Source organism: Nonomuraea longicatena (assembly GCF_039525605.1).
In the GTDB taxonomy this organism is placed as follows: domain Bacteria; phylum Actinomycetota; class Actinomycetes; order Streptosporangiales; family Streptosporangiaceae; genus Nonomuraea; species Nonomuraea longicatena.
Window position 1 is genome coordinate 1 of sequence record NZ_BAAAHQ010000038.1, and the last position, 56,615, is coordinate 56,615.

Here is a 56,615-nt window from a genome sequence, read left to right on the forward strand (position 1 = left end):
GGAGTCGCTCGGGTTGCGTGAGCGTGGTCTGGAGATCGTGTCCTGTCCGTCGTGTGGTCGTGCCCAGGTCGATGTGTACACGCTGGCCGAGCAGGTGCAGGCGGGTCTTGAGGGTATGAAGGTGCCGTTGCGGGTGGCGGTGATGGGGTGTGTGGTCAACGGTCCGGGCGAGGCTCGTGAGGCCGATCTCGGGGTCGCCTCGGGCAACGGCAAGGGTCAGATCTTCGTGAAGGGTGAGGTCATCAAGACGGTGCCGGAGTCGCAGATCGTCGAGACCCTCATCGAGGAGGCGATGCGTATCGCCGAGGAGATGGGCGTGGAGATCGACCTCGACGACGACGCCGCAGGACCGCAGGTCACCGTCGGTTAGATGACAGGGCGCAATGCATTGATTACAGAGCGGTAAGCATTTCGCCATCCATAGGGTGACTGTACGGTCACGCACGGCAGCATCACTCTGCGTATGAGCAGAGGGGGAGCAGCCGGGTGAAGCGGGTCGTCGGGATCATCGCCACGATGGCGGTACTTGCAGTTGGGGCCCTCGGGGCCGAGGGTGCGACAGCGGGGGCTTCGGTCCCCCAGGCTCAGCAGGTGCCGAAGGCCGGACAGGCCGGGGCGGCGGGTGTGGCGGGTGTGGCCGAACTCACCGCCCCCCAGGTCGAATGGGGGGCGTGCCCCAAGGACGCCGAATCGGACTCCGGCACGGCCGAAACAAAGGCCCCAGAAACGGGCGCAGCAACAGGCGCAGAAACGGGCGCAGAAACGGGCGCAGAAAAGGCTCCCAAACAGGCCCCCGGCGGGGGTGCGGAAAAGGCCCCAGGAAAGGCCACGGCGGCCGAGCCCGCCTCGCCGGGAGTCGAGTGCGCGAGCGTCCGGGTACCGCTCGACTACCGCGACCCGTGGGGCCAGACGGTCAAGATCGCGCTCAACCGGGTCAAGGGCAGTGCCTCCCGCGACCACAACCACCTGGGCAGCCTGCTCGTCAACCCGGGCGGGCCCGGCGCCTCCGGCCGCGACCTGGCCGAGTACGTCGCCGCCGTCCTGCCCGAGAAGCTGGCGGCCCGCTACGACATCGTGGGCTTCGACCCGCGCGGCGTCGGCGCCAGCGAACCGGCCATCACCTGCGTCGAGGCCGCGCGCTTCTACGCGCCGCCGCGCCCCGACGCCGTCCCGCGCACCCAGGGCGACGAGAGCGTGCTCGTGAGCCGCGCCCGTGAGTACGCAGCCCGTTGCGGCAACCTGTGGGCCTGGTTCCTGCCGCACGTCAACACCGAGAACGCGGCCCGTGACATGGACATGATCAGGGCGGCGCTCGGCGAGCCGCGGATCAGCTTCCTCGGCTACTCCTACGGCACCTACCTGGGCGCCGCCTACGCCACGTTCTTCCCCGACAAGGTCAAGCGGCTCGTGCTCGACAGCGCGGTCGATCCGCGCGGCATCTGGTACCGGGCCAACCTGGCCCAGGACCGGGGCTTCGAGCGGCGCCACCGCGCCTTCCTGGGCTGGACGGCCGAGCACAACCAGGTCTACCGGCTGGGCCGTACGCTCAAGCAGACCGAGTTCGCCTGGTACGCGATGCGCTCGCGCTTGCGCGAGCGGCCCGCCGGAGGCGTGGTCGGGCCGAGCGAACTCGACGACCTGTTCACCGTCGGCGGCTACACGGACGCCGTCTGGCCCCGGCTGGCCCAGGCGTGGTCGCGGTACGTGCGCAAGGGCGAGGCCAAGGCGCTCACCCAGGCGTGGAAGGAGTACGGCGAGCAGGACACCGAGGACGAGAACGGCTACGCCGTCTACCTGAGCGTGCAGTGCCGCGACGCCGTCTGGCCGCGCAGCTGGTCGGTCTGGCGGGCCGACATGATCAGGCTGCACCGCATGGCGCCCTTCATGACCTGGCCGAACGCCTGGTACAACGCGCCCTGCGCGTTCTGGTCGGTGCCGGGGGGCACACCGCCGAGGATCCAGGGTTCGGACGAGCTGCCGCCGATCTTGATGATGCAGGCGAAGGACGACGCGGCGACGCCGTACGCGGGGTCGCTGAACATGCGCGGGCTCTTCCCGACCGCGCGCATGGTCGTCGTCCCCGGCGGCAACCACGGCGTCTCGCTGGCGGGCAACCGCTGCGCCGACCGGCATCTGGCGGCCTACCTCACCGACGGCTCGGTGCCCCGTTCCACGGTGTTCTGCGAGGCCGCGGCCTCGCCCCGGGCGACCACCAGGATGGCCGCCGAGCGCAGGTCCGGAGGGCAGAGTCAGGAAAGGCTCACCGAGCTCATCAGCAGATGAGCCATTCCGTGGGTGTTCGCGTAGTCTGACCGTGTGATGCTGCGTACATCGGCGTCGCGCGTGCTCGACGACGGCGATCGCGACGAGGTGCTCGGCCTGCTCGACGCCGATCCGGTCGCCAACGTCTTCGTCGCCTCACGAGTGCGGACGGTCGGCCTCAACCCGGTGCGGCTGGGCGGGCAGATGTGGGGCTTCGGGCCGCGCGGCGGCCTGGTCTCGCTCTGCTACGCCGGAGCCAATCTGGTGCCGGTCAACGCCGGTCCCGAGGCCGTGCACGCCTTCGCCGACCGGGCCCGCAGGCAGGGCCGCCGCTGTTCGTCGATCGTGGGCCCGCAGGCGGCGGTGTCGCTGCTGTGGGAGCGGCTGGAGCCGCACTGGGGGCGGGCGCGGGCCGTCCGCCGGGCGCAGCCGGTGCTGGCGACGGCGCAGAAGGCCCCGGTGGCGGCCGATCCGATGGTCCGGCGGGTCACGCCGGACCAGTTCGAGCGGCTGCTGCCCGCGTGCGTGTCGATGTTCACCGAAGAGGTCGGCGTCTCGCCCAACACCGGCGACGGTGGGGCGCTCTACCGCACGCGGGTGTCCGAGCTGATCAGGATCGGCCGCTCGTACGCGCGCATCGACGGCGACCAGGTGGTGTTCAAGGCGGAGATCGGCGCGGTGACGCCGTACGCGTGCCAGATCCAGGGCGTGTGGGTCGATCCCCGGCTGCGGGGGCGCGGGCACGCGGTGGCGGGCATGGCGGCGGTGGTCGAGGCGGCGCTGGCGTGTTTCGCGCCGGTCGTCACCCTGTACGTCAACGACTTCAACCACGCGGCGCGGGCGGTGTACCGGAAGGTGGGATTCCACGAGGTGGACACCTTCATGTCAGTACTCTTCTAGGTATGCAGGTCAGTTTCTGGTTCGATCCGACTTGTCCCTACACCTGGGTGACGTCACGGTGGCTGGTCGAGGCCGCCGCCGTACGATCGCTGGAGATCCGCTGGCGCCTGCTCAGTCTCGCGGCCCTCAACGAACACCTGGAGGTGGATCCGGAGGGCGACACCGAGGGCTACCTCTGGTACCCGGCGCGGCTCTGCGCGGCCGTCGAGCTGGCCCACGGCTCGCAGGGGCTCGGCCGCCTCTACACGGCGATGCAGGCCACGGACGGCTGGGAGTTCTCGGACGCGCTCAGGGCCGCGGGCCTGCCCGAGTCGCTGGCCTCCTCGGCCGAGGACGAAAGCTTCGACGACCACCTGCGCGCCTCGACGGCCGAAGGCGTGAACCGCGTCGGCCCGCACGTCGGCACCCCGATCATCGCGGCCGGTGACGTGGCCTTCTTCGGCCCGGTGATCTCCGAGGTGCCGCGCGGCGAGGCCGCCGGGCGGCTGTGGGACGCCACGCTCGTGCTCGCGGCCACCCCCGGTTTCCACGAGCTGAAGGGCCGCCCGCACGCCGAGCTCAGCTGATCCGTACCAGGCGGTCGAGCAGGTGGTCGAGCTCGGAGGCGGGGTCGGCGGTGAGGCCGGGGTGCACGGGGCCGGTCTGGACGACGGTGCTGCGCGGCGCGGTCAGCCAGCGGAACCGGGCGCCCAGCGGTTGCGCGGCCAGCGGCCCCTCTGCGGCCTCGCAGCTCAGCTCGAAGGAGCCCAGCGCCTGCCGCACCGCCGGGACGTCCGCGCGGGGGTCGAGGGCCAGCAGCCTGGCCTCGTCCAGTTCGACGCGGGCGCACAGGTAGGAGCGGGGCTGGCAGTACAGCAGCACGCCCGCGTTGATCTGCTCGCCGCGCTCCACCCGGGGCACGATCCTGATCGCGGCGTACTCGTATGCGTCCATGGTCACGCTCCGCCTCGCCAGAACTCGCCGACCGAACCGGGGCCGGACCTGGCCGCCCGGGGCCGGTCGCAGGTCAGCCACGTGCGCCGGCCGTGCGCGCGGGCCAGGAGGTGCTCGACGTAGGCGGCGCGCACGTCGGCGGCCGAGCCGAACCCGGGCTCGCCGTCCAGCCACTCGTCCGGCACCAGCGCGGTGACCTCGGCCAGAAGTTCGGGGGTGAGCCGCGCCGACAGCGCCGCCGCCGCGCGCTCCAGGTCGGCCGCGTACGGCGCGAGCACGTGGTCGCCCGCGTCGAAGGGCCGCTGGGGGTCGGCGGTGCGCCAGTTGTGGTGGAACCACAGCGCCGCCCCGTGGTCGATCAGCCACACCTCGTCGTGCCACACCAGGAGGTTGGGGTTGCGCCAGCTCCGGTCGATGTTGTGCACGAGGCCGTCGAACCACACCACCTGGGAGGCGAACCAGGGGTCGGGCGGCCAGGTGAGCGGCTCGAAGCCGAGCGCGCCGGGCAGGAAGTCGACGGCGAGGTTGCGCCCCGCGCTCTTGCGGAGCAGATCCTGCACCTCCTCGTCGGGCTCGCGGTCGCCGAACTGGGGGTCCATCTCGATCAGCTTCAGTTCGGGGGTGCGCAGTCCGAGCCGCCGGGCGAGCTCGGCGCAGACGATCTCGGCGACGAGGACGCGGCGGCCCTGCCCGGCCTCGCGGAACTTGACGGCGTAGGTGCCGAGGTCGTCCGCCTCGACCACGCCGGGCAGCGAGCCGCCCTCGCGCAGCGGCGTGACATACCGCGTCGCCGTGATGTTCTCCAACACGCAGGCAAGCCTACTGGCGGCCGGGTTCACATTTTCGCGATCACCTCCTCGGCGAAGCGCTCCATCGTGGCGAGTTTGAGTTCCAGGGTGCCCTCGCCGTGCCTGGCCTTCTCCTCGGGGGTGGCCAGCCACCAGGGGGCGGCCATGGTGGCGGTCACGCCCCTGGCCGCCATCCGCCGGTAGGCGCCGGCCTCGGGAAGCATCGCCAGCGGGGCGACGACCTCGAAGGGGCGGTCCTTCGGCAGCCGCCCGAGCACCGGTTCGAGCTGCTCCTCGGTGTAGATCCGGTTGCCGAGCCAGCCGTCGCCGAGCCGGGCGGCGCGGCGCAGGGCGGCGTCGCTGTCGCCGCCGACGTAGACGGGGACCGGGCCCTCAGGGGTCGGCGAGATGGACAACGCGGGCAGGCCGTCCAGTTCGACGCGGGCGCCGGTCCACAGCGAGCGCAGCGCCGGGATCATCGTGTCCAGCCGCCGCCCGCGCGTGTGGAAGTCCTGGCCGGTGGCCACGAACTCCTCCTTGCACCAGCCGACGCCCACGCCGAACGTCACCCGCTCGCCCGACAGCACCGCCGCCGTGGACACCTGCTTGGCCACCGTGAACAGGTCGCGGGCCGGGGCGATGTAGACGTTCGGCGAGAAGCGCAGCGTCGTGGTGACCGCCGCCATCGCCGCGATCGTCACCCACGGGTCCGGCCAGTGGGTGCTCGCGTCCCAGCGCGGCCGCCCGCTCTTCGAATACGGGTACGGCGAGGCGAAGTCGGCGTAGAAGAGGTGGTCGGAGAGCGTGAGCGTGTCGAACCCGAGGCGTTCGGCGGCCTTGGCCAGCTCCAGGTACTGGTCGGTGGGGACGAACGAGGCCCCCAGCCAGAATCTCACTGGAACTCCGGGATGACCTTGGTGGCGAACAGCTCCAGGTTGCGCTTGACCGTGTCGAGCGGCAGCACGCCCTGCTGGCCCTGCATGTACAGGCCGAACCACTCCAGGTCCGGCATGCGGTCGAGCATGCGCTGGATGCCGCGCTTGACGTCGTCGGGGGTGCCGAACAGCGCCATCTCGACGTCGTTCATGCGCCGCGCGTCGCCCTTCTCCGGCGAGATGGGCCGATGTTTCTCGTCCTCCTTCTTGCGCAGCACCTCCAGGTAGCCGAAGGGGCCGAAGAAGGCGGCGAAGTCCTTCGGGATGCTGCGGCCGAAGGTGTCCATGGCCTCCTGCGCGGTGTCCGCGATGCCGACGATCTTGAGGATGCCGGTGTGCTCGCCGAGCTTGTAGTGCCGCCCCTGGCGGGCCGACTCCTCCTGGTAGAGCTTGGCCTTGGCGGCGTGGTCGTCGGGGTTCGGGGTGAACATCCAGGGCAGGATGTCCTCCTGCGCGGCTCTGATCACCGACCGGTCGGAGATCGTGAACGGCTGCCACAGCTCGGGGTGCGGGTTCTGGTACGGCCTGGGGCAGACCGACACCGCCTGGACCCGGCCGTCGTCGGCGATCTCCCCGGGCGCCCCGAAGGTCCGCGTCCACTCCACGGCGGGCCAGCCCTCGATGCCCTCGTACGGGTAGGGGATCTCGTAGTCGAGCACGTCGGAGCGGTACCGGACGGTGTCCTGGGTCCAGGCCATCTTCATGATCTTGAGGACTTCGCCGAACACGTCGAAGTTGCGGGTGTCCGAGGCCGAGCCGTCGGAGCGGGCGGCGGCGGCCTTCCAGCGCTGGCCCAGTACGTTCATCCAGCGGTTCTGGTAGCCCCTGGCCACGCCGAGGCGCAGCCGTCCCCGGCTGAACTGGTCGAGCAGCGCCACGTCCTCCGCGGCTCTGATCGGGTCCCAGGCGGGCAGGACCATGCCGAGGGGGGCGAGCAGGATGCGCTCGGTCCTGGCGGCCAGGTCGGTGAGGAACATGAGGGGGTTGACCGAGAACTCCATGCCCTCGGAGTGGAAATGGTGCTCGGTCATCATCAGCGCGTCGAAGCCGATCCGGTCGGCGTGGACGGCGATCTCCCGCACCTCGTGCAGCAGTCTCTGGTACGACTCGGTGTCCCGCCCGATCGGCCGTCTGGCCTTGGCGTTCTCCTCGGCCGCGTATCCGGAGCCGGGGATCTGCGGGTTCAGGAAGATGGAAAACTTCACCGGAATCCTCTCCGCGGGGTCTCTGAGCGGCAAGTTACTCCAATAATGTTAGGCGAGCAATCGCTTGGTTGACAGGAGGTCGAGATGCGACTGGGTGTCATGATGATGACCAGTGATCTGGCGATGCCGGTCCCCGAGCTCGCGCGGGCGGCGGAGGAACGCGGATTCGTGTCGCTGTTCGTGCCCGAGCACACGCACATGCCGGTCGAGCGATCCAGGCTGGGGCCTGTTTCCGAGGAGGGCGGCGAACTGCCCGAGCCGTACCGGCGCAGCCTGGACCCGCTGGTGGTGCTCGCGGCTGCGGCGTCGGTCACCACCGTGATCCGGCTCGGCACCGCCGTCCTGCTGCCCGCCCAGCGGGAGCCGATAGTGACCGCCAAGGCCGTCGCCACCCTCGACCGCCTGTCGGGCGGTCGGGTGGTGCTCGGGGTCGGGTACGGCTGGAACCGCGAGGAGGTCGAGAACCACGGCGTGCCCTTCGGGGAGCGGCGGGAGACCGTCCGGCGGGTCGTGTCGCGGATGCGGGAACTGTGGCGGGAGGAGGTGGCCGAGTTCGACGGCATGACGCCGTCGTGGTCGTGGCCCAAGCCGATCTCGGGGCCGCCCGTCTACATCGGCGGCGGCGCGGGGCCCAAGCTGTTCGCGCAGATCGCGGAGTACGCCGACGGGTGGATGCCGATCGGCGGCAGCGGGCTGGCGGCGGCGTTGCCCGCGCTGCGCGAGGCGTGCGAGCGGGCCGGGCGGCCGATGGCGGACGTGCTGCCGGTGGGGACGCTGCCGACGCGGGAGAAACTCGACCATCTCGCCGGGCTGGGGGTCGAGGAGGTCGTGGCCGGGCTGCCCAGCGGACCGGCGGAGGAGGTGCTGCCGGTGCTCGACGCGTACGCCGCCGCCTTCCTGTGAGGTGCGGCCTTCCTGCGCATGGTGGTCGAGCGGCGGGATCGGTTCCGGAAGGCTCGGGGTTCTGTGGCGGCCCGTCTCGGGCTTTCCGGCGGACCGTTCGCGATCGTGCCTGCCATAATCTCGGGTTATGTCGGGATTGACGGAGTTGCTCCCTCAGGACCCTCGGCGGTTGGGAACGTACCAGCTCGACGGGCGGCTCGGGCAGGGTGGCCAGGGCGTGGTCTTCCGCGGACGCACGCCCACGGGCGCCCAGGTCGCGATCAAGCTCCTGCACGGCAGCGTGGCCGCCGACCCCGAGGTGCGCAGGCGCTTCCTCGCCGAGGTCGACGCGGTACGCCGGGTGGCGCCGTTCTGCACCGCCCAGGTGCTCGACGCCTCGCTCGACGGCGATCGGCCGTACCTGGTGAGCGAGTACGTGGACGGCGTCTCCCTGCGCGAGCACGTCGTCGCCGACGGGCCGAGAACGGGCGGCTCGCTCGACCGGATCGCCATCGGCACCGCCACCGCGCTCGGCGCCATCCACCGCGCCGGAGTCGTGCACCGCGACTTCAAGCCGGGCAACGTGCTGCTCGGCCTCGACGGGCCGCGAGTGATCGACTTCGGTGTCTCGCGGCTCATGGACTCGACCGTCACCACCGGCCAGATCCCCGTCGGAACGCCCGCCTATCTGGCGCCGGAACGCATCGAGGGGCAGCAGGCGGGTCCGGCCGCCGACGTGTACGCCTGGGCGCTGACCGTCGCCTACACCGCGAACGGCCGCCAGGCGTTCACCGCGGAGACCTACCAGGAGGTGCTGGCCCGCATCCTGTACGGCAAGCCCGACCTGGGCTCGCTGTCCGGGCGGCTGCTTGAGATCGTGCAGGCGTGCCTGGTCGCCGACCCCGTCGCCCGGCCGGACGCGGAGGCGGTGCTGCGCTTCCTGCTGGCGGGCGACGCCGGCGGCGACGTCCTGACCTCCGGTGCCATGGCCGCGCTCGGCGCCGACCCGAAACCCGCCGCCTCCGAGCGGACGGTCCCCTTCCAGGCGGTGTCCGTCAGGACGGCATCGGGCCGGGCGGCGGCTGTGCAGACGACGTCGTTCCCCGCGCTGTCCGACCGATTCAGCCAGCTGGTGCCCGAAGAGGCAGGGGCTGATCAGGGAGAGGCCGATCAGACGGTGACCGGCGGGCGCCGGGGCGGCCGGGCGTGGGCGTGGGCGTCCGCCGGCGTCGTCCTGGTGGCGGCGCTCGGGGGGCTCGGCTGGTGGTTTCTGCAGCCGCCGGGGCTGGCCGGGGTGTGGACGGGCTCCGCCGACCACGTCACCGCGGGCCGGGTCTTCCCGGTGGAGATCCGGATCCCGCAGGACGGCACGGGCAGCATGCTCTGGGGCGCCGACCTGAAGTGCTCGGCCAGCCTCGCACCCACCGAGGCCGCGTGGGTCTTCCAGCTCGAAAGCGTCAAGGGCAAGGAATGCCACCCGGGGACGCTTCACTTCCTCCCGCAGAACACGAACGACAAGGCCGGCTTCAACGTGGTCCGCAAGGGCCAGGACGCCGTCACCTACTCGGGAGCGGTCTCCCGGCTCTCCTGAGCGCGGCGACGGCGCCCGCTGTCACTTCAGACGCCGCCCGCCTCCGCTCAGGGCACCGAGCCTCACGTCAGAGCGCCCGCCTCCGCTTCAGGCGTCCGTGCGTCACTTCAGGGCGCCGGCCGTGAGCCCGGCCACGATCCGGCGCTGGAACACCAGGACCAGGATCACCAGGGGGATCGTCACCAGGACCCCGGCCGCCATCTGGGTGCCGAAGGGGGTGTCGAACTTGGCGGCGCCGGTGAACTGGGCGATCCGTACGGTCGCCGTCTGCAACGCCTCGTTGTTGATCATGGTGACCGCGATGATGAACTCGTTCCAGGTGGCGATGAAGGCGATGATCGCCGTCGTGAACACGCCGGGCGCGGCCAGCGGCAGCAGCACCTTCCGGAACGCCGTGAACGCCGTACAGCCGTCGATCATGGCCGCCTGCTCCAGTTCGAGCGGGAGCTGACGGAAGAAGACCGTGAGGTTCCAGACGGTGAGCGGCAGCGCGAACGACATGGACGGCACGATCATCGCCTGGTAGGTGTTGATCCACCCGATGTCCGTGAACAGCTTCAGCAGCGGCACGATCAGCAGCGCCCCCGGGAACATGGAGACGGCGATGATGAGCGCCAGCACCACGTTCTTGCCCCGGAAGGTCAGCCGCGCCAGCGCGTAGGCGGTCATGGTGCCGACCAGCAGGGTCACGACGGTGGCGACCCCGGCGACGAGCAGGCTGTTGGCGAGCGCCCGGCCGAAGCCGCTGCCCTCGTCGAAGACGGCGGAGTAACTCTCCAGCGACCACGGCGCCGGCACCGGCGACTTGTCGTAGATGTCGGAGGTGCGGCGGAAACTGGAGACCACCATCCAGTAGAACGGCACCAGGCAGAACAGGGCGATGCCGATCAGCCCGGATCTACGCAGCAGCATCACGCGCCTCCCTTCTTGCGCGCCCGCACGTCCGACAGCAGGTCGGCGCCGAGCAGCTTGACGAAGACGAACGCGATCAGCGCGATGTAGACGAACAGCGCGGTCCCGTACGCCGAGGCCGGTCCGTAGTTCACGCGGGTGGCCTCGTCCCAGATCAGGCCGGACAGCGTCTCGACGGACTCCTTGCGTGGCCCGATGAGCACGTACGGCAGGTCGAAGACGCGCAGCGCGTCCATGAGCCGGAACAGCACCGCGACCAGCATGGCCGGCTTGACCAGCGGCAGCGTGATCCGCCAGAAGCGCTGGGCGGCGGTGGCGCCGTCCACGCGGGCGGCCTCGTGGACCTCGGCGGGGATGATCTGCAGCCCGGCCAGCACCAGCAGGCCGACGAACGGCGAGGTCTTCCAGACGTCGGCGATGACGACGGCGAGCTTGGCCCAGACCCCGTCGGCGGTCCAGAGGATGTCGGTGCCGAGGAGGGTGTTGGCGACGCCGTCCGCCTGGAAGATCCACTTCCACATGAGGCCGGACACCGCGGTCGGCACCGCCCACGGGATCAGGATGGAGGCCCGAAGCAGTGCCCGGCCTCGGAAGGCACGGTGCATGACCAGCGCCATCGCCGTGCCGAGGACGATCTCCAGCGACACGGTGACGACGGTGAACAGCGTGGTGTTGAGGGTCGCGTTGAGGAAGCGGTCGCCGATGACCCCGGCGTAGTTGGCGAACCCGGTGAACACCTCGCCCTCGACGATGAAGCCGTCGGCGTCGAGGCCGCCCGAGGTGTAGAACGACTCGCGGATCGCGGCGACGAGCGGGTAGAACACCACGAGCGCCAGCACGACCAGCGTCGGCGACACCATGCCCAGGGCGAGCAGGTTCTGCTCCTTGACGGCGGAGCGGGCGACCCGCCCGCTCCGCGCTCCCGTCCGGGTCGGCTGGGTCACTTGAGCAGGCCGCTCAGGGTGGTCTGGAGCTCGGTGAGCCCTTGGTCGGCCGGCTTGGCGCCGCTGAGGATCGAGTAGGCGGCCTCCTGGATGGCGGCGGTCACGTCGCCGTACTTGACCGCCGAGGGCCTGGGCTTGGCGGCCAGGATGGCCTCCTTGAGCGCGGGCAGGTAGGGGTAGAGCTTGATCAGCTCGGGGTCGTCGTAGAGCGCGGCCCTGGCCAGCGGGGCCGACTGCACCAGCGCGAACGCCTTGGTCTGCTCGGCCGAGGTGAGGAAGGCGAGGAAGTCCTTGGCCGTCTGCTTCTTCGTGGAGAAGGACGACAGGGCCACGTTGTTGCCGCCGAGGGTGCCGGCGCCGATGCCGCTCAGGCCCGGGATGGGGGCCACGCCCACCTTGCCGGCGACCTTGCTGGAGCCGTCCTTCTTGTTGGCGGCCTCGTACATGTAGGCCCAGTTGCGGTAGAAGAGCAGCTTGTTCTCCTGGAAGGCGACGCGGCCCTCCTCCTCCTTGTAGGTGATCGCCTCCTTGGGGATCATCCCGGACTTGAAGCCGTCGGCGAGGAAGCTCGCGCCCGCCTTGGCGGCGTCGGTGGTGAGCTGCGGCTGGCCGGAGTCGTCGAGGAACTGCCCGCCCGCCGAGTTGATCGCCTCGGAGAAGTTGACGGTCAGGCCCTCGTACTTGTCGTGCTGCCCGCTGTAACAGGCCATGCCCTTCTGCTTGGGCAGCACCCGGTCGCAGATCTCCTTCATCTCCGCCCAGGTCTTGGGCGGCTCCTTGACCAGGTCGTTGCGGTAGTAGAACAGGCCGGTGCCGGTGAACATCGGCATCGCGTACAGCTTGCCCCGGTAGCTGGCGGCCTCGACCGTCGGCGGCAGGAAGGGGCTGACGTCCACGCCGGTGAGCTCGTCCACCCAGCGGTTGGCGGCGAACTCGGCGGTCCAGACGACGTCGGTCAGGATCAGGTCGAAGGCGTCGGACTTGGTCTGCGCGTTCTGCATGAGCTTGCGGCGCTGTTCGTCGGCGCTCTCGGGGAGCAGGACGACGTTGACCTTCTCGTTCGGGTTCTTGGCGTTCCAGGCTTCGATGATCTTCGCGATGCCGTCGGCCTCGAACTTGCCGCTGGCGAAGGTGATCGGCCCGCGTCCCTCCCCGCCCGAGGCGGGACTGCCGGAGGCGGCGGTGCCGGAGGTGCCGGTGTTGCCGCACGCCACGAGGCTGACGCCCAGGATCGCGACGGCCGTGATGGTTCTAGCGTGCATGGGGAGTTCCTTCCAGGGTGACGGTGGTGCCGTCGAGGCGGGATCTTTCTGCCGCCCAGGCGATCAGGTGGCTGTGCAGGCTCTCGCGGGGAGAGGACAGCACCGCCGTACGGTCTCCGCTCTCGACCGCGGTGAGGAAGGCGTCGACCAGGCCCTCGTCGCCGCCGCCGTGCCCGCCCGCCGCGGTGCCGTCGCCGGCGGCCGTGGTGTCGATCTTCGTGGTGACGCCGGTGACGAAGTCGGTCACCCGCAGCACCTCGCCGTCTCCGTCGATGGAGCCGTGGGTGCCGAAGATCCGGGTCTGGCGGTGGGTCTGCGGTGTGAAGGCGGTCATGGTGAACGCGGCGGTGGCGCCGCTCGCGAACTCCATGTTCACGACCTGGTGGTCGACGACGTCGTTGTCGCAGGCGTACACGCATCTGCCGTAGGGGCCGGTGCGCAGCGCCCGCTCGATGCCCTCCTCGGACAGGTCGTCGGTGAGCACGGACACCGGCCAGACGTCGCGGCCGGCGAGCGGCATGTACAGCCGGGGTGCGGAGTAGGGGCAGGTGGACTCGACCGAGCAGTCGAGGCAGCGGTCGGCGGCGCCCTCCGGCCGGTTGTCCGCGGTGAAGTGCTTGAGCCCGCCGAAGGACGAGACCCGGGTGACGGGCTGGTCCATGATGTGGACGAGCCAGTCGAGGTCGTGGGTGGACTTGGCCAGCAGCATGAAGGTGGACTCGTCGGTGCGCCGCCAGTTGCCGCGCACGTAGGAGTGGGCCTGGTGCCACCAGCCGACGGGTTCCAGGTGCTGGACACTGATGATCTCGCCGATGCGGCCGGTGTCGAGCAGGTCCTTCAGCGTCCGTGTGTACGGCGTGTAGCGCAGGACGTGGCAGACGGCGAAGACGGTGCCGGCGCGTTCGGCGGCCTCGACGATGCGGCGGCAGTCCTCCTCGCGGACGGCCATCGGCTTCTCCAGCAGGATGTGGTAGCCGAGTTCGGCGAAGCGCACGGCGGGCTCGACGTGGTCGGCGTCCTGCGTGGCGATGACGACGGCGTCGGCCTGCCGGGGGAGCGCCGCCAGTTCGCGCCAGTCTGCGTAGTGGGCGGCCTGCGGATATCTGGCCCGGCGGCCGGGCACGGGGTCGGCCACCGCGACCACTTCGGCGCGTCCCGTGGCATGCCGGGCGTACCCGGCACCTCGCGAACCCGCGCCGACGACGGCCAGTGTCACCATGCAACCCTCCACATATGTAACCCATTCACGTATGTCGGCTGATGCTAGGATCCGAGGTCACATGGGTCAATAGGGAGAAGAGGTCACATTTATGAAACGAGGTCGCATAAGTGGCGGTTGACGCGTCTCTTCTCCGCCGGGTGAACACCCAGGTCACGCTGAAAGCCCTGCGCGTCGAGGGAGTCGCGACGCTGACGCGGCTCGGCCGCATCACCGGATTGTCGCGGCAGACCGTCGAAGCGGTGCTCGACGAGCTCGCTGGGCGCGGCTGGGTCAGGGAGATCCCCCCGGACGGCGGCGCGATGGGGCGGCCCGCGCGCAGATTCGGCTTCCGGGCCGACGCCGGATTCGTGGCCGGGGTGGACATCGGCGCCAACAAGATCCTCGTCGCGCTCGGCGACCTCAACGGCGAGGTGGTCGCCTGGGAACGGGTCTCGGTATCGGCCGAGGCCCCCGCCTCCGAGCGGCTGGAGATCGCCCGGCGGGCGACGCTCGCCTGCGTCGACGCCGCCGGGGTGCCCAGGACGCGGGTGTGGGCGGTGTGCGCGGGCACCTCGGGTGTCGTCGATCGCTCCGGCCGGGTGTCGCTGTCGATCGTGCTGCCCGGCTGGACCGGTGTCGACCTCGCCGGACTCGCCGGGGGCTGGTTCGGCTGCACGGGGCTGGCGGCCAACGACGCCAACCTGGCCGTGCGGGCCGAGCACTGGCGCGGGAGCGCGCAGCACGCGGCCGATGTCGTGTACGTGCTCGCCGGTCACCGGATAGGAGCGGGCGTCCTCATCGACGGGCAGCTGCACAGGGGGCGGACGGGCGCCGCGGGCGAGATCGGGGCGCTGCGCCAGGTCGCCTGGGAGGGCGCCGCCACCCGGCTGCTCGACCACGGCGAGGCCGGCACGGTCTTCGACGCCGCCCGCGCCGGGGACGCGGACGCGATCGAGGCCGTGGAGGGCTTCGCCGAGCGACTCGCGATCGGCGCGGCGGCGCTGGTGCTGGCCATCGACCCCGACCTGCTGGTGGTCGGCGGCGGCTACTCGCGGGCGGGTGAGGTGCTGCTGGAGCCCTTCCGCCGGCACCTGACCGAGCTGTGCCTGGGCGTGCCGGAGGTGGTCACCTCGACGCTCGGCGACGAGAGCGTGGCGCTGGGCGGGGTGCGCCTGGCCCTGGACCACGTGGAACGCGAGGTCCTCGGACTCTAGAAGGCGGCGGCCGTCTTCAGCAGCTGTTCGAGCACGACGTCCTCCGGCAGCTCCATGGTGTGGACGACGCCCCAGTGGACCGCGCCCAGCAGGGCCCAGCCGCGTACGGTGGCCCGCTCGTCCGGGTCGGGGCCGGTGAGCCTGGCGAGGATCTCGGCGCGGAAGTGGCCGATCAGCTCGCCGGGTGTGCCGGGCGGCGCCTGCTCGGCGCTGCCCAGGTCGTCCATGAGCAGGCGGATCACCGCGCGGTGCCGTACGGCGGCCGTGACCATCGCCTCGACCAGCGCCTCGCGCGTGTCGTACGACGTGGAGAGCATCCGCAGGATGTCGTCGGCGGCCGGGGCGATCAGTTCGGCGGCCAGCTTGCCCTTCGGGTGGAAGTGGTAGGCGACGGCGGTCTTGGTCAGTCCCACCTCGGCGGCGATGTCGGCCAGTGAGGTGGCGGCGTAGCCGCGCTCGGCGAACAGCCGCTGGGCGGCGGTGAGTATTCGGCCTCGGGTGTCGCTCCCGTGGTCGGCTGTGGTCATCGTCTCATTTCCCTGGTTTCGGTCATTTCGCTGTCTGTCGCCTCTACTGTCTGCACTGTAGGCGCTGTACGGGCGTACAGGACGGGCGTAACAATGACAGAGTTTCTCGGCAGGCTCGGCGGCTGGTGCGCGAGGCACGGCCGCGTCGTGCTGGCACTGTGGGTGGTCCTCGCGGCCGGGCTGATGCTCGGCAGCCTGGCGGCGGGCCGCCCGGTCAGCAGCGACGTCTCCATCCCGGGGACCGACTCGCAACGCGCGCACGACCTCGTGCGCGACGGGTTCGGGCCGGGCTACGACCCCGGCGGAACCGTGCAGCTCGTGCTGTACACCGCGCAGGGCACACTGGCGGAACCCGCGCGCAAGCAGGCCGTCGAACGCGTGGTCGCGGACCTCGGGCGGGCGCCGCACGTGGCCCGGGTGGATCCGCCGTACCGGCCGGGCGGCCTCGCCTCCAACCTGCGGATCGGTGTGATCACGGTCCGCATGAGCGGGCACGACCCCACCACGCTCGCCCAGAACACCGAGGTGCTGTCGAAGGCGGCGGAGCCGGCGCGCGCGGCCGGGATCGAGGTCGTGCCCGCCGACAACTCCACCCCGGCCGACAAGGAGATCAAGACCGGGCCCAGCGAGGTCGTCGGCGTGCTCTGCGCCCTGGTCGTGCTCGTGCTCGCCTTCGGCACGCTGGTCGCCGCGCTGGTGCCGATCTTCACCGCGCTGGTCAGCGTGGCCGCCGGCCTCGGCCTGATCGGACTGCTCGGCCACGTCGTGGACGTGCCCAAGCAGGCGGGCATCATGGCCACGATGATCGGCCTCGGCGTCGGCATCGACTACGCGCTCTTCCTGCTCTCCCGCCACCGCAGACTGCTCGCGAGCGGCGTGGGCGTGCAGGAGTCGGTGCGCAGGACGGTCGCGAGCTCGGGCGGCGCCGTGGTGTTCGCGGGCGGCACGGTCATGGTCGCGTTGAGCGCGCTCATGCTCGGCGGCTTCCCGCTGCTGCGCACGCTCGGCTGGATCACCGCCATCTCCGTGGTCTTCGCGGTGCTCACCTCGGTCACGCTGGTGCCCGCCCTGCTCGGCGTGCTCGGCACCCGGGTCAACGCGCTCAAGGTGCCCTTCCTCGGTCGCAGGGGCGGCGGCGAGTCCACCGGATGGGCCGGGCTCGGCCACTGGGTGGCGCGGCGGCCGTGGCGGGTCCTGCTCGGCAGCGTGCTGGTGCTGGGCGCGCTCGCCGCCCCCGCCCTGTCGCTCAAGCTGGGGCCGCTCGACGACGGGTACGGCCTGGCCGACTCACCCGCCCGCCGCTCCTACGAGCTCATGGCCACCGGCTTCGGCCCCGGCAGCAACGGCCCGCTGCTCGTCGTCGCCGACCTGGGCGCGAAGGCCGCCTCCGCCGCCGACCCCGTCGTGACAGACCTGGTGAAGCGGATCGGCGAGGTGGACGGCGTCGCGCACGCCGTCCCCGCCGCGCTGCACGAGTCCGGCCGCTCGGTGCTCGTCCAGGCGATCCCCGACCACGCACCGAGCGACCCGGAGGCGGCCGAGGTCGTGAAGCGGGTGCGCGCGCTCAGCCAGCCGGACCGGCCGCTGCACGTGGGCGGCGAGGTGGCGGCCCTGTCCGACGCCGGCGCCCGCGTCTCCGAGCGCACCCCGCTGGTCATCGGCGTGGTGGTGCTGCTCAGCGCGTTGCTCCTGCTGCTCGCCTTCCGCGCCCCCGTCGTCGCGATCAAGGCGGCGCTGATGAACCTGGTCTCGCTCGGCGCCGCCTTCGGCGCGCTCGCGCTGGTCTTCTCCCATGGCCTCGGCAGCGGCCTGGTCGGCATGGACGCGCCCGCCGGCGCCTCCTTCGTCGACACGGTCTTCTTCAGCGTGCCGATCGAGTCGTACGTGCCGCTGATGCTGTTCGCGGTGCTGTTCGGGCTGTCCATGGACTACGAGGTGTTCCTGCTGACCGCCGTGCGCCAGGCCTACCTTCGGCACGGCGACGACCGCCGCTCGGTCGCCGACGGGCTCGGCTCGACCGGCCGGGTGATCACCTCGGCCGCGCTGATCATGGTGGCGGTCTTCGTGGCCTTCATCGCCTACCCGGACCCGCTGGTCAAGACGTTCGGCGTGGGGCTCGCGGTGGCCATCGCCGTTGACGCCACGATCATCAGGGGCTTCCTGGTGCCCGCGACCATGGTCCTGCTGGGCCGGATCAACTGGTGGTGCCCGCGCTGGCTCGACCGCCTGCTGCCCGACCTGTCCGTCGAGGGGCACGAGGAGGACGAACCGGCCGAGCGCAGGGAGCCGGTCGGATCCGTCAGGGGATGATCACCGTACGGGCGACCCGCCCGGCGCGGACGTGGGCGACGGCGTCGCCGATCCGTTCCAGCGGCAGGCACTCGCTGATGAGCCCGGCCGGGTCGAGGCGGCCGCGCCGGACGAGCGCGGCGAGCATCGGCAGGTCGCGGTGCGGCGCCGCGTCGCCGCCCTGCGTGCCCATGAGGCGCCGGGAGGAGAACAGCAGCGCGGCGTCCAGCCGTACGTGCTCGCCGTGTGGCGGGCTGCCGACCATGACGGTGGTCCCGCCGGGGCGGGTGGCGGCGAAGGCGGCCTCCAGCACGCCGGGCACACCGGTGCAGTCGAAGGCGTACTCGGTGCCGCCGCGCACGACCTCGCGGACCTGACGCGGCAGGTCGGCGGCCACCAGCGTGTCCGTCGCGCCGAAACGCTCCGCGAGGGCGAGCTTGGCCTCCGACACGTCGGCGGCGACGATCGTGGCGGCCCCCGCGAGGACGGCGCCCTGGACGACGTTGAGGCCGACGCCGCCGCAGCCGACGACGAGCACGCTCGCGCCGGGGCGCACCCCGGCGACGTTGAGCACGGCGCCGACGCCGGTGACGACGCCGCACGCGAGCAGGCTCATCGCGGGGAAGGGGTCCTCGGGTGCCAGCCGTACGCACATGGCCGCGTTGACGACGGCGTACTCGGCGAACGCGCCGATGCCGATGAACCTGGGGGTCTCGACCCCGTCCAGCCTGATCCGGGGGGCGCCGCCGGCGATGGCGGTCGTGCGGGCGGTGCCGGAGCACAGGTGGAAGCGTCCTGCGCCGCAGGCGGCGCAGGCGCCGCACGGGCCGTTCATGGCGATGAGCACGGGGTCGCCGGGGGTCAGGCGGGTCACGCCCGCGCCGACGCTCTCGACGACTCCGGCGCTCTCGTGGCCCAGGATGTACGGTGGCCGGCGCACGAGCGCGCTCTTGCCGTCCAGGGCCTTGAGGTCGGAGCCGCACACGCCGGAGGCCCGGATCCGGACCCGCATCTCGCCCGGCCCCGGGTCGTCGATCTCGACCTCGCGGATCTCCAGGGGCCGCCCGAACCCGGTGAGGACCGCCGCTCGCATCAGCATGCCCGCACGATAGCAAGCAAATGCTTGGTTGAGAATCGCTGTCCGATGTAGTGGAACGCGAGCTGTACCTGCGTGACCTGGCAGCCTGGGTTCGCTACCTGAGGTAGTGGAGCTCAGGGTCGGGGTTGGCCTTGACCGCGTAGTAGAACTCGATGTCCCCGAGGTGACCCCTGATCTGCGCGACGTGCTCGCGCAGTGCGGGCAGGTCGTAGACGTAGGCCGGGTACCGGCCGATGGTCGCTGCGGTCGTCATCCTCACTCCTTGTGTAGCCGACACTCGATGATCTGACGGGTCTCATATCGCGGCTCCGTGGATGATGAGATCCCACAGTTCGTCCGCCCCTCGTTGTGTGGTTTGGGGGCTCAGGTAGTGGAGGAGGCCGGTGTTGGCGGCGATGATGCGGCGGATGCGATACACGCCACCGCAGGTGAGTTCCTCGTAGCTGACCGGCTGGCAGAGGCACGTGTGGCGGAGCACTCGGGCCGCCTTCCCGAAGCGGCGGCGCCACCAGTCGGCTTCGAGCTCCCACGTCACGGTGACGGGCTTCGGGCGGGCGGGAGCAGGGCAGTGGGGCTCGCCGCACCTGGGCCAGCGCTGGGCGGGCACCGGCAGCAGACGATCCGATGCCGCGTCCAGGCCGCTCACCGACCCTCCTTGAGCGGGAGGGTGGCGACGCCGCCGATAAACGTGGTGGGCTCGTCGAAGAACAGGTAGTGGATCGATTCGGGCGGCAGCTCGGCCCAGCTCCACCGGCCGCCGACCAGGTCCCGGACCTTCCGCGCGGGCCGGAGCCGTATCAGGATGCCCGCGTTGGCGCATGCGGCGGTGGCCGTCTCGATCGCCTGTTTCGGGAGGGTGCCGGGGTCCACGTGGCTGAGGATGAGCCTGCTGCCCGGCGGCAGTGTGTCGGCCAGGGTGCCCAGCACGGCGGTCAGTTCGCCGTCGGTGAGAAACTCGGCGAGCCCGGTCATCACGACGGCGACGGGCTCGGCGAGGTCGATCCGTGCGCGGACGTAGGGGTGTCCGAGAACGCTGCCGAGGTCGTCGCGTACGTCGGCCCGCATCACTTCGACGGCGGGGCCGTCCGCGAGCAGGGCGCGGGCGTGGGCGGTCACCACCGGGTCGTGGTCCACGTAGAGGACGTGGGCGTCCGGGTTGGCCTTGAGAGCCGTCTCGTGGACGGTTTCCCTGAGGGGGTATCCGCACTTGAGGTCCACGATCAGGCCGCAGCCGGACTCGGCCGCCGCCTCCACGGCCTCCAGGGCGAAGGAGCGGCAGGATTGCACGGCATAGGCCAGGCCGGGCAGCCAGAACTTCAGGCTTTCGGCGAGGTCCCGGTCGGGCGCGCGGTGATCCTTGCCGAGCAGCAGGTAGTCGTACAGGCGGGAGACATTGGGCCTTGTCGGGTCCAGCGCCGCGTTGAGGGCGATGGCCGTGTCACTCGTGGACACGCTCTGGTGAGGAAGCGGGACTGTGGATAGTTTGGTCATGGGTCAGGACCTCTTTCCTGATCAAGGGCTCGCCGCATGCCGCGACCAAACCGCGTGCGGTGAGCCCGTCTTGTTTCCGATGGGGCCATGACGGCTGTATTCGACACGCGCAGGACGTTCAGCGCGTGCTGTGTTTCGGCGGGTTCCGCTTTTCTAGCGACGGACCTGCGTTGATGACATAGTGAAGTCAGCTCGGGTGCACCGGAACAGTGATGGCGTAGACAATCTGTAGCCATAAATGGCTACAACTCATGGAGACCCGATGGATGAGAATCGCGAGCACAGTGACGTGGGTGCGGTCATCCTCGGCCTGGTCATGCGGCATTGGAGAGAATGCGTCCGAAATACGCCTATTCGTCCCATTGCTGACCAGTTGCGTACCCACTTCACCAACCTGGCTCGATGGGAGCGTGGTGAGCGACTCCCGCCCAAGAACAGGCTGCGCGAGCTGGACGCGGCCTACGGCACAGGTGATCTCTTGGCGTCTATCTACGCCTTGGTGACACGGATGAACACGCCCGCCGAGTTGGAAATCCGTGATGTGGGTATTCTCGATAGAGGTGCCCCAATTCGTAGCAATCATGGAGATGACGACATGGAGCGTCGCGCTGCTATGCGGCTACTTGCCGCTCTCGGAGCCGGAGCTGCGATCCCCGCGGGAAGCCTCGAAAGCCTCTTTTCCGGCGTCGATTTCGCCATAGGCGGTCGCGAGGGGCTTGGAGTAGATGACTGGGAACAGGTCGTGTGGGAGCACGGCTTGACATACCCGATACGTCCATCCGCCGAGCTGGTGGGCCGGACGACGGCAGATCTCGCCGAGATTTCACGTCTACTGGGTCGTGCCACGTCACCCGAGGTCCGCACAGGGCTCCTGCGCAGCAGCGCCGAGCTGGCCACTCTGCTCGGCATGGAGCTCGACGATGTCGGCCAGCACGATGCCGCGTCGCGTTCATGGATAGCGGCGCGGCGGGCCGCCGACGCTGCCGACGATCGGGATCTCCGGGTGTGGGTCCGGGCTCGGGAAGCGATGTACGCCTACTGGTCGGACCGTCCACATCAAGTCGCCTCACGTCTCGCCGACGACGCCGTGCAGATCGCGGACGGAGTGCCGAGCAGCGGCCTCGCCAGAGCCTTGGGCGTCCAAGCGTTCCTGGCCGCATCGCAGGGAGACGCGGCTAGAGCGTGGGCCGCTCTGGACGAGCTCCGGCGGACCTACGACCGGCTGCCGGCGTCAGTGACGAGTGACAACAGCACCACTCCGCTGTGGAGCTTCTCCGAACGGCGGATGCTGTGGGCCATCGCCTACCCGTCCGCGCTGATCGGCGAACCGGCCAAGGTCGACAAGGCCGTGAACGAGGCACTGCCGCTGTATCCGGACACCTTCGCCGGGGACCGAGTGGACCTCCACCTCATGCAGGTCCTCGGCGGCGTACGTGATGCGAACATCCAGGACGGCCTGGCCCAAGCGGTCACGGTCAGCGGTCAGTGGCCGATAGGCGCGTCCAGACGACGAATCATCGGACAGATCATCGGCTCTCTCCCGGACACGGCCCGAACTCTCCCGGCCGCCACCCACTTGAGGGAAATGACGGCCTGATCCTGGCCCTCCCGGCTGGCGACGCTGCCCTCCGCCTTCTCAGACCCGCCATTCCCGTCCGGTGCGGCTTTCTCGATCCGCGGGGCCGAACGGTCTGCGGCGACGGTGACCAGGGAGACACATCCGTGAGCAGCAACACCACGATCGGCGATGAGATCCGCGAGCAGGCGCTGCTCATCTGGGACTATCACCGGATGCGGCATCAGGCGCGGCCGTGCGACGCGGCGATCGGGCTGGGCAGCCATGACCTCGGAGTGGCCGATACCGCCGCCCGCCTCTACCACGACGGTCTGTTCTCCACCCTGGTCTTCTCCGGCGGCAACAGCCCCACCACCCGCGAGCGGTTCCCACGCGGCGAAGCCGTCCACTTCCGGGAGCGCGCCATCGACCTCGGCGTGCCCGAGCACGCGATCCTCCTCGAACCCGACGCGGGCAACACGGGCGCCAACATCGCCCTCTCGCGGAAGGTGCTGGCCGAAGCGGGGGTCATCCCGCGCAGCCTGCTCCTGATCTCCAAGCCGTACATGGAGCGACGCGCGTACGCCACGGCACGCCGGGTCTGGCCCGAGGTCCAGGTGGTGTGCGCCTCCGAGCCGCTGACGTTCGACGACTACCTCACCTCGATCGGCGACGGTCGGCTGGTCGTGGACATGCTCGTCGGCGACCTCCAATGGGTGATCGAGTACCCCAAGCTCGGCTTCGCCGTCACGCAGGAGGTTCCTGGCGAGGTGCATGCCGCCTATAAGGCACTTGTCCGGGCCGGATTCGATAGCCGACTTCTTACGCCCTGAGCCGGAGTTCACCAGCCGAAGAAGAGCAGCGATCCATCCGCCGGACCTGATTCCTTGGGCTGGCCGGTGACCGGAGGTACGTGCTCTGCTGGAGTTCCTAGCTGATCGTCCTGTTGCGTAGGCGACCATCTCGCAGCCATCCCGAGACTGTCTGGATCACTGCCGCTTGCCATGCCTGGCTCTGTGGGTTGTGGTACTGCGGGTCGTCGTGGACGGCGAAGGTGTGTTGCGCGCCCTCTACTTCGACCAGGTCGCAAGGGGCGGTGTACTGGGACACGGCCACGCGGGAAGACTCGATCGGTATGAGGGTGTCCTTGGTGCCGTGCACGATGAGGGTCGGAGCCTTGATCAAACCGATGGCGGTGTGTGGCTGCAGCCAGAAGACCTCGTTGAGAAGGGGCCGACCGTGCCTCAGAGTGGGCCTGAAGGTGATGGACCCCTGCACAGTGAGCTGGTGGGCGACTTCTTCGTCCAGATAGTCGTCGTGCCAGTAGGGGCGGCTGTCTATGGTGCGCTTCTTGTAGTCGAGCTGCGGGTTGAGCTGGACCAGTCGGGACACTTCGTCAGGTCGGTGGGCGGCGTAGTAGCCGCAGATGCCGCCTCCGAAACTTGTGCCGAGCAGACTCGTCTTCGCGACTCCGGTCGTTTCGCGGATCTGATGGAGTGCGGCACGGATGTCGTTGAGGATGGTCGCGAGGGTCAGTTCTTCTTGCCGGCCCTGACTCTCACCGTGCCCGCGCAGGTCGAAGCGCAGGGACGCCATTCCGGCATCGCTCAGCCCGCGCGCCAACCGGGTGAAGAATCCGCTCTCGTGCCGCGTTACCCCGCCCCCGTGAACCAGAACGACAGCATGATCAGGGGGTTCCGCAGGTGTGACGAGTGTTCCGGCCAGGTGGAGGCCGTCGAGGGTGCGGAAGGTGATTTCTTGCTCGGTTGCCGTCACAACCAGCAGCATACGAAACGAAGAAGGTCACTGACAGGGCCGCCACGACAGCGGGTGGCGTGGCGTTCAACGTCATGCTTGCGCCCTCGGGGAAGGCGATCGACCTGCGACACCCCGTTCGTGATTGCGTGCACCGGATTCTGGGCGCTGGGGGGAAGGTGTCAGGGGATCGGGCGATACGCAGGGCGTGTCGCCCGATCCTCAGTACAGCGCTTGCCTCGGTCGAGGCGTCGGTCAGGAGGTCAGGCGCAGGGACCTGACGTTGTCGTTGTGGCTGGCGGGCAGGCCGGACTGGTCGCCGGTCCGGTGGATCTCGGAGCCGCCGTAGTTGGCGGCCGTGTAGAGGCGGGCGTTGTGGCAGCGGTTGAACAGCCGGTAGGAGGAGACCCTGCCGCCCCACGAGCCGGTGTCCCGGAAGCCGTAGCCCTCGCCGTCGCAGGGGCCGAACCGGCCTTCGAAGGTGGTCGAGCCGCCCTGGTATCCGGCGTGCTCGTACCAGGTCGTGAGGAGGCTTGCCCGGTTGACGTGCAGGTCCTCCGCGTTGTCCGAGCAGGTCCTGGAGACGACGCGGGAGACCGACTCGCCAGGCTTGAGCGTGTCGAGGACGACCCGGCAGTGCCGTCCGGTCTCGGTGGGCGGGGCGGCCTGGGCGGGCAAAACGCCCACGGCGGCGATCGAGAGCAGGGCCGCGCCGAGGGCGGAGGCGCCGAGTGTGATTCGCATTCTCTTCTCCAAATCGCAGGTCCGAACGCTCAGACAGCGGAATTGCCGTGCGGTGTCGGGGGCTGGCCCGTCGCGGTGTTCCGCCGTCCTCGCCCATGACGCTGTCATTCGCGCTGCTACCAGGTGGAATGCGGCAGGTCGCCCTGGTGATCCCGCCATCCTCTTTTTGCGGTCAGGTGAACAAGCGGCCCGCGTCGATTCATGGCCGGGCGTGTGGCGGCTTTACCAAGCGTGCGCTAGTTTGGTGGCGTGGATCTCGACTTCACGCCCGCAGAACTGGAGTTCCGCGCCACCGTCCGCGCCTGGTTGGCCGCGCACACGCCCGCCGCGCTGCCGTCCATGGACACCGCCGACGGCTTCGCCGCCCACCGCGCGTGGGAGGCCGTGCTCGCCGCCGACCGGCTGTCGGCCGTCTCCTGGCCCCGCGAGTACGGCGGACGCGACGCCACCCTCGTCGAATGGCTCATCTTCGAGGAGGAGTACTGGGCGGCCGGAGCCCCCGGCCGTGTCACCCAGAACGGGATCTTCCTGCTCGCCCCCACCCTCATGCGCTTCGGCACACCCGAGCAACGCGCCCGCTGGCTGCCCCGCATGGCCCGCGCCGACGACGTGTGGGCGCAGGCGTGGTCGGAACCCGAGGCGGGCAGCGACCTGGCCGCCCTCACCTCCCGCGCCGAACGGGTCCCCGGCGGCTGGCGCCTGTCCGGACACAAGACGTGGAGTTCGCGGGCGGCGTTCGCGACCCACGGCTTCGGCCTGTTCAGGACCTCGGGCACCCGCCACAAGGGCCTGACGTACTTCCTGTTCCCGCTGGCCGGGGCCGACGTCCGTCCCATCGCGCAACTCGACGGCGAGACCGGGTTCGCCGAGATCTTCCTCGACGGGCTGCGCGTGCCGGACGACATGGTCCTCGGCGCGCCGGGCGACGGCTGGCGGATCGCCATGGCCACCACCTCCTCCGAACGCGGCCTCGCCCTCCGCAGCCCCGGCCGCTTCCTCGCCACCGCCGACCGGCTGCTCGGGCTGGCCACCGACGACCCCGTGCTCGCCGACCGGGCCGCCCGCTGCTGGATCGACGCCGAGGCCTACCGGCTGCACACCTTCGCCACCGCCCGCAGGCTCGCGGACGGCCACGAGATCGGCGCCGCCGCCAGCATGGGCAAGATCTACTGGTCCGAGCTCGACCTGCGCATGCACACCCTGGCCATGGACATCCTCGGCCCCCGGGCGGCCGCCACCGCCTGGCACGACGGGTACCTGTTCGCGCTCGCCGGGCCCATCTACGCGGGCACCAACGAGATCCAGCGCAACATCGTCGCCGAACGCGTCCTGGGGATGCCCCGATGAACTTCGCCTTCACCGACGACCAACTCGCCTTCGCCGGGGCGGTGCGGGAGGTGCTCCGTACGCACTGCCCGCCCGCCGCGCTGCGCACCGAGCGCACCCCTGCCTGGGAGCAGCTTGCCTCGCTCGGGCTGTTCACCGCGCTCGTCCCCGAGACGGCCGGCGGGCTCGGACTGCGGCTCGCCGACCTCGTCCCCGCGCTGGAGGAGACCGGCCGGGCGTGCCTGCCGGGACCGGTCGCCGAGACCGCCGTCGCCGGGCCGTACCTGGTGGCGGAGCCCTCGCTTTCGGCCGGCCTCAAGGTCGCCTTCGGCCCGGCGGAGCTCGTGGCCGACGCCGACCTCGCCGACCTGATCGTGTCCTGTGGCCGGATCTCCGGTACGGCGAGGCTCCAGCCCGTGCCCGGCACCGACCCCTGCCGGAGGATGTTCGAGGTCGAGCTCGCCGGGTCCGCGCCCGTGGACACCTCCGTCGCGCTGCCGCTCGTCACCGTGGCCACGGCCGCGCAACTGCTCGGCGTCGGCCACCACCTGGTGGACGGCGCCGTCGCCTACGCGCGAGCCCGCACGCAGTTCGGGGTGCCGGTGGGGTCGTTCCAGGCGGTCAAGCACCAGCTCGCGGACGCGGCCGTCGCGCTCGAGTTCGCCGCGCCGCTCGTGTACCGGGCGGCGCTCACGGCCGGGCCGCCCGCGTCGGCCTCGGCGGTGCGGGACGTCAGCGCCGCCAAGGCGGCGGCGGGGGAGGCCGCCATGCTGGCCGCCCGGGTGGCGCTCCAGGTGCACGGGGCCGTGGGGTACACCGAGGAGCTGGACCTGCGGTTCTGGATGGCGCGGGCCCGGTCCCTGTCCTCCTTGTACGGCACCAGCGCCCGGCACCGGGCCACCGTACGGGCCACGCTGACCTCCGCGCCCCGGTACCCGTGAGAGCCGGACCCCGGGTTCCACTTCCAGGCAGGTCAGCGGAAGTCCGCGACATGGTCGCGGGCCCATTCGGCGTAGCCGCGCGGGGGGCGCCCGGTGACCTGCTCCACGTCCGGCCAGACCCGCATCAGCGCCGACCAGTCCTGCTCGGCGTAGCCGCCGTCGTCCGGGGCGGCGCCGCCGTACTCGACGAAGCCCAGCACGAGGTCGGCCGACTCGGCGGCGAACCCGCCCTGCGCCCTCATGAGCTCACGGGCGCGCTCGCGGCTGACCTCCTCGTAGCGGACCTCCTCGCCCAGCGCCGCGCCGATGGCCGCGACCTGCTCGCGAACGGTGACCAGGCCCGGCCCGGTCAGGGTGTACGCCTTGCCGTGATGGCCGTCCCGCAGCAGCGCGGCGACGGCCACCGCGGCGATGTCGGCCTCGTGGATCAGGTTCATCGGCTCGTCCGCGAACGGGTGGCGCACCACCCGCTCGGCCCGGATGGACGGCGCCCAGATCTGCAGCAGGTTCGTCATGAAGCCGCACGGCCGCACATGCGTCCATTCCAGCCCGGACTCCTCCACCGCCTGCTCCACCGGGCTGACGTGCAGACCGGCGGTCACCGACGCCGCCGACAACACCACGATGCGCCGTACGCCCGCCCGCCGGGCCAGCGCGACGACCTCACGGGCGCTCTCCTCCACCGGGAACAGGTACAGGCGGTCCACGCCGTCCAGCGCGGCGGCCACGCTCGCGGGTGCGGTGAGGTCGCCCGGGACGACCTCCACCTGAGGCGGCAGCCCGGCCGCCGCGGGGTTGCGGGTCAGCGCCCGCACCTCGGGGCCCGCCTGTACGAGCTGGTCCACCACATGGCGGCCGACGATCCCCGTCGCTCCGGTCACCAGGATCTTCATCTGCGTCGCCTCCGCTGTGTCGTTCACGAGAGCAACGTTAGAGTGGCTTCCGGTCACTTTCTGACCGGAAGGCGGGGGAGTCTGGGAATCATGGCGAACACGAGCGCGCGCATGCTGCGACTGCTGTCCCTCCTGCAGACCCACCGCCACTGGCCCGGCCTGGAGCTGGCCGACCGGCTCGCCGTCAGCGAGCGCACCCTGCGCCGCGACATCGATCGGCTGCGTGAACTCGGCTACCCGGTGCACTCCGGCCGAGGCTCCGCCGGTGGCTACCAACTGCGGTCCGGCATCGCGATGCCGCCCCTGCTGCTCGACGACGAGGAGGCCGTCGCCATCGCCGTCGGCCTGCGCACCGCCGCCGGCGGAACCGTCGAAGGACTGGAGGAGACGTCGCTCCGCGCGCTGACCAAGGTCGTCCAGGTGATGCCACCCCGGCTGCGCCGCCGGGTGGACGCCCTGCGCGCCTTCACCGTCACCGCGCCGGCGGGCGGTCCCCAGATCGAGGCCGCCACGCTCACCGTGATCGCCCAGGCGTGCCGCGACGACGAACGCCTCACCTTCACCTACACCGCCCCGTCCGGCGAACCGGACACCCGGCTGGTCGAACCGCACCGGCTCGTCTCGCTCAAGCGCCGCTGGTACCTGGTCGCCTGGGACCTCGACCGCGCCGACTGGCGCATCTTCCGCCTCGACCGCCTCACCGGCCCGGCCGCCACCGGGGCCCGCTTCCGGCCGCGCGAGCTGCCCGCCGCCGACGCCGCCGCCTACGTCGCCGACCGGCTCGGCGCCCGCCCCACCCGCTACGACATCACCGTCCGCTTCCACGCCCCGGCGGGTACGGTCGAGCCGGTCGTCGCAGTCACCGGCGGCCACGTCGAACCCGTCGACGACCGCTCCTGCCGCCTTCGCATGCAGGTGGACGCCTTCGACTGGCCGGTGTTCATCCTCGCCGCGGTGGGCGCGCGCTTCGACGTCGTCGATCCCCCCGAGTTCCGCGACCACCTACGCGACATCGGCCGGCTCTTCCTGCGCGCCGGCACCTCCGAGCAGGGGCGCGGTCACGCAGGGGGGCGAAGGACACCTCGTCGCTCGGGGTGACGGGGGCTGCGTCCGCCGACGCGTGCGCCGGCGCCGGAGGGACCGGCGGCTCCTTGCCGATCAGGGGTGGAAGGTGTCGAAGTAGCCGGGCGGGAGTTTGTTCAGCCAGGCGTGTGCGACGCCCGTCCAGCCGATGCGCAGGAAGTCGGCCTTCCCGTCGGCGTCGAGGTCGGCGAACTGGATGTCCTTCGGCGGCACCTCGGCGTCGCCGGCGATCCGTCCGATGTCACGGAAGGTGCCGCCCGAGCCCCTGGGCCCTTCGTTGATCCACGCGCGCGCGCCGCCTCTGGCGGTGATGAGGATGCGGTCGGCGCGTTTGTCGCCGTTGAGGTCGGCGTAGCGGATCTCGCGGGGGTTCTCCAGAGGGCCGCTGATGCGCTGGAAAGGGGTCCAGTCCAGCCACTTGCGGCCGTCCATGACCTGGAAGCCCCTGTTGTACCAGGCGGCGGTCGCGCCGTCCTGGCCGATCACCAGGTAGTCGTCGCGGCCGCCTCCGGTGACGTCGGCGAATCGGATCTTCGCGGTCGGGTCGATGGCCAGTGGGCCGCCGGTGGAGCCGTTGTCGAAGACGCTCGCCACGCCGTCGTACTTCTTCATGCACATGCGCGCTCCGGCCGGAGCGTCGGCGTTCCAGGTGTGGGCGTCCACCTGCCCGGTCAGATGCACCACCAGGCAGTCGGGGAAGCCGTCACCGTCGACGTCGGCGAAGCGCAGCATGTTGCCGACCGCGCCGGCGGGGGGCCGGTAGGAGTTCTGGCCCTCCACGAAGGGCACCCAGTCCTTGCCTGAGGGGCCGCCGTTCCACCAGAAGCGGAAGTTCTGGTCCTTGTCGACGGTGACGAACTCGGCCTTGCCGTCCTTGTTGACGTCGACCATCCAGAACCGGTTGGTGGAGGGGAACTGCGTGCTCTGGATGACGCCTCGGTCGTCCCAGTGCGGGCCCAGCAGGTTCGGGTCATGCGGCGGCGGGTTGCTCACGCCGTCGCCACGGTCGAGCATCCCGCAAGGGTCGGTGCTCGCGTCCGGCGCCTGCGGATGCGGCTTGCGGATCAACCCCCTGTCCTTGGCCTGGCGAGCCGCCTTCACGAAAGCCTCGCCGATCTTGCGGTAGCCTTCGCCGTTCGGGTGGACGCCGTCGGAGACGAGGTCGGACGGACCCAGCCCGGAGATGTCTGTGTACACCACCCGCAGGCCGTCCTGGGCCAGCCGCTCCGCCAACTGGGCGATCTGGGCGGTGAACGCCTCGCCGCGCTGGTCGGTGCCGACGTCGCGGAACGGCTGCATGCCGGCCACCAGCACGGTCACGCGCGAGTCGTCCGCGATGACCTGCTTGATCAGGGATTCGAGCCGCCCGATCGCACCGCCCATCTGGTGGTCGAAGAAGACGTCGTTCCCGCCCGCGATGAGCGTGATGAGGTTGGGCTGGTACGTCTTGACGGCGCACTGCGCCTTGCCGGCGATCTCCGAGATCTTGAACCCCCGCCAGCCCTCGACCTCCCGGTCCGGCATGGTCCCGACCCGCTTGGAGCCGACCCAGTTCACCAGGGGAGTGGTGTCCTGGGCGGCGGCCGCCATGCCCGGGCCCGCGAACAGGTCGTTTAACCCCCGGTCGGCCACGTTCCGGTAGCCGTTGCCGTCCGGGCTGTACTCCCCGAACGTGGTGGACGACCCCAAGCCCATCACCCGCAGCGAATCCGCGGGGCCGTCGTCGGCCCGGTGCGGGGTGTTCGGGTCCGGCATCCCCGGCGGCAGGATGTTGGTGGAGGTGTTGAACTCGAAGGTCAGGCCCTTGCGAGCCTTGTCAAGGTCCGTCCGGAACACATCGTTCTCGTCCTTGAGCGCGAGGGTGGCCGCGACCCAGTCGTGGCCGGTCAATCTGTCCCGCACCCCTGGGGGGAAGCCGTTCCAGCTCACCAGGTCCGGGAAGTGCCAGCTCCGGTTGCCGTCCTCCGGCTCCTGGGCGGGAACGGAGAACCGGAACGCGTGCGAGGAGCCGCCGTCCTTATGGTAGACGATCTTCGGATGGGTGCCGGAGAAGTCGACGTCCGCCGCCGGCTTGATGTGGTAGTTGCCGTGGGCGGAGGCGGCGACGTATCTGAGCTGATCGTCCTGGGTCCAGACCACGACGTGTTCCCAGTCGTGCCGGTGCCCGCAACGCGAACAGCCGAGCGGCGTGGTCTGGTCCTTCTGGAAGTACAGCGCGTACTTGTGGGCGCACCATCCGTTGGCGTTGCAGCGGGTGCGCGCGTACATGTTGCTGTTTTCCAGATCGGAGGCGTCGCGGCACGAGCCGTCGAGGGCGCCGGTGGGGCTCAGGCCGGGGTTCAGGGCGCCGTCGACGCCGACGGCCACGGAGGGGTAGCAGCCGTCCCTGTCGTAGGCCATGTAGGGCTGGTACTTGAGCTGGACGGCGCTGGCGTTCTGGGGGATCTCGGGAGGCGGCGGCTCGGCCCATGCGGGCGAGCTGAGACCCACGACCCCCAAGCCGGCGACCAGGACCACTGTCAGCGCATGAGCCGCCATACGCGACTTCACACGGCGAGGGACACCATGGCGACCGCGTCGGCGGTCGAAGGTCTTGCGGAGGGGTGACTTCACAACTCCACCAAGGCTAGGGATCTTCTGGCGGGTGTAGTCTCGGCCGTCTCGCTGATCGCTCGACAGCCCATTTGATGACCAATCAATGACCAAACCGACAGAACAGGTCGTACACGGCGCACTGCCGACCGCGTCTGCGAGGAGACACCAGCCGAGGTACGCCGCCCGTGGTCAGACGCTGGGGACCCGGTGGCGGCGGCCGCGCAGCGGCGCGTCCTGGGCGAAGCCTTCGATGGGCGGCAGGAACAGGCCGGTGGCGGGTTCGTCGCCGCCCGGCCGTACCCCGGTGCCCCCGGCCGCCCCGGTGCCGGTCGCTCTGGTCACGGAGCGGTCGGTCATCACGCCGCCGGTCATCACGCCGCCGGTCACGACGGCGCTGGTCACGACGGCGCCGTCCCGGCGCGTGGCACGGTGGCGGCGGCCGCGCAACGGGGCGTCGTCGGTGAAGGCGGCGCTCATGGTGTCGTACGTCCCGCCGTACGCGTCTGAGGGCAGGACGTCCCGGAACCGGGTGTCGTCCGCGAGCGGGTTCGGCAGGGACAACTGACTCCGCCGCCTGCGCCCCTGGTAGGCCGGGTCCGTGTCGTCCTGGAAGGCGCGCAGCCCCTCGGAGGTCGCGTACGCCCGCTGGGGTCGCGGCCCCTTGCCGGTCTGCGTGTGGCGGACGGGCGCGGACTCTGCGGACCGCCGTGTGTGAGGTGCCTCCGGCCTGGTACGGCGGGGCCCGGCGGCGAAGGCGTCGAACGGGGCGCCGGCCCGCGCGGTGGCGGCGTCGAGGTGCGCCAGCGCGCGTGCGGTGAGCGCGTCCAGATCGACCGTCGGCCGCCCGCCCGCGTCGGCGGCGATGTCACCGGTGACCGGCTCGCCAGCCATACCCCGACCGGCGGACCGGCCCGTGGTGGGGGTGTGGACGCCGCCCGCGTTCTGGGCTGCGGTGTCGTCAGGGGCGCCGGTCGTGGGCCGGCTCGTGGTGAGCGGGGTGCCGTCCGTGATGCGGGGGATCGCGGCGGTGTCTTCGGTGAAGAGGATCGCCGCCGTGTCGAGCGGCGTCTCGTCCGCCGCGGGGAACGCCGGAGCGCTGCCCGTGGACGCCGCCTCCGGGCCGCTGAGAGGTCGGTGGGCGGGCTCGGGAGCGCCGCCCCTGCCGATCTGCGGCTCTGAGGCGCCGAGTGCTCTGCGCGACCGCTCCCAGGCGCCTCGGCCCATGAACCGGCGCTCGGAGCCGCTGTTCCCGATGGACGGCGACTCGGGTCCGCTCGATCCGGGCGTCCCGGATCCAGGAGCGCCGAACTCCATGCGCTGCCGGGTGAGGCGTGTGTCGTGGGAGACCGTCGTCCGTGCGCCGCCGTTACCCCGGTGGTCGGGCGCGCGGAAGGCGTCGAAGGCGCTGAGGTCTCGTGTGGCGGACTCCGAGCCCATGGCCGCGCCCACGATGGCGGACTCCGCGCCGACGGGGGCTCCCACGGTGGCGAGTTCGGGCGTGTCGAAGGTGACGAGGTCGTGCGTGCCGAGGGCGCTGAGGTCGGGGGTGGTGACGGTCACGAGGTCGCCTGGCACGGCGGTCGTCGCGAGGCTGCCGAGCGTGGTGGCGGTCGCGAGGTCGCCGGGTACGGCGGTGGTCGCGAGGTCCCCGAGTGCGGCGGCCGTCGTGAGGGAGGGCGCGAGGGTGGGCGTCGCCGCGGCCGATCTGGCGAACACCGGCTGGAATCTCGGTGTGCGGCGCGGGCGCCGACGGCGTCCACGTCCGGGCTTGGTACGGGGGACCGCGCCGACCGTCGCCGGGGGCGCCGGCCGTACCCGCGACTGCCTGGACTTGGCCACGGCCAGTACGGCGAGTGCGGCGATCAGCGCCGAGCCGATGAGGGCCGGGGAGTCGAGCGCCTGCGAGGTGGACGACGGCGAGGCATCCACGATCACCGGAAGGGGCGCGGTGGTCGTGGCACTGGTGTCGGCCGTCGAGTGTTTGGCGTGTTTGCCCTTCCTCGGGGCTTCTGTGGTGGCCCGTCCATGCGCCGCCGCGTCACCCTGCGGACTGCCCAGGGTGGCCGCGTCGGTCCGGCCCTGCGGCGTCGTCTGGCCCTGCGGCGTGGGCTGCCCCTGCGGTGCGGGCCGGTCGGCGGGCTGCTGGGGCCGGGCCGCCTGGTCCTGAGGGGACTGGACCTGATTCTGGGGCGACGCCTTCTGCCCCGACTGCTTCTGCCCGGCCTGCTTCTGCCCCGCCTGGGGCTGCCCGGCCTGAGGTTGGGCGGCCTGAGGTTGGGCGGGCTTGTTCTGGGCGGCCTGTGGCGCCTGGGGCTGCTGCACGGGCTTCGCGGGCTGGGCCAGCGTCTGGCGGCCGTCGGCGGAGGTCGCCGGGTTCCCGCCCGGCGTGCCGGGAACGAGGGCCAGCGGGCCACGGGCGTGGTGCTGGGCGGCGGAGTCCGAGAGGCGGGGGATGTGCGCGGCGAGGCTCTGGGAGGCGCCCGTCTCCATACCGGTTCCGGCGTTGGCCTCCTTGAGCTGTTCCTCGGCGGCGCGTTCCGCCGCCTCCTTGTCCAGCCTGGCCTTGATCTTCTCCGGGTAGCCGTACCCGACGACCTTGTCGGTGTCGCGCTTCTTGCGCTTGGCGACGCCGCCGTCGATGTTGCCCTCGATGGTGTAGATCTTGCCGCCCTCGACCCGGGTCACGATGCCGACGTGGTCGATGGCGTCGATGTTGTTCGTGCCGCGCCAGTCGTAGAAGACGATCGCGCCGGGCTTGGGGGTCTTGCCCCAGGCGTCCTGCTCGCGGAACCACTTCGCGTGCGCCACCGTCCAGGCGAACTGCCCGATCCAGTCCTGGTAGCCGAGCTTGTACGCGGCCCAGGACAGGTACATGTCACACCAGGGAGCCCCGCTGTAGTCGGCGTCGAACTCGACGGTCTTGCCGTACCAGTCGCCGAACTTCGTGTACAGGCTGCCGGACTTCTCCCGGTAGCCGAGCTGGCTCTCCAGCAGGTCGATGAACTTCTTCATCTCGGGGGTCATGGACGTCCGGTGGCACCTTCCGCGCAGCCTGGGTACTGCACCCAACCCAGGACACGAGTGACGACAGAGGAGGAATCTACTCTTCCGTGATAGGTGAGGCTACAGGTTGGTAACAACAGGTCAAGCATCCGCAAAGTACCGGTAATCCCAGGACTCCATATAAAACCGCTGGTCAACCGCGTGTCCAGAAATTTCGTGGTTTGGTGGCAAAGTTGCTCTGGAACATCATTCGGTAGGCTGCGTTCCATGACGATCGAGGCGGCCACCGGGGAATCCCGCATCACGGCACTCTGCGCGCTCTCCCAGCAGGTCCGCGAGCTGATGGATGCGACCGCCCTCACCGACGTGCCCGAGGACGAGCTGGAGGCGATCACCGCCGACGTCGCCGCGCTCACCGCCCGCCTGCGCGCGGTCGCCCGTGAGACGCCGCAGCCCTTCGAATTCGCCCCTGACGGCACCCTGCGCCACCTCGGCAACGCCGTCACCGGCGCCGCCAACCCGCACGCCCTGCCGCTCGTCGTCACGAGCGACGGCGAGAGCGTCCGGGCCGAGCTGTCCTTCCGGCCGCTGCACGAGGGCCCGCCGGGATCGGTGCACGGCGGGATCTCGGCGATGATCCTCGACCACGTCCTGGGGCAGGCCGTCGTGGTGGCCGGGTTCGCGGGCATGACGGCCTCGCTCTCGGTGAACTACCGCAAACCGGTCCCGTACGGTGTCCCGCTCGTCGCCACCGGCGCCTTCACCCGCAAGGAAGGGCGCAAGACCTGGGTCGAGGGGCGCATCGCCCTCACCGACGGCACCGTCCTGGTGGAGGCCACCGGCCTGTTCGTCACCCCCGCCGCCTGGCTGGGAGAGTAAGCCTCCGGCGTGAGGGCGTGGGGGCGCTGACGGAGGGCGTGAGGGCGCTGGGCACGTAGGCTTGGGGCCATGGCAACGGCCAGGGAGACGGTTTACACGACGCTCCGCGAACGTATCGTCGACGGCGACCTGCATCCCGGCCAGCGTCTCGTCGAGCGGGATCTCGCCGCCGAACTCCAGGTCTCACGGGTGCCGGTGCGTGAGGCGCTCGGACGGCTGGAGGCCGAACGGCTCGTGGTGCTCGTGCCGCGGCAGGGTGTGCTGGTCAGCCCGTTCGCGCCGCAGGACGTCAGCGACTTCTTCGACGTACGGGAGAGCCTGGAGGTCCTCGCCGCCCGGCTGGCCGCCGCGCGCGTCGACGACGCCGGGCGGGCCCGGCTGCAGGCGGCGCTCACCCGGGCCGACGAGGTGACACGCGAGGGCGACGCGCGGGCCATCGCGCTCGCCAACGCCGCCTTCCACACGGCGGTGGTCGAACTGTCGGGCAACGCGCTGCTCATCGACATGATGCGGCCGCTGGAGGCGCGGATGCGGTGGCTGTTCCGCCTCACGCACTACGACCCCGAGCAGCAGTGCGCCGAGCACCACGACCTGTACGCCGCCGTGGCGGCGGGTGACGCCGACGGGGCCGCCGCCCAGGCGCTGCGCCACATCCGGTCGGGCCGCGAGCGTTCGGTCGAGCGAGCCGCAGGCTGGGCCGCCGTCGACCCGGTGGCCGCCACCCGCACCAGACGCCGCCGCCCGTGACCCGCCGCGCGCAAGGGGACGGGGGTGGTCAGTAGCCTGCGCCGGTCAGGAGTCCGCCGTCCACGGTGAACTCGCTGCCCGTGCAGTAGCTCGACCGGTCGCCGGCCAGGAAGGCCACCACGTGCGACACCTCTACCGGTTCGGCGATCCGTTTGATGACCATGGCCTTGGCGAACAGGTCGCCGTCGAGGTCGGCGGTCAGGTCCGGGTCGAGCACCATCGGCGTGGCGATCGCCCCCGGATGCACGGAGTTGACCCGGATCCCGTACCGCGCCAGCTCGCGGGCGGCCGCCTTGGTCACCCCCCGGATCCCGAACTTCGAGGCGGCGTACGCCGACAGCCCGGCCGCGCCGACGAACCCCTCGATGGAGGAGATGTTCACGATCGACCCGCCTCCCGACTCCCGCATGGGGCCGGTCGCCGCGCGGACTCCGAGCCAGGTGCCCTTCAGATTCACCGCTATCACCTGATCGAACTCTTCAGGCGACATATCAGCGATGTAGCGAAATTTCAGGATCCCGGCGTTGTTGACCAGCACGTCCAGCTGCCCATGGGCCTCCACCGCCGTGCCCAGGGCCCGCTCCCATTCAGCGGGGCTCGTCACGTCGTGTGGGACGAACACCGCTCCGGTCTCCTCCGCCAGCGCCCGTCCCTCCTCCTCCAGGACGTCGCCGAAGACGACCCGCGCCCCCTCCTCCAGGAACAGCCGCACATGCGCGGCCCCCATCCCGCGCGCCCCGCCCGTGACGAACGCGACCTTGCCGTCAAGCATCCCCATGACGCCCTCCTGCCACGACGGCCACCGCCGCCGCCTCCATCGAAACGTAGACGGGTATCCCGGCCGCGCCGACGATCTCCCTGACCGCCTCCTCGACCCCGGGCGGCGCGCACTCGGCGTTCCTGACGACCAGCGTGATCCGGGCCGGGACGGACTCCTGCGCCGCCGCCAGCGCGCTCGCGTAGCCGAGAAGGGGTTCGGGGCGGGTGCCGTACGAGAAGAAGCTCTGCACGTTGACGTGCGCCAGCACGTCCCGGTACGGCGCCGCGACGGCCGCGACGACCGAGCGCACGAGGTCCTGACGCCCGCGCGGACCGACCGGGATCTCCAGCGGGTTGGCGAGCGAGCCGCCGACGTCCAGTGCCGCCAGCGACTCCCGCGCCTCCTCGGGGAGCGGCCGCAGGCGCAGTCCGGCCCGGTCGAGCGCGTCGGCGGCCAGCACCCCGGCGCCGCCGCTCGGACCCACCACGAGCACCCCGGTGCCGGACACCGGACGCCCGCCGTGCGCCTGGAAGTAGCAGAGCGCGCCCACGAGGTCGTCCTGCCCGGTGACGAGGGCGGCGCCGGTCTGGTCGGCCAGCGCCTGCCAGACGCGGCCGTCACCGGCCATCCCGCCGGTGTGCGAGGCCGCCGCCCGCTGCCCCTGGGCGCTGCGCCCGCCGACCAGCAGGACCAGCGGCTTCGGGCAGGCGGCCATCGCCTCGAACAGCTCCCGACCGTCGCGCGGGTCCTCAAGGTACAGGCCGACGGCGGCGGTGTACGGGTCGCCGGTGAGCCAGCGCAGCAGTTCGGCGGGGGTGACGTCGGCGGAGTTGCCCACGGTGGCGACCCGGCTGAAACGCAGTCCGCGCCGCTCGCCCACCTTGATCACCTCACCGGCCAGGCCGCCGCTCTGGGAGATCAGCGCGATGCCGCCGGGCGCGCCGAGGCCACCACCGGTGAAGGTCTGGCGGCCGCGCGGGCTGTACACGCCGAGGCAGTTCGGGCCGAGCAGGCGGGTGCCCGCCGCACGGGCCGCCGCGACCAGTTCCGCCTCCAGGTCCTGCCGTCCGCTCTCGCCGAAACCGCCGCTCACGACCTGCGTGTACGGCACCGCCCCCGCCTGCCGCACCACCTCGGCGCACCGCTCGGCGGGCACGGACACCAGCGCGTAGTCCACGTCCGCAGCCGCGAGGGAGGCCACCGCCGGGACGCCGGACACCTCGGCCGCCGTCGGGTGCACGGCGACGACGGGCGTCCCGGCCTCCCGGTAGAACTCCAGGAACATGTTCCCGAACGTCGGCCGCCGCGCGGACGCCCCGACCACGGCCACGCGCCGGGGCTCGAACAGCGGCCCGAAGTCCGCCGGAGCGGGCGCGGGCGGCGCCGTCGCGGTGCTGGGGCCGGGGATGTACCTGATGTCCACGGCGCTCACGCCCGCCCGGGTGGCGATCAGCGGATTCAGCTCGAACTCGCCCAGCTCCAGCCGTTCCCACAACCCGCCCTCACCGCCCAGCGCCAGCAGGGTCGCGACCACCGCGTCCAGGTTCACCACCGGCCCGCCCCGGTAGCCGTACAGCAGCGGGGCCCCGCGCAGCGACGCCAGCATGCGGCGTGCCTGCGTCTCCGTCACCGGGCAGAGCCGCAGCGCGGTGTCGGCCAGCGCCTCGGTGAAGACGCCGCCCATGCCCGCCAGCAGCACGGGCCCGAACGCGGGGTCGCGCACCAGCCCGGCGATCAGTTCGACGCCGCCGGGCGCCTGCTCCTCGACGCGGAAGCCGTCGAGTGGGGTCCGCCCGGCCATCTCGGCCGCGGCCGAGGGCAGGTCGGCGCGCGTGAGGCCGAGCCGTACGGCGCCGACGTCGCTCTTGTGCAGCGGGCCGAGGCCCTTCAGCACCAGGGGCTCCCTGAGCCCCTCCGCGGCCTCGACGAGATCGGCGGCGCCCGCCACGACGCCGCGCGGGACCGGGATCCCGGTCGCTTCCATGAGCTTCCCGAGGTCAGTCATCGATGCCTTCCAGGAGGCCGCGCAGCTCGCGGCGCAGCAGTTTGCCAGGGCCGCCGGAGGCGTCCTGGGAGTGGGGGAGCGCGTCCGCGACCACGACCCGATCGGGCCGCTCGTGGGAGGGCAGCGCCTCGGCGAGGGCACGCGCGATCTCGCCGGGGGAAAGCACCCGCCCGGCGCGCGGGACCACGGCCAGCAGGATCTCCTGTTCGGCGGCCCCCTCCGGCACGCCCACGGCGCCCGCCTCGGCCACGCCGTCCAGCGCGGCGGCGGCCGCCTCGACCGTGGACGGCTGGGTCCACCGCCCGCCCTTGGCGATGGCGTCCTCGCGGCGGCCGAGCACCCGCAGCACGCCGTCGGGGGACAGGGTGCCGAGGTCGCCGCCGACGTACCATTCGCCCCACTCGCCGCGCAGGACCTCCGCCGTCCTGTCCGGCTCGCCGTCGTAGCCGAGCATGCGGTGCGGCCCGGCCAGGTTGATCTCGCCGGGCCGCCCGACGAGCGGTTCGCCGGAGGGCCCGGTGACGCGTACGGCGTGGCCCGTGCGGGCCCGGCCGGAGGCGCCGAGCGGCGTCGAGCCGTCGTCCACACGGCCCACGCACGAGTACGGCGCCTCCGTCTGGCCGTAGTAGGAGTAGACGCCCGCGCCCGGCAGCCGCTCCTTGATCCGGGCCAGCATGGCGGGGGTCAGCGGCTCACCGCCGAGCATGATCACCTTGAGGGAGGACAGGTCCACGGCCTCGTGCTCGGACCCGCCGAGCAGCGTCGCGTAGAAGGAGGGGATCTGCGAGACGTGCGTGACCCTCTCCCTGGGCACCACCTTCAGGAAGTTGCCCGGCCCCCAGTCCTGCTCCAGCACCAGTCGCATGCCCGCGTGCAGCGCCGGTCCGACGATCGCGGGGAACCCGATCCCCCAGATGATCGCGCCGGTGCCGAAGACGGAGTCGGGCGAGAACGGCACGTCCAGCCAGATCCGCGCGGTGGCCAGCGACGAGGCGTGCGTGTGGACGACCGCCTTGGGCAGACCGGTCGTGCCGGAGGTGTAGTAGAGGGCCAGCGGGTCGTCGCCGTACCCGCCGAGCGGCGGCTCGGCCTCCTCCTCGTGGTCGAGTTCGCCCGCGTCGATCCACGTCGTGACGGACGGCAGCGCCGGGCGGAGGCGCTCGACCACGTCCGCGACGGTCGAGTCGTGGACGAAGGCCGTGCAGCCCGACCGCTCGGTCACGGCCCGGACGGTCTCCTCCGGCCAGTACGGGTTCAGGGCGGCGGTGATCGCGCCGATCTTGGCCTGGGCCAGGTAGACCTCGGCCACCCGCAGCGTCTCGTTGAGCAGCGCGCCCACCCGCCGCCCCGGCCCGATCCCGGCCGCGAGCAGGGCGTGGGCGCGGCGGTTGACGGTCCGGTTGAGCCGGTCGTAGGTGAGGCTGCGTTCGCCGCAGTAGGTCAGCGCCACCCGGTCGGGCGCGCGCAGCGCCCCGGCGGTCAGGATCGCGTGGCCGTAGTTGCCGTAGGGGGAGCGGGCCATGGGTGCCTCCGCTGGTCAGAGGGCCGAGTACAGCACGAGGACGTTGCCGGAGGGGTCGCGCAGCACCGCCCGCCACTCGTGGGGTCCCGCCTCGGGCGGGCGGATCACCTCCGCGCCGCGGTCGAGCAGTTCCCGGACGGCGGCGGCCACGTCGTCCACCTTGTACGACGGGGCGCTGACGGCGCTCACGTGCTCGTCCGGCCCGGCCAGCGCCAGCGTGGCGCCGCCGCCCGCGTCGAGCGCGGCGAAGCGGTCGCCGTCGCGGAACTTCACCGGCAGGCCGTAGAAGGCGATGGCCTCGTCGAGGTCCTTGACCGGGATGAACACGTTGCCGAGCCTCACGCTGGCCTCCACTGCGGTAGGTCGTCGACGATCGTCATCCGCACCGGCATCCCGATGCGGACCTGCTCGGGCGGGCAGTGGACCACCTGGCCGAACGCGCGCGTGCCGTCCGGCAGGTCCACCCAGGCCAGCACGTACGGCTCGCGGCCCCGGAACTCGGGCACGAACGAGCGGTGCACCACGGTGAAGGTGTGCACCGTGCCCAGGGTCGTCACCTCGCACACGCTAGCCAAGCTAGCGCACGCTTGGTCACCCCACAACATCCTCGTGTGCCCCCTTTCAACCACTCCCGCCCTCCGGCGTCCAGAGGTCGTCCGCCGACCGGACCCCGGCAGGGGACGGCGGCCCGGCGCGGTTCGCGCCGGGCCTCCCGTCGTGGTCGGTTCCGCGTGGCTCGGTGTTCAAGGGCAGTGGTCTGGTACCGGTCTCGCTGTGCGTCCCGTCGTGGTCGGTGTCGTCCGGGGTCTCTGGGCAGGGCGGGCCGGTGACGGCGACCTCCCGCACCTGCGGGCCGTTGGCCGCCGCCGGGTCGGTGAGGATCACCACGCCGAAGTGCGCGTACTCGCCACAGGGGACCGCGCCGAGGTCGTGGCCCAGTGCGGCCCGGTAGGCGGTCCGCCCGCTCAGCGTCGTGGTGCGCCGGTGCGAACGGCGATTGCCGGGTCGTGGGGTCTGCCGTGGTGAAAGGTGGTTGCCGGGTCGCGGGGTCCGTTGAGGTGAAAGATGGGTGCCCGGTAGCGAGGTCCGGCGTGATGAACGGCGGACGTCCGGTCGCGCACTCGAACAGCACGCACGCGGCCGCGTACAGGTCGGCGCCGACCCCGGCCGCCCCCGAGGTCCACAGCTCGGGCGCCATGTACGGCGGGCTGCCCGCCGGCGCCCCCGGCTCCTCGGGATGCACCGCGACGCCGACGTCGGTCAGCTTGCCCGTCCCGTCGGCCAGGACGAGTAAGTTGGACGGACTGACGTCCCGGTGCGCCAGACCCTGCCCGTGGACTGCTGCCAGCCCCAGCAGCACCCCCTTGAGCAGCGTCAGCGCCGCCTCCGGCGCGAGTGGGCCGTGCTCGGCCAGCAGGGTCCGCAGCGGCACCCCGTCCACGAGTTCGGTCACCACGGCCGCCTGCCCGCCGGTCTCGACGTACTCGTAGTACGTGACCACGCCGGGGTCGTCGAGCTCCACGAGCCGGGGCGCCTCCGCCCGGTAGCGGGCCATGAACCCGGCGTCCCTGCGCAGGGTGGCGTTCAGGTACTTGATCGCCACGTACGCGCCCGTCGCCCGGTATGTGGCGAGGAACACCCGGCCGGAGCGTCCGGCGCCGAGCTGGCGCGTCTCCCGGTAGCCAGGGACCAAGGTCACCCCCATCGCACGGCGTCTCGCCATCGACGGTCTCACCCACCGTTCCGGTTGTCACGACCGGAGATATTTCGCCCTGTGCTATTGGGGTATGACGCTCCGTAATGAGACCTAGTAAGCCGGACGTCCCGCTCCTCGCGGTCGCCGTGGCGCTGCTGCTCTGCGTGGTCGTGTGGGGCGCGACCTCGCCCGGCTCGCTGCACGCCGCCGCGACCGCCGCCCTGGGCTGGGTGATCGTCAACTGCGGCTGGGTGTTCGTGGTCGCGGCCGACCTCTTCCTGGTGCTCGCCGTGTTGCTCGCCTTCAGCAGGTACGGCAACGTCCGCCTCGGCAAGGACGACGACACCCCCGAGTTCACCAAGCTCGCCTGGATGGCGATGATGTTCGCCGCCGGGATGGGCATCGGCCTGATGTTCTACGGCGTGGCCGAGCCGCTCACCCACTTCTTCGCGCCGCCGCCCGGCCTCGGCATAGCCCCCGACTCCTCGGCCGCCGCCCGCGTCGCCATGGAGTACACGCTCTTCCACTGGACCTTCCACCCGTGGGCGATCTACGCGATCACCGGCCTCGCGCTCGCCTACTCGACCTTCAGGAAGGGGCGCGGCAACCGCTTCAGCGCCGCCTTCGAGCCGCTGTTCGGGCAGCGCAAAGGCGTGGGCAGGGCGCTGGACCTGCTCGCCGTGCTCGCCACCGTCTTCGGTACGGCCACCAGCCTCGGGCTGGGCGCCCTCCAGGTCGAGTACGGGGTCAACCGCTTCCTGGACATCGGCGGCAGACAGGCCGAGGTCGCCATCATCATCGTGCTGACGCTCTGCTTCGTCGTCTCGGCCGCGACCGGTGTGCACCGGGGCGTGCAGTACGTGAGCACGGTCAACGTCTACCTGGCGGCGGTGCTGGCGATCGTCATCTTCGTCTTCGGGCCCACCGTCGCCATCCTCGACCTGGTGCCCGCCTCCGTCGGCGGGTACCTCGACAACCTCATCCCCATGTCCACCAGGACCGGGGCGTTCACCGACAAGGGCTGGCTCGGGACGTGGACCATCTTCTACTGGGCCTGGTGGCTGTCGTGGGCGCCGTTCGTGGGCGCGTTCATCGCGCGGATCTCGCGGGGGCGGACCGTGCGGCAGTTCATCGTCGGCGTGATGCTGGTGCCGAGCGGGGTCAGCACCGTCTGGTTCTGCGTCAGCGGCGGCAGCGCGCTCACGATGCAGCGTCAGCACACGGCCGACTTCGCCCCGGCCGTGGAGAAGGGCTCGGAGGCGGCGCTGTTCGCGTTGCTCGACCAGTTGCCGCTGGCGGGGGTCACCACGGTGATCGCGGTGGTGCTCGTCGCGCTCTACTTCGTCAGCGGGGCCGACTCGGCGGCGCTGGTGCTGGGGGCGCTCACGACGCGGGGGTCGCTGCACCCGCCCAGGGCGCTGGTCGCGGTGTGGGGGGTGCTCATCGGGGCGGTGGCCGTGGTGCTGCTGCTGTCGGGCGGGCTGACCGGGCTGCAGCAGGCGACGATCCTCATCGCGCTGCCGTTCGTGGTGGTGATGCTGCTGCTGTGCTGGGCGCTGATCAAGGAGTTGCGGGCCGACCCGGGGGCGGGGCCGCTGCCCGTGCGCGGGCATCCGTACGGGCTGTGGGTGGCGATCAAGCGGGTGGTCGGGGACGAGGACGCCCCGTCGTCGCGGCTCACGGACCGGGAGTGACGTGTGTTAGCCTGATCGCCAAGCAAGCGCTCGGGCAAATCCGTGCCGGAGGGGCCGGAAGAGTACGGGCAGGGCACTGCCGGGGAACCGACCGCCGCGCGGGCGGCCGAAGGGAAGCGGAGGCGCGATGATGCGGGGGACCCGGCTGGATGGCCGGCTCGCGGTCGTGACTGGCGGCGGCGGGGCGATCGGCGCGGCCGTCTGCGCCGACCTGGTCGCGCTGGGCGCCCACGTGATCGTCGCCGACGTCAGGCAGGACGCGGCCGCCAAGGTCGTCGAGGGACTGGCCCTGGCCCACCCCTGGGTCGTGGACCCCGGCGGCACCGCGTGGAGTGAAGACCAGGGCAAGGCCGAGGCCCGCGAGGTGGACCTCGCCGACCCCGCGCGGATCACCCGGTTCGCCGAGGCGGCCGGGCCGGTCGACATCCTGGTCCACAACGCGGGCGTAACCGTCGTCGAGCCGTTCACCGAGAGCGACCCCGCCTCATGGGACCTGATGTGGCAGGTCAACCTGCGCGCCCCCATGCTGCTCACCAAACTGCTCCTGCCCGGCATGGTGGAGCGAGGGTGGGGCAGGCTGGTGTTCGTCTCGTCGGACGGCGCGCGGGCCGGCTCCGGCGGCGAAGGCGCGTACGCGGCCACGAAGGCGGGCCTGTTCGGGCTGGCCAAGACGCTGGCCCGCGAGGCCGCCAAGGGCGGCGTCACCTCGAACGTGGTCTGCCCCGGCCCCACCGACACCCCGATGCTGCGCCGGATCGAGGCGGACAAACCCGGGCTCGTCGAGCGGATCGTCCGCAACATCCCGCTCCGCCGCCTGGGCACACCCGACGACGTCGCCGGGCTCGTCGCCTACCTGTGCACCGAGCGCGCCGCCTACATCACCGGGCAGACGCTGTCGGTGAGCGGCGGTGTGACCATGCAGTGAGGGCCTCAGAACGCGTCGTAGACCGCCTCGACCAGCCGGTAGGCGCGCAGATGGCTGTCGATGTCGGTACCGGCCATCCGGTTCATGACGTAGGCGAGCGCGAGGCCCCTGCTCGGGTCGGCCAGGCCGATCGAGCCGCCCAGCCCCCCGTGACCGAACGCCTTCGCCGCCGGGACCGGGGTGAGGAAGGCCGCCGAGGGCCGCGCGAAGCCGAGCCCGAACGCGCTGCCGGTCATCAGCACCCGGTCGGGCCCCTCGACGCGCACCCGTACGGCGTCGCGCAGCCGGTCGAGCGGCAACAGGCTCCCGGCGATCAGCTCGCGGTAGAACCCGGCCAGCCCTCTGGCGGTCGTGACCACCCCCGCCCCCGGCCACCCGGCACGCAGCACGATCGGATGGTTGGCGCCGCCCTTCAGCCGGTGCATGCCCGGATTGCCCAGCGCCCGGTTCATCAGGCTCCCCGGATCGCGCGCCGCCAGCGCGGCGGGGGTGTTTCCGGCGAGCAGTCCGCCCGCCGGGGCGTCGTCGCGTGGAGGCGAGGCGGTGAGGCGGGCCGCGCGGGCGATCACGTCGTCGGGGGCGCCCACCCACGTCTCCAGCCCGTACGGCGCCGCCGACTCGGCCACCAGCTCGCCGACCGACTGCCCGGTGACCCGGCGGACCACCTCGCCCACCAGGAACCCGTACGTCAGCGCGTGGTAGCCGTGCGCCGTGCCCGGCCGCCACAGCGGCGTCTGGGCGGCGAGGCGGGCGGCGATGGCGGGCAGGTCGCCGAACTCCTCGACCGGCACCTCCTCCTCGACCGTGGGCAGCCCGGCCTGGTGGGTGAGCAGGTGCTCGACGGTGGTGTCGGCCTTGCCGCCGGCCGCGTACTCGGGCCAGAAGTCCACGACCCTCCGGGCCGGGTCGGGGATCACCCGCAGCGCCACGGCAGCGGTGAGCGCCTTCGTGCACGAGTAGGCGAAGACGGGCGTCTCACGCTCCCACGGCCGCCCGGTGCGGCGGTCGGCGACCCCGCCCCACAGATCGACGACGAGTTCGCCGCCGACGTGGACGGCGAAGGCGGCGCCGAGGTCCAGGCCCTTGTCGAGGTGCTCCTCGAAGACCTCGCGCACGCGGGAGAACCGGGGATCGCAGTGCATCGTGCCCTCCGAGCCGAAAGGAAGCACTCACATGGTTGCCGAGCCTAACAACTGGGGCCGGTTCGGCCCAGACGATCAGCGTGGCACGCTCAACCTCCTCGGCGGTGACCGGGTCCTCGCCGCGCTCGGGCACGCCGTCACGGGACGGGTGCTGAGCCTGTCGGCGCCGATCGGGCGCGGCGCTCCGCGCCTGCGGGGACGCCCGGCGCCGCAGCACTACATGTCGATCGACGGCGCCGACTTCGCGGCGGGCACCCGGCCGGTCGGCGCCGGGCTGCGGATGGCGGACGACGCGCTGATCGTGTCCGCGCACGGCACCACCACACACATGGACGCGCTGTGCCACATGTGGTCGGGGGAGGAGTTGTACAACGGGCACCCGGCCGCGCAGGTGCACTCCTACGGCGCCAGGCGCTGCGGGATCGAGCAGGTGGGCGGGGTGGTGGCCAAGGGGGTGCTGTTCGACGTGCCCCGGCTGCTCGGGGTCGGGCACCTGCCCGCCGCCCACCGGGTCTCCGCCGAGGAACTGGCGGCCTGCGGCGAGGTGGGGCCGGGGGACGTGGCGGTGGTCCGCACCGGGTGGCCGCTGGTGTGGGGGCGCTCGCCGGAGGAGTACCGCTCCGGGCAGCCGGGACTGTCCGCCGAGGCCGGGCGGTGGCTGGCCGGGCGGGACGTCGCGGTCGTCGCGGCCGACAACGCCGCCGTCGGCGGGCTCAACGCGCGCCAACTCGCCGACGAGGCGCTGGAGGACGACCTGCACCTGATCCTGCTGCACCGTCACGGCATCCACCTGGCCGAGATGTTGTGGCTGGAGGAGCTCGCGGCGGCCGGGCGCACGGAGTTCGTGTTCGTCGCGGCTCCGCTGCGGATCGTGGGCGGTACGGGCAGCGCGCTCAACCCGCTGGCGATCCTGTGACCGGGGCGTCCGGTGGTGCGTTCAATCCGCCGGTGATCCTGTGACCGGGGCGCCCGGGTAGCCGCCCCCGCCGTGGGCGGCGTCGAGGGCGTCGTAGTCGGGGGCGGGGCCCTTCCTGGGGATGGCGTCGGCGAACTCGACGTGGCGCGGCCTCTTGTACCCGGCCAGGTGCGCGCCGGCGTGGGCGGTGAGGTCGGCGGATGTGGCGGTGGCGCCGGGGCGCAGGGCGACGATCGCCTTGACCGCCTGGCGCCAGCGGCGGTCCGGTACGCCGATGACGGCGGCGTCCGCCACCGCTGGGTGGGTCTTGAGGACGCGTTCGACCTCGGCGGGGTAGACGTTCTCGTTGCCGGACTTGATCAGGCGCAGGCGGGGGCCGACGAAGGTGATGGTGCCGTCGGGTTCGCGGCGGCCGAGGTCGCCGGTGTGATGCCAGCCGTACAAGGACTTGCTGGCATTTAAGTCTGGCCGGGCGAAATATCCGGAAAAGAGGGACTTGCCGCGTGCGCAGATCTCGCCGACCTCGCCCTGTGGGACCTCGGCGCCGTCCGGGTCCAGGATTCTGACCTGCGTGAACGGCGACGGCCTACCGGCCGGGCCCGCCGCGCCCGGGGCCAGGCCGAGGAAGGTGAGCATCCCGGCGACCTCCGTCTGGCCGTACCCGCCCATGGAGGAGCGGCACCACGGCGAGTCGTCCACCGTGATCATCTCGTCCCAGGCGGGGGAGTGGGAGACGAAGCGCAGCGAGGACAGGTCGTACCTCCGGTCCGCGTTGGCGGCGACCAGTGCGTCGATCATCTGGCCGAACAGGAACGCCTGCGTCACCTTCTCCGCCTCGATCAGGCGGCAGACCTCCTGCGGGTCGAAGGCGGGGGTGAAGACGTTCGTGCCGCCGATCTGGAGGGTGGCCAGGCAGAACATCATCGTCCCCACGTGGAACAGCGGCCCGCTGGACAGGAAGGTGAAGTCCGGTTCCATCCGCCGGACGGCCAGCAGCGCGCCGCTGTGCGCCACGAGCGCCGCATTGCTCAGCAGGGCCGCGCACGGGCGCCCGCCGAAGGCCGCCGTGTACAGCGCCAGCACCGGTTCGGTATCGGCCACCTGCGGAAACTCTCGTACGGCCCCGCCCGCCACCAACTCCTCGTACTCCTCGCCGGCCCTCACCCACAACGGCGTCGCGCCCTCGGCGTCCGGCTCTCGGGCGGCTGCGCCCACGGCGCGCGGGCCGGCGTCCCACCCGCCCGGTACGGTCACCGGCCCGCCGGCCAGGGCGGCGGCGGTCTCGGAGTGCTCCCATACGACGACCCGGGGTGCGAGGTCGGTGAGGACGAAACGGAGTTCGTCGGCCGACTGCCGCCAGTTGGCCGGACAGCAGATCGCGCCCAGCCGGGAGCAGGCCAGCAGCAGTTCGAGGACCGCGTGGGAGTTCTGGCCCAGCCACACCACCCGCTCGCCCGCCGCGACCCCGCGCGCGGCGAGGGCGTCGGAGAGACGGCTGACCCGTTCGTCGAGCCGAGGGTAGGTGAGCCGGGTTCCGCCGTCCACGGCCGCAGTCTTCAGGGGGCGGCTGCGGGCGTGCTCGGCGAGTACGTCGGAGAGGGTCAGGTCGTGGATCATCGTGCCTCCCTGGGCTCGTCCCGGCGGGTCTCCCGGGCCCGCCGCCGTCCGTCTCTGCGGGTCTCCCGGCGGCCCGCGTCAGCGGAAGGCGGGCATGACCTCGGCGGCGAAGAACCCCATCACCCGCTCCATTTCCGCAAGGGGCATCTCGCGGGTGCTGCCGAAGTCGCACAGCAGGTTGGCGAACCCGGCCTGCCGCAGCACCGTGATCTGTTCGATCACCCGCGCCGGGTCGCCGATCACCTCCAACTGCTCCCAGCGGAAGTCGTCGGAGACCGTGCCGCCCTTGAGGTAGCGGTCCTGGTAGTACTCGAACCCCTGGGCCGCCCGGCCGGTCTGCCGGTCGATGGGCGCGCTCTTCTCGTTGAAGATCCGCGAACGGTCGAAGGACGCCTCGAACCTGGCCTGGTCGGCGCGCGCCCGCTCCACCGTCGGCGCGACGTACACGCTGCGGGCCACCACCAGTTCGGCGCCGTCGTCGTGCCCCGCCCGCCGCGCGGTCTCCCGCCACGTCTCGGCCGCCCGCACCACCTTCCTGAACGGCGCCGCCGGGTCGGCCAGGATCGGCAGGCCGCGCTCGGCGTACATGGTGACGGTCTCGGGGGAGACGGCGGCGACGTGGACGGGCGGGTGCGGATCCTGGAGGGGGCGCGGGGCGAGCGAGACCTCGGTGCCGGTGCGGTAGAACTTGCCCTCGTACCGGAACGCCGCCGACGTCCACAGTCCGAGCACGACCTCCAGCGCCTCGTTGAAGCGGTCGCGGGCCTCGGCCAGGTCGATGCCGAAGCCCTCGAACTCGAAGCTCTGGTAGCCGCGTCCGACGCCCAGTTCCAGCCGCCCGCCGGACAGCACGTCGACCAGCGCGGCCTCCTCCGCGACGTGGACCGGGTGGTGCAGCGGCAGGACGACGACGCCGGTGCCGAGCCTGATCCGGCTGGTCCTGGCGGCGGCGTGGGCGAGCAGGGTGAACAGGTTGGGCACGACGCCGTAGTCGCGGAAGTGGTGCTCGGCCACGCGTACCCCGTCGAAGCCCAGTTCCTCGGCCAGGTCGATGAGCCGCAGGTGGTAGTCGTAGACCTCGCGGAAGCTCTGCCCGTCGAACCGGTGGAAGAGGTGGAAGGTCGAGAACTTCATGCGTCAGCCTCTCCTCGGAAACCAAGCGCTCGCTTGGGTAGCGTATCAGGGCGCATGGGATCCCGCCATGAGCGCCCACCGCCGTGACGGCGGGCGGCCCTCGCCCGCACAGGAGCGTCTCCCTGGAGGCCCTCGGCCGGAGTGCGGCGGGTGGCGGTCAGGACGGCTGTGCCGTAGGGGATGGGCTTCTATCGGGCCCGCACCTAACGCGGGCGTAACCACATCGGGTGACGGGCGCGTTAGCGGCCGGACGGTGCAATTGCCGTCCTATGGACGGCACCGCGCTTCTCACCCGCCCCACCCCGACCGCCCCCGCGCCCCGCAGGTTCCGGGCGCTGCCGTGGCTGCTGGTCGTCGGGTGGGGGGTCCAGCTTCTCGTCCGGCTCTGGATCACCCGCTACTCCACCGGCCCGGTCGCCAACCCCGACGAGACCGGCTACCTGCTCGCCGCCCGCCTGTTCGCGGGCGGCGTCGGCGGCGACATGTCGAGCCACACCTTCTACCGAGGCGGCTACCCGCTGTTCCTCGTCCCGGTCTTCTGGTTCACCGACGACTCCGTCACCGCCTACCGCGCGATCTCCGCGATCGGCTCGGCCGTCTCCGCCGCCGCCTTCCCCCTTGCCTACGCACTGCTCCGCCGCCTCGGCCTGGCCCTGCGCCCCGCCCTCGTCCTCGGCTTCGCCGCAGGACTGTCCCCGGCCGTCGTCGTCTTCGCCGGGCTCGCGCTCGTCGACGCCGTCCTGCCGACGCTGGTCCTCGCCTGGCTTCTCGCCCTGTACGACCTGGTCGACCGGGGCACGGCCGCGCCCGCCGTCGCCTGCGGCCTGCTGTCGGGCCTGGCACTGTCGATCCACCTGCGCGGCACCATCGTCTTCGTGACCTTCGTCCTGGCCGTCACCGCCCTGCTGATCCTCAGGCGGCTGCCCCGCCCCGCCGCCCTCTGGGCCCTCGGCTCCGCCGCCCTCGCCGCCGGACTCGGCCTGGCGCTCAACGCCCACCTCGCCGCAACCCTCTATTCCGGCGGCACCCGCGACCTGTCCGGCCAGGCCATGCAGCGCATGACCAGCCTCGACGGCCAGGCCAGAGCGCTCGCCGGCGCCGCCGGGCAGATCTGGTACCTCGGCGTCGGCACCTGGGGCCTGGCCGCCCTCGGCCTGGTCGCCGCCCTCGCCCTGCTCGTCCGCACGCTCCTGGCCCGCACGCTGCTCATCCGCGCCCGGGGTAGCGCCGTGCCGGGACGGCTCGCCCTCCTGGTCGTGGCCGCCGCCCTGCTGATCGTCACCCTCGGCATCGCCTACACCTCCGCCGCCGCCCTCCCCGACGAGCACCGTGTCGGCAACTACGTCTACGGCCGCTACCTCGCCGCCGTCGCCGTCCCCTGGACCGTCGCGGGCATCGCCGTCCTCGCCCGCGCCGCCCGCCGCGCCGTCCTCGCCGCCACCGGTGCGGCGGCGGCCCTCACCGTGGCCATGGGCGCGCTGGCCGCCTGGCACGCCGGCGACCGCCTCACCCGCTACACCTTCATCGCCTTCGACTTCCCCGAGGTCATCTTCCTCACCCGGCTCAACGACCGCCTCGACCTGGGCCGCACCATGGCGATCGCCCTCCTCCTGCTGGCCGGCCTCGCCGCTGCCGCGATCGCCGCCCGTACCCTCACCCGGCGCCAGTGGGGTACGGCGCTGCTGGCCGCCGCCCTCGCCGTCCCGAACCTCGCCTTCGTCGCCCACCTCGCCCCCAAGGCCGCGCCCAGCGGACCCGGCTGGCTGCCCGAGCCGCCCCGGCACGGCCCCGTCGCCATCGCGCGCGAGGTGCACTGGGGTGTCCACACGCCCATGCAGTGGTTCGTCTCGTGGAGCCCCCTCCAGCGGTTCGAGGGAGACACCCCGCCCGCCGACGCCTGCTCCGCCATCGTCAAGCCGGACGCCGCCGCCCCGCCCCAGGGCTGGACGCTCGTCCGCAGGAGCCGGCACTGGCAGCTCTGGACCCGCTCCGGCTGTCAGACCTGAGAGTTCTCCCGCAGCGGCAGCCGGACCTCGAACCACGTGTCACCCGGCACGGACCGGCACCTGATCTCGCCCCCGTGCCGGCCCGCGACGATCCGGTAGGAGATGTCCAGGCCCAGACCGGTGCCCTCGCCGACCGCCTTCGTCGTGAAGAACGGCTCGAAGATGCGCTCCCTGATCGCCTCCGGCACGCCCGGACCCGTGTCGCCGATCTCGACGATCGCCCAGTCGGCGTCGTGCACGGTCCTGATCGTCAGCGTGCCCTCCGCGCCCATCGCGTCGAGGGCGTTGTGGATGAGGTTCGTCCACACCTGGTTGAGCTCGCCGGCGTACGCGGGGATCTGCGGCACCGTCCGGTCGTAGTCGGTCACCACCGAGATCCCCGGGCCGATCTTGCCGCGGAAGATGGTGATCGTACTGTCCAGCAGTTCGTGCACGTCCACCATCTGGAACGGCGCCCGGTCCATCTGCGAGTACTGCTTGGCGTCCTTCAGCAGCTTGGTGATGCGCTCGGTGGCCTCGGTGATCTCGTTCAGCATCTGCGAGATCTCGACCGCGTCCGCCAGCCAGCGCAGCGCCCCCGGCGCGTACTCCCGGCCCACCTGGTCGATCACCTTGTCCAGGTTGCTGTCGTCGAAGCCCGCGTTCACCAGCGCGGGCGCGAGGTCCCACGCGTCCTCCACGCCCAGGTCCTCCAGCGACTCCCCGAGCGCGTCCTCCGCGTCCGACACCTCCAGCGGGGTACGCGCCCGCAGTCTGCCCACCGCCGACACGCACCTGTCGGCCATCTCGATCAGGTGGCGGAGCTTCTGCGGCGCGATCCCGTCCTCGGCCAGTTGCGCGAGCTGGATCCGCGACTCCTTCGTGAGCTGCCGCAACTCGCCCACCGCCCGCACCGCCGCGGCCGCCGGGTTGTTCAGCTCGTGCGTCAGCCCCGCGGTGATCGTGCCGAGCGCGGTCAGCCGCTCGCGCCGGTCGATCACCTCCCTGGCCATCCTGCCGCCCGACAGCATGCCGTCCAGCAGGTGCATCGCCATCGGGAACCACTCGGCCACGATCTGCGCGAACTTCTTCGCCGGCAGTATGAACACCCGGCACGGCGCCGTCGTCCGCAGCGTGTGCTGGTAGGTCTGCGGGGCGCGGTCGCCGAGATAGGCCGCGACGGCGCCGCCGTACACGCCGGGTTGCGACACCCTCGGCATCACCACCGTCCCCGCGCTGACGGTCTGCTGCACCATCTGGATCTCACCGGAGATCAGTACGGCGAGGCACTCCGCCGGCTCGCCCTGCGTCACGATGTTCTCGTCCGGGCCGAACTCGACGATCTTCCCGCTCTCCGCCAGCTTCGTCAGCTGGCCGTCGTCGAGCCGCTCGAACAGGAAGAGCTTGCGCAGCTCGGCTATGTCAACGCTCATTGCTTCTCCAGGTACCGGTGGACCAGCGAGACGGCCATCGCCCCCTCGCCGACGGCCGAGGCCACCCGCTTGATCGAGTCCGCGCGCACGTCCCCGGCCGCGAACACGCCGGGCACGTTCGTCTCCAGGAAGTACGGCTCCCGCCGCGCCGTCCAGTTGCGCGGGCGCTTACCGCCCTGCACCAGGTCGGGGCCGGTCAGCACGAAGCCGCGCCCGTCCCGTTCCACGGTCTCGCCCAGCCAGTCGGTGTACGGCTCGGCGCCGATGAACACGAACAGCCACTGGGTGTCGACGTCGCGTTCCTCCCCCTTCGTCGCCACCGTCACCCGCTCCAGGTGGTCGTCGCCGTGCGCGGCGCTCACCTGCGTCTGGACGTGCACCTCCACGTTCGGAAGCGCGGCGATCTGCTCGATGAGGTAATGCGACATGGACGCCTCCAGGCCCTCACCTCGTACGAACAAGTGGACCTTGCTCGCGAATCCCGCCAGATAGACCGCCGCCTGCCCGGCCGAGTTCGCCGCGCCCACGACGCACACCTCGCTGCCCTGGCACAAGGGGGCCTCCGTCAGCGCCGCGCCGTAGAAGACGCCCCTGCCCACGAAGTCCTCCAGGCCGGGAGCGTCCAGCCTGCGGTAACTCACCCCCGTCGCCAGGATCACCGAGTGCGCCGCCACCTCGCCGCCACCCTGGAAACCCACCACCCGGGCCTGCCCGTGCGCCTCCAGCCGCGTCACCTTCCTGGCCGTCAGCAACTCCACGCCGAACTTCAGCGCCTGCCGCCGCGCCCGGTCGGCCAGCTGGGCCCCGGAGACGCCGTCGGGGAAGCCGAGGTAGTTCTCGATCCGCGAGCTCTGACCCGCCTGGCCGCCCGTCGCCAGCGACTCCACGAGCATCGTCCGCAGGCCCTCCGACGCGCCGTACACCGCCGCGCCCAGCCCCGCCGGGCCGCCGCCGATCACGATCAGGTCGTAGAAGTCCGTCGCCGGGCTCGTCGACAGGCCCACCGCCGTCGCCAGCGTCTCCTGGTCGGGGGACTCCAGCGTCGTGCCGTCGGCCGTGACCACCAGCGGCAGTCTGCAGTCCTGGCCCGCCGCCGCGATGAGCTGCGTCGCATCGGGGTCGTCGGACAGCATCCACCGGTACGGCACCTGGTTCCTCGCCAGGAAGTCCCTGACCGCGTACGACGGCGCCGACCACCGGTCGGCCACGACCCGGAGCTCGGCCCGCTCCTGGCGGTCGGCCCGCTGCCAGGCGTCCAACTGGTCGTCGATGACCGGGTAGAACTTCTCCTCCGGCGGATCCCACGGCTTCAGCAGATAGTGGTCGAGGTCCACCACGTTGATCGCCTGGATGGCGGCGTCCGTGTCGGCGTACGCGGTCAGCAGGACGCGCCGGGCGTACGGGTACATGTCCATGGCGGCTTCGAGGAACTGCACGCCGTTCATCTGCGGCATCCGGTAGTCGGCCAGGATGGCCGCCACGTCGTCGCCCCGCAGCCGCATCTCCCGGACTGCCGCCATGCCCTGGTCGGCCGCCTCGGCCCGGACGATCCGGTACTGCTGACCGTAGCGGCGCCTGAGATCGCGAGCCACGGCTCGCGAGACGCCGGGGTCGTCGTCGACCGTCACGATGACCGGCTTGTCCATGCCCCTGCCTTCCCCATGCTTCTTAAGGGAAGGATGTCATGCCTTGTCCACCCGGGGTCCGGCCGCTCCCGCCCATCCCACACCGGTACCTCTGGTCAACTACCGGTGCCTGCCGGCCCATCGCTCTCGCCCACCCCGACCGCCCCTCGCCGATTCCACCGCCCATACGGACCCTGTGGGGACCTCGAACCATCACTCTGCCCACGGCCGAGCCTGGGGGCAGTCCGGATCAGCCCGGGATCAGTCCGGATCAGCCCGGGGATCAGTCCGGGGGCAGTCCGGGGGCAGTCCGGGGGCAGTCCGGATCAGTCCGGGGTCAGTACGCGACGTCCACGGCGTGCCGGTAGGTCTTGGGGTCGCCCACCACCTGGAGGACCGCGTCGGCCAGATCCGCCCGGCCGATCGCGAGCCCGTTCCTCAACCCGACGTCCAGCGCCGTCCGATAGACCCCGCGAGCGGGGGAGTCGAGCAGCCGAGGCGGCCGGACCACGGTCCAGTCCAGCGGGAGCCGGTGGACGATCTTCTGCAGCCGGACGTGGTCGTCGTACGAACCCTTCAGCACCGTGCTGCGCAGCACCATCTTGAGCAACCGCTGCGGAAACCCGTCCGACGGCGTGTTGACCAGCCCGTTCGTGACGATCACCGCGCGCTTCACCCCGGCCGCCGTCATGGCCTCCACCGTGTTCTCGACACCTCGCGTGTACACGGCCGTGCTCCCGAACCCGGTGGGCCCGACCAGGTACACGACGGCGTCGGTGTCGGTGGCGATCTTGAGGGTCCGTGGGTCCATGACGTCCCCCTTGACCACCTCCAACCCCGGATGCTGCTCGTCCACCGCCTCCGGCCGGCGAGCGACGGCGGTGACGAGATGCCCCTCCTCAAGCGCCCGCCGCACCACCAGCCGCCCCGTGCCCCCCGTCGCACCGAACACCGTCAGCCTCATCCCGACCCCCATCTGATTCCGCCCGTCCCTGACTGTCGAACTCTGCTTCTCACCGGCGCAGCGGAGAGCTCCACGCCCCACCCGCGCCCGTGCACCCGCCACACGCACGGACACCCGCCCACACGGCCGGGCCCGGTTCGCACGGACGCGGCTCCCGCCCGCACGGACGTGGCTCCCGCCGCGTGGGCGAAGCTCCCGCCGGTGTGGCCGGGCGCTCGCCCGTGCGGACGTGGCACCTGCCCGCTCGGGCCGGCGCCCCTGCCCTAGGGACCGGCGCCCGCACGGGCGAGCCGAGGCCCGCCCGTGCGGAGACCGCCCTCCCACGCGGCCGGGCGTCCGCCCGTGCGAGCCGGGGCCCGCCCGTGCGGAGACCGCCCTCCCACGCGGCCGGGCGTCCGCCCGTGCGAGCCGGGGCCCGTCCGTGCGGACAGCACCTGCCACGCGGTCGGGCGTCCGCCCGTGCGGGAGAGGGCTCCCGCCGCAGGGACGGGCGCCTGCCGTGCGGGCGAGGTAGCACGCCCACGTGGGCGAGGCGCTCGCCCGTGTGGGAGGGGTGCCTGGGCAAGGTGCGTACGAGTGGTTAGTGAGTACTCACTAACCACTATGATGAGTGAGTGCCTACTCACCGTCAAGCCGGGGACACGAGGGCGCGCATCGTCGCCGCCACAGAGCGGGCCATTCGCGAGTACGGCATAGCGGGCGCGACCACCAAGCGCATCGCCCAGTTGGCCGGTTGCTCCGAAGCGCTCCTGTACAAGCACTTCGACGGCAAGGAATCCCTCGTCCTCGCCGTGATCCTCGAACACGCACCCGTGCTGGCGCCCGCGCTCAAGCGGCTGGGCGACTCGGCGGGCACGGGGGATCTGGCCGCGAACCTGACCGAGTTCGCCGTGGCGGCCGTGGAGTTCTACACCAACTCCATCCCCACGGCGGCGGGCGTCATGACCGAGCCCGCGTTGATGGCCGGGTTCCGTGAGATGCTGGCCGCCAACAACTTGGGGCCGCACATGCCGATCAGGGCCCTCGGCGCCATCCTGTGGGGTGAGCAACAGGCGGGACGTGTCCGACCCGGCGCCGACTGCGACGCTCTCGCCGTACTCCTCATGGGCGCCTGCTACCAGCGGGCGCACCTGTCGGCCTTCGTCGACCTCCCCGACACGAACGAAGCCTTCGCCGACACCGTCGTCCGGACCTTGTTGACGTAGCCGTCCGCGTCGAACTCGGAAAGCGTCGAACTCAGG

Annotated in this window: 49 protein-coding genes and 1 pseudogene; 20 read left to right on the top strand and 30 right to left on the bottom strand. The window is 71.7% G+C overall.

Annotated features, from left to right (window positions below; all coding sequences use genetic code 11):
* From ABD120_RS29740 to ABD120_RS29755, 4 genes and pseudogenes are all read left to right on the top strand, one after another.
* Window positions 1-370, top strand: a pseudogene (locus ABD120_RS29740) (flavodoxin-dependent (E)-4-hydroxy-3-methylbut-2-enyl-diphosphate synthase); the annotation flags it as partial.
* A gap of 221 nt (window positions 371-591) precedes the next feature.
* Entirely contained in the window at window positions 592-2,283 is a 1,692-nt protein-coding gene (locus ABD120_RS29745; protein WP_343953475.1) for an alpha/beta hydrolase, read from the top strand.
* A 36-nt stretch (window positions 2,284-2,319) separates the two neighbouring features.
* The gene (locus ABD120_RS29750; protein WP_343953587.1) at window positions 2,320-3,162 is read left to right on the top strand and encodes a GNAT family N-acetyltransferase; all 843 of its coding nucleotides are present in this window, start codon (window positions 2,320-2,322) and stop codon (window positions 3,160-3,162) included.
* Window positions 3,163-3,164: 2 nt separating this feature from the next.
* Window positions 3,165-3,728, top strand: coding sequence for a mycothiol-dependent nitroreductase Rv2466c family protein (locus ABD120_RS29755; protein WP_343953476.1), 564 nt, complete (start codon window positions 3,165-3,167; stop codon window positions 3,726-3,728).
* Here the strand turns inward: ABD120_RS29755 and ABD120_RS29760 are convergent.
* The 4 genes from ABD120_RS29760 to ABD120_RS29775 are packed head-to-tail and all read right to left on the bottom strand — an operon-like array spanning window position 3,721 to window position 7,023.
* Window positions 3,721-4,095 (bottom strand): DUF3037 domain-containing protein, encoded by a 375-nt coding sequence (locus ABD120_RS29760; RefSeq protein ID WP_343953477.1) that lies wholly within the window; start codon window positions 4,093-4,095, stop codon window positions 3,721-3,723. The two genes, ABD120_RS29755 and ABD120_RS29760, sit on opposite strands and share 8 nt — an antisense overlap.
* Window positions 4,096-4,097: 2 nt before the next feature.
* Window positions 4,098-4,904, bottom strand: a complete 807-nt coding sequence (locus ABD120_RS29765) for a HipA family kinase (RefSeq protein WP_343953478.1) — start codon at window positions 4,902-4,904, stop codon at window positions 4,098-4,100.
* Window positions 4,905-4,930: 26 nt separating this feature from the next.
* Window positions 4,931-5,779, bottom strand: coding sequence for a TIGR03619 family F420-dependent LLM class oxidoreductase (locus tag ABD120_RS29770; protein WP_343953479.1), 849 nt, complete (start codon window positions 5,777-5,779; stop codon window positions 4,931-4,933).
* Window positions 5,776-7,023 carry an LLM class flavin-dependent oxidoreductase gene (locus ABD120_RS29775; RefSeq protein ID WP_343953480.1) on the bottom strand — a complete coding sequence of 416 codons (1,248 nt, stop codon included), beginning with the start codon at window positions 7,021-7,023 and terminating at the stop codon, window positions 5,776-5,778. The genes ABD120_RS29770 and ABD120_RS29775 overlap by 4 nt, the downstream gene beginning before the upstream one ends.
* 84 nt (window positions 7,024-7,107) lie before the next feature.
* Here ABD120_RS29775 and ABD120_RS29780 point away from each other — a divergent pair, with 84 nt between their 5' ends.
* Together ABD120_RS29780 and ABD120_RS29785 are read left to right on the top strand one after the other, a co-directional pair.
* Complete coding sequence (locus tag ABD120_RS29780) at window positions 7,108-7,926, top strand: TIGR03619 family F420-dependent LLM class oxidoreductase (RefSeq protein ID WP_343953481.1); 819 nt, start codon at window positions 7,108-7,110, stop codon at window positions 7,924-7,926.
* Between the two features lie 169 nt (window positions 7,927-8,095).
* Window positions 8,096-9,496 carry a serine/threonine-protein kinase gene (locus ABD120_RS29785; RefSeq protein WP_343953482.1) on the top strand — a complete coding sequence of 467 codons (1,401 nt, stop codon included), beginning with the start codon at window positions 8,096-8,098 and terminating at the stop codon, window positions 9,494-9,496.
* A gap of 102 nt (window positions 9,497-9,598) precedes the next feature.
* Here the strand turns inward: ABD120_RS29785 and ABD120_RS29790 are convergent, their stop codons facing one another.
* Genes ABD120_RS29790 through ABD120_RS29805 form a run of 4 tightly spaced genes read right to left on the bottom strand, consistent with a single transcriptional unit; the run spans window position 9,599 to window position 13,833 of the window.
* Window positions 9,599-10,408, bottom strand: a complete 810-nt coding sequence (locus ABD120_RS29790) for a carbohydrate ABC transporter permease (RefSeq protein WP_343953483.1) — start codon at window positions 10,406-10,408, stop codon at window positions 9,599-9,601.
* The gene (locus ABD120_RS29795) at window positions 10,408-11,352 is read right to left on the bottom strand and encodes a carbohydrate ABC transporter permease (RefSeq protein ID WP_343953484.1); all 945 of its coding nucleotides are present in this window, start codon (window positions 11,350-11,352) and stop codon (window positions 10,408-10,410) included. The genes ABD120_RS29790 and ABD120_RS29795 overlap by 1 nt, the downstream gene beginning before the upstream one ends.
* A complete protein-coding gene (locus tag ABD120_RS29800; RefSeq protein WP_343953485.1) occupies window positions 11,349-12,614 on the bottom strand; it encodes an ABC transporter substrate-binding protein in 1,266 nt (421 codons plus the stop codon). The genes ABD120_RS29795 and ABD120_RS29800 overlap by 4 nt, the downstream gene beginning before the upstream one ends.
* Window positions 12,604-13,833: a Gfo/Idh/MocA family protein gene (locus ABD120_RS29805; protein WP_343953486.1), complete on the bottom strand. Its 1,230-nt coding sequence runs from the start codon at window positions 13,831-13,833 to the stop codon at window positions 12,604-12,606. Before ABD120_RS29805 ends, ABD120_RS29800 begins: the two co-directional genes overlap by 11 nt.
* 140 nt (window positions 13,834-13,973) lie before the next feature.
* Between ABD120_RS29805 and ABD120_RS29810 the strand changes: the two genes are divergently transcribed.
* A complete protein-coding gene (locus ABD120_RS29810) occupies window positions 13,974-15,029 on the top strand; it encodes an ROK family protein (protein WP_343953487.1) in 1,056 nt (351 codons plus the stop codon).
* On the opposite strand, the gene ABD120_RS29815 is transcribed toward ABD120_RS29810, so the two are convergent.
* On the bottom strand, window positions 15,026-15,556 hold the full coding sequence (locus tag ABD120_RS29815; protein ID WP_343953488.1) for a TetR/AcrR family transcriptional regulator: 531 nt from the start codon (window positions 15,554-15,556) through the stop codon (window positions 15,026-15,028). The two genes, ABD120_RS29810 and ABD120_RS29815, sit on opposite strands and share 4 nt — an antisense overlap.
* Window positions 15,557-15,649: 93 nt before the next feature.
* Between ABD120_RS29815 and ABD120_RS29820 the strand changes: the two genes are divergently transcribed.
* A complete protein-coding gene (locus ABD120_RS29820; RefSeq protein ID WP_343953489.1) occupies window positions 15,650-17,866 on the top strand; it encodes an MMPL family transporter in 2,217 nt (738 codons plus the stop codon).
* Here the strand turns inward: ABD120_RS29820 and ABD120_RS29825 are convergent.
* The 4 genes from ABD120_RS29825 to ABD120_RS29840 form a co-directional block, all read right to left on the bottom strand.
* Window positions 17,856-18,944 (bottom strand): alcohol dehydrogenase catalytic domain-containing protein, encoded by a 1,089-nt coding sequence (locus tag ABD120_RS29825; RefSeq protein WP_343953490.1) that lies wholly within the window; start codon window positions 18,942-18,944, stop codon window positions 17,856-17,858. The genes ABD120_RS29820 and ABD120_RS29825 overlap by 11 nt on opposite strands.
* Before the next feature lie 94 nt (window positions 18,945-19,038).
* Entirely contained in the window at window positions 19,039-19,197 is a 159-nt protein-coding gene (locus ABD120_RS29830) for a hypothetical protein (protein ID WP_343953491.1), read from the bottom strand.
* A 42-nt stretch (window positions 19,198-19,239) separates the two neighbouring features.
* The gene (locus tag ABD120_RS29835; RefSeq protein WP_343953492.1) at window positions 19,240-19,590 is read right to left on the bottom strand and encodes a hypothetical protein; all 351 of its coding nucleotides are present in this window, start codon (window positions 19,588-19,590) and stop codon (window positions 19,240-19,242) included.
* Window positions 19,587-20,396: an SAM-dependent methyltransferase gene (locus ABD120_RS29840; RefSeq protein ID WP_343953493.1), complete on the bottom strand. Its 810-nt coding sequence runs from the start codon at window positions 20,394-20,396 to the stop codon at window positions 19,587-19,589. Before ABD120_RS29840 ends, ABD120_RS29835 begins: the two co-directional genes overlap by 4 nt.
* Before the next feature lie 301 nt (window positions 20,397-20,697).
* Here ABD120_RS29840 and ABD120_RS29845 point away from each other — a divergent pair, with 301 nt between their 5' ends.
* Both ABD120_RS29845 and ABD120_RS29850 read left to right on the top strand, forming a co-directional pair.
* Window positions 20,698-22,032: an NsdA family TPR-like regulatory protein gene (locus tag ABD120_RS29845; RefSeq protein WP_343953494.1), complete on the top strand. Its 1,335-nt coding sequence runs from the start codon at window positions 20,698-20,700 to the stop codon at window positions 22,030-22,032.
* 125 nt (window positions 22,033-22,157) lie between these two features.
* Window positions 22,158-22,823 carry a YdcF family protein gene (locus ABD120_RS29850; RefSeq protein ID WP_343953495.1) on the top strand — a complete coding sequence of 222 codons (666 nt, stop codon included), beginning with the start codon at window positions 22,158-22,160 and terminating at the stop codon, window positions 22,821-22,823.
* Window positions 22,824-22,920: 97 nt separating this feature from the next.
* Here ABD120_RS29850 and ABD120_RS29855 read toward each other — a convergent pair whose 3' ends face one another.
* Entirely contained in the window at window positions 22,921-23,766 is an 846-nt protein-coding gene (locus tag ABD120_RS29855) for an alpha/beta hydrolase (RefSeq protein ID WP_343953496.1), read from the bottom strand.
* A 234-nt stretch (window positions 23,767-24,000) separates the two neighbouring features.
* Window positions 24,001-24,489: a hypothetical protein gene (locus ABD120_RS29860; protein WP_343953497.1), complete on the bottom strand. Its 489-nt coding sequence runs from the start codon at window positions 24,487-24,489 to the stop codon at window positions 24,001-24,003.
* A 249-nt stretch (window positions 24,490-24,738) separates the two neighbouring features.
* On the opposite strand from ABD120_RS29860, the gene ABD120_RS29865 reads away from it, so the two are divergent.
* Entirely contained in the window at window positions 24,739-25,836 is a 1,098-nt protein-coding gene (locus ABD120_RS29865; protein ID WP_343953498.1) for an acyl-CoA dehydrogenase family protein, read from the top strand.
* Window positions 25,833-26,756, top strand: coding sequence for an acyl-CoA dehydrogenase family protein (locus ABD120_RS29870; protein WP_343953499.1), 924 nt, complete (start codon window positions 25,833-25,835; stop codon window positions 26,754-26,756). The genes ABD120_RS29865 and ABD120_RS29870 overlap by 4 nt, the downstream gene beginning before the upstream one ends.
* Before the next feature lie 32 nt (window positions 26,757-26,788).
* Here ABD120_RS29870 and ABD120_RS29875 read toward each other — a convergent pair whose 3' ends face one another.
* Window positions 26,789-27,676, bottom strand: coding sequence for an SDR family oxidoreductase (locus ABD120_RS29875; RefSeq protein ID WP_343953500.1), 888 nt, complete (start codon window positions 27,674-27,676; stop codon window positions 26,789-26,791).
* A 63-nt stretch (window positions 27,677-27,739) separates the two neighbouring features.
* Here ABD120_RS29875 and ABD120_RS29880 point away from each other — a divergent pair, with 63 nt between their 5' ends.
* A complete protein-coding gene (locus tag ABD120_RS29880; protein WP_343953501.1) occupies window positions 27,740-28,747 on the top strand; it encodes a helix-turn-helix transcriptional regulator in 1,008 nt (335 codons plus the stop codon).
* Between the two features lie 60 nt (window positions 28,748-28,807).
* Here ABD120_RS29880 and ABD120_RS29885 read toward each other — a convergent pair whose 3' ends face one another.
* Window positions 28,808-31,270, bottom strand: a complete 2,463-nt coding sequence (locus ABD120_RS29885) for an NPP1 family protein (protein WP_343953502.1) — start codon at window positions 31,268-31,270, stop codon at window positions 28,808-28,810.
* 246 nt (window positions 31,271-31,516) lie between these two features.
* Window positions 31,517-34,351, bottom strand: a complete 2,835-nt coding sequence (locus ABD120_RS29890; protein WP_343953503.1) for a CHAP domain-containing protein — start codon at window positions 34,349-34,351, stop codon at window positions 31,517-31,519.
* Between the two features lie 246 nt (window positions 34,352-34,597).
* Between ABD120_RS29890 and ABD120_RS29895 the strand changes: the two genes are divergently transcribed.
* Both ABD120_RS29895 and ABD120_RS29900 read left to right on the top strand, forming a co-directional pair.
* Complete coding sequence (locus ABD120_RS29895) at window positions 34,598-35,209, top strand: PaaI family thioesterase (RefSeq protein WP_343953504.1); 612 nt, start codon at window positions 34,598-34,600, stop codon at window positions 35,207-35,209.
* Between the two features lie 69 nt (window positions 35,210-35,278).
* Window positions 35,279-35,956 (top strand): GntR family transcriptional regulator, encoded by a 678-nt coding sequence (locus ABD120_RS29900; protein WP_343953505.1) that lies wholly within the window; start codon window positions 35,279-35,281, stop codon window positions 35,954-35,956.
* A 28-nt stretch (window positions 35,957-35,984) separates the two neighbouring features.
* Here the strand turns inward: ABD120_RS29900 and ABD120_RS29905 are convergent, their stop codons facing one another.
* Genes ABD120_RS29905 through ABD120_RS29930 form a run of 6 tightly spaced genes read right to left on the bottom strand, consistent with a single transcriptional unit; the run spans window position 35,985 to window position 41,966 of the window.
* Window positions 35,985-36,734: an SDR family oxidoreductase gene (locus ABD120_RS29905; RefSeq protein ID WP_343953506.1), complete on the bottom strand. Its 750-nt coding sequence runs from the start codon at window positions 36,732-36,734 to the stop codon at window positions 35,985-35,987.
* Window positions 36,721-38,721, bottom strand: a complete 2,001-nt coding sequence (locus tag ABD120_RS29910; RefSeq protein ID WP_343953507.1) for an acetate--CoA ligase family protein — start codon at window positions 38,719-38,721, stop codon at window positions 36,721-36,723. The genes ABD120_RS29905 and ABD120_RS29910 overlap by 14 nt, the downstream gene beginning before the upstream one ends.
* Window positions 38,714-40,243: a class I adenylate-forming enzyme family protein gene (locus ABD120_RS29915; RefSeq protein WP_343953508.1), complete on the bottom strand. Its 1,530-nt coding sequence runs from the start codon at window positions 40,241-40,243 to the stop codon at window positions 38,714-38,716. The genes ABD120_RS29910 and ABD120_RS29915 overlap by 8 nt, the downstream gene beginning before the upstream one ends.
* A 15-nt stretch (window positions 40,244-40,258) precedes the next feature.
* On the bottom strand, window positions 40,259-40,585 hold the full coding sequence (locus tag ABD120_RS29920) for a VOC family protein (protein WP_343953509.1): 327 nt from the start codon (window positions 40,583-40,585) through the stop codon (window positions 40,259-40,261).
* Entirely contained in the window at window positions 40,582-40,800 is a 219-nt protein-coding gene (locus ABD120_RS29925) for a Zn-ribbon domain-containing OB-fold protein (RefSeq protein WP_343953510.1), read from the bottom strand. The genes ABD120_RS29920 and ABD120_RS29925 overlap by 4 nt, the downstream gene beginning before the upstream one ends.
* Window positions 40,797-41,966 carry a serine/threonine-protein kinase gene (locus ABD120_RS29930; protein WP_343953512.1) on the bottom strand — a complete coding sequence of 390 codons (1,170 nt, stop codon included), beginning with the start codon at window positions 41,964-41,966 and terminating at the stop codon, window positions 40,797-40,799. Before ABD120_RS29930 ends, ABD120_RS29925 begins: the two co-directional genes overlap by 4 nt.
* 77 nt (window positions 41,967-42,043) lie before the next feature.
* Between ABD120_RS29930 and ABD120_RS29935 the strand changes: the two genes are divergently transcribed.
* Together ABD120_RS29935 and ABD120_RS29940 are read left to right on the top strand one after the other, a co-directional pair.
* A complete protein-coding gene (locus ABD120_RS29935) occupies window positions 42,044-43,633 on the top strand; it encodes a BCCT family transporter (RefSeq protein ID WP_343953514.1) in 1,590 nt (529 codons plus the stop codon).
* Between the two features lie 130 nt (window positions 43,634-43,763).
* A complete protein-coding gene (locus ABD120_RS29940; RefSeq protein WP_343953588.1) occupies window positions 43,764-44,558 on the top strand; it encodes an SDR family NAD(P)-dependent oxidoreductase in 795 nt (264 codons plus the stop codon).
* 5 nt (window positions 44,559-44,563) lie between these two features.
* Here ABD120_RS29940 and ABD120_RS29945 read toward each other — a convergent pair whose 3' ends face one another.
* A complete protein-coding gene (locus tag ABD120_RS29945) occupies window positions 44,564-45,700 on the bottom strand; it encodes a serine hydrolase domain-containing protein (protein ID WP_343953515.1) in 1,137 nt (378 codons plus the stop codon).
* Window positions 45,701-45,731: 31 nt separating this feature from the next.
* Between ABD120_RS29945 and ABD120_RS29950 the strand changes: the two genes are divergently transcribed.
* Window positions 45,732-46,616, top strand: a complete 885-nt coding sequence (locus ABD120_RS29950) for a cyclase family protein (RefSeq protein WP_343953516.1) — start codon at window positions 45,732-45,734, stop codon at window positions 46,614-46,616.
* Between the two features lie 21 nt (window positions 46,617-46,637).
* Here ABD120_RS29950 and ABD120_RS29955 read toward each other — a convergent pair whose 3' ends face one another.
* Both ABD120_RS29955 and ABD120_RS29960 read right to left on the bottom strand, forming a co-directional pair.
* Entirely contained in the window at window positions 46,638-48,233 is a 1,596-nt protein-coding gene (locus ABD120_RS29955; protein ID WP_343953517.1) for an AMP-binding protein, read from the bottom strand.
* A gap of 78 nt (window positions 48,234-48,311) precedes the next feature.
* Window positions 48,312-49,367, bottom strand: a complete 1,056-nt coding sequence (locus ABD120_RS29960; protein WP_343953518.1) for an LLM class flavin-dependent oxidoreductase — start codon at window positions 49,365-49,367, stop codon at window positions 48,312-48,314.
* A gap of 269 nt (window positions 49,368-49,636) precedes the next feature.
* On the opposite strand from ABD120_RS29960, the gene ABD120_RS29965 reads away from it, so the two are divergent.
* Window positions 49,637-51,373, top strand: coding sequence for a hypothetical protein (locus ABD120_RS29965; protein ID WP_343953519.1), 1,737 nt, complete (start codon window positions 49,637-49,639; stop codon window positions 51,371-51,373).
* Here ABD120_RS29965 and ABD120_RS29970 read toward each other — a convergent pair.
* The 3 genes from ABD120_RS29970 to ABD120_RS29980 all read right to left on the bottom strand — a co-directional run bounded on the left by ABD120_RS29970 (window position 51,364) and on the right by ABD120_RS29980 (window position 55,374).
* Entirely contained in the window at window positions 51,364-52,785 is a 1,422-nt protein-coding gene (locus ABD120_RS29970) for an ATP-binding protein (protein WP_343953520.1), read from the bottom strand. The two genes, ABD120_RS29965 and ABD120_RS29970, sit on opposite strands and share 10 nt — an antisense overlap.
* Window positions 52,782-54,431 carry an NAD(P)/FAD-dependent oxidoreductase gene (locus ABD120_RS29975; protein ID WP_343953521.1) on the bottom strand — a complete coding sequence of 550 codons (1,650 nt, stop codon included), beginning with the start codon at window positions 54,429-54,431 and terminating at the stop codon, window positions 52,782-52,784. Before ABD120_RS29975 ends, ABD120_RS29970 begins: the two co-directional genes overlap by 4 nt.
* Window positions 54,432-54,747: 316 nt before the next feature.
* A complete protein-coding gene (locus ABD120_RS29980; RefSeq protein WP_343953522.1) occupies window positions 54,748-55,374 on the bottom strand; it encodes an NAD(P)-dependent oxidoreductase in 627 nt (208 codons plus the stop codon).
* A 614-nt stretch (window positions 55,375-55,988) separates the two neighbouring features.
* Here ABD120_RS29980 and ABD120_RS29985 point away from each other — a divergent pair.
* A complete protein-coding gene (locus tag ABD120_RS29985; protein ID WP_343953523.1) occupies window positions 55,989-56,579 on the top strand; it encodes a TetR/AcrR family transcriptional regulator in 591 nt (196 codons plus the stop codon).
* Window positions 56,580-56,615 lie beyond the last annotated feature (36 nt).

Coding starts and splice junctions, on each gene's coding strand:
- ABD120_RS29870 (WP_343953499.1), top strand. CDS start 25,833: ATGAACTTCGCCTTCACCGACGACCAACTCGCCTTCGCCGGGGCGGTG.
- ABD120_RS29950 (WP_343953516.1), top strand. CDS start 45,732: ATGGTTGCCGAGCCTAACAACTGGGGCCGGTTCGGCCCAGACGATCAG.
- ABD120_RS29845 (WP_343953494.1), top strand. CDS start 20,698: ATGGATGAGAATCGCGAGCACAGTGACGTGGGTGCGGTCATCCTCGGC.
- ABD120_RS29905 (WP_343953506.1), bottom strand. CDS start 36,734: ATGGGGATGCTTGACGGCAAGGTCGCGTTCGTCACGGGCGGGGCGCGC.
- ABD120_RS29800 (WP_343953485.1), bottom strand. CDS start 12,614: ATGCACGCTAGAACCATCACGGCCGTCGCGATCCTGGGCGTCAGCCTC.
- ABD120_RS29975 (WP_343953521.1), bottom strand. CDS start 54,431: ATGGACAAGCCGGTCATCGTGACGGTCGACGACGACCCCGGCGTCTCG.
- ABD120_RS29820 (WP_343953489.1), top strand. CDS start 15,650: ATGACAGAGTTTCTCGGCAGGCTCGGCGGCTGGTGCGCGAGGCACGGC.
- ABD120_RS29965 (WP_343953519.1), top strand. CDS start 49,637: ATGGACGGCACCGCGCTTCTCACCCGCCCCACCCCGACCGCCCCCGCG.
- ABD120_RS29885 (WP_343953502.1), bottom strand. CDS start 31,270: ATGGCGGCTCATGCGCTGACAGTGGTCCTGGTCGCCGGCTTGGGGGTC.
- ABD120_RS29830 (WP_343953491.1), bottom strand. CDS start 19,197: ATGACGACCGCAGCGACCATCGGCCGGTACCCGGCCTACGTCTACGAC.
- ABD120_RS29750 (WP_343953587.1), top strand. CDS start 2,320: ATGCTGCGTACATCGGCGTCGCGCGTGCTCGACGACGGCGATCGCGAC.
- ABD120_RS29945 (WP_343953515.1), bottom strand. CDS start 45,700: ATGCACTGCGATCCCCGGTTCTCCCGCGTGCGCGAGGTCTTCGAGGAG.
- ABD120_RS29790 (WP_343953483.1), bottom strand. CDS start 10,408: ATGCTGCTGCGTAGATCCGGGCTGATCGGCATCGCCCTGTTCTGCCTG.
- ABD120_RS29895 (WP_343953504.1), top strand. CDS start 34,598: ATGACGATCGAGGCGGCCACCGGGGAATCCCGCATCACGGCACTCTGC.
- ABD120_RS29860 (WP_343953497.1), bottom strand. CDS start 24,489: ATGCGAATCACACTCGGCGCCTCCGCCCTCGGCGCGGCCCTGCTCTCG.
- ABD120_RS29930 (WP_343953512.1), bottom strand. CDS start 41,966: ATGGCGAGACGCCGTGCGATGGGGGTGACCTTGGTCCCTGGCTACCGG.
- ABD120_RS29880 (WP_343953501.1), top strand. CDS start 27,740: ATGGCGAACACGAGCGCGCGCATGCTGCGACTGCTGTCCCTCCTGCAG.
- ABD120_RS29890 (WP_343953503.1), bottom strand. CDS start 34,351: ATGACCCCCGAGATGAAGAAGTTCATCGACCTGCTGGAGAGCCAGCTC.
- ABD120_RS29825 (WP_343953490.1), bottom strand. CDS start 18,944: ATGCTGATGCGAGCGGCGGTCCTCACCGGGTTCGGGCGGCCCCTGGAG.
- ABD120_RS29910 (WP_343953507.1), bottom strand. CDS start 38,721: ATGACTGACCTCGGGAAGCTCATGGAAGCGACCGGGATCCCGGTCCCG.
- ABD120_RS29760 (WP_343953477.1), bottom strand. CDS start 4,095: ATGGACGCATACGAGTACGCCGCGATCAGGATCGTGCCCCGGGTGGAG.
- ABD120_RS29980 (WP_343953522.1), bottom strand. CDS start 55,374: ATGAGGCTGACGGTGTTCGGTGCGACGGGGGGCACGGGGCGGCTGGTG.
- ABD120_RS29755 (WP_343953476.1), top strand. CDS start 3,165: ATGCAGGTCAGTTTCTGGTTCGATCCGACTTGTCCCTACACCTGGGTG.
- ABD120_RS29900 (WP_343953505.1), top strand. CDS start 35,279: ATGGCAACGGCCAGGGAGACGGTTTACACGACGCTCCGCGAACGTATC.
- ABD120_RS29935 (WP_343953514.1), top strand. CDS start 42,044: ATGAGACCTAGTAAGCCGGACGTCCCGCTCCTCGCGGTCGCCGTGGCG.
- ABD120_RS29805 (WP_343953486.1), bottom strand. CDS start 13,833: ATGGTGACACTGGCCGTCGTCGGCGCGGGTTCGCGAGGTGCCGGGTAC.
- ABD120_RS29940 (WP_343953588.1), top strand. CDS start 43,764: ATGCGGGGGACCCGGCTGGATGGCCGGCTCGCGGTCGTGACTGGCGGC.
- ABD120_RS29780 (WP_343953481.1), top strand. CDS start 7,108: ATGCGACTGGGTGTCATGATGATGACCAGTGATCTGGCGATGCCGGTC.
- ABD120_RS29815 (WP_343953488.1), bottom strand. CDS start 15,556: ATGACCACAGCCGACCACGGGAGCGACACCCGAGGCCGAATACTCACC.
- ABD120_RS29960 (WP_343953518.1), bottom strand. CDS start 49,367: ATGAAGTTCTCGACCTTCCACCTCTTCCACCGGTTCGACGGGCAGAGC.
- ABD120_RS29955 (WP_343953517.1), bottom strand. CDS start 48,233: ATGATCCACGACCTGACCCTCTCCGACGTACTCGCCGAGCACGCCCGC.
- ABD120_RS29915 (WP_343953508.1), bottom strand. CDS start 40,243: ATGGCCCGCTCCCCCTACGGCAACTACGGCCACGCGATCCTGACCGCC.
- ABD120_RS29970 (WP_343953520.1), bottom strand. CDS start 52,785: ATGAGCGTTGACATAGCCGAGCTGCGCAAGCTCTTCCTGTTCGAGCGG.